At 57.6% G+C, this 53745-nt stretch carries 71 protein-coding genes and 1 pseudogene (1 of these 72 running past the window's edge); 29 read left to right on the top strand and 43 right to left on the bottom strand.

Translation table 11 applies throughout. From position 1 onward, the window contains the following. From GR212_RS16010 to GR212_RS15985, 6 genes are all read left to right on the top strand, one after another. Nucleotides 1-351, top strand: the 3' portion of a protein-coding gene (locus GR212_RS16010) for a 3-hydroxyacyl-ACP dehydratase FabZ family protein (protein ID WP_163987563.1). It extends 123 nt beyond the left edge of the window; 351 of the gene's 474 nt are visible here — the last part of the coding sequence; its start codon lies off the left edge, out of view; its stop codon occupies nucleotides 349-351. Nucleotides 352-394: 43 nt separating this feature from the next. Further along, on the top strand, nucleotides 395-1600 hold the full coding sequence (locus tag GR212_RS16005; protein ID WP_163987562.1) for a beta-ketoacyl-ACP synthase: 1206 nt from the start codon (nucleotides 395-397) through the stop codon (nucleotides 1598-1600). A 10-nt stretch (nucleotides 1601-1610) separates the two neighbouring features. Then, nucleotides 1611-2891: a beta-ketoacyl-ACP synthase gene (locus GR212_RS16000; protein WP_163987561.1), complete on the top strand. Its 1281-nt coding sequence runs from the start codon at nucleotides 1611-1613 to the stop codon at nucleotides 2889-2891. Nucleotides 2892-2943: 52 nt separating this feature from the next. After that, on the top strand, nucleotides 2944-3972 hold the full coding sequence (locus tag GR212_RS15995; RefSeq protein WP_163987560.1) for a zinc-binding dehydrogenase: 1029 nt from the start codon (nucleotides 2944-2946) through the stop codon (nucleotides 3970-3972). A gap of 5 nt (nucleotides 3973-3977) precedes the next feature. After that, nucleotides 3978-4910, top strand: coding sequence for a lipid A biosynthesis lauroyl acyltransferase (locus GR212_RS15990; protein ID WP_163987559.1), 933 nt, complete (start codon nucleotides 3978-3980; stop codon nucleotides 4908-4910). Nucleotides 4911-5181: 271 nt separating this feature from the next. Then, nucleotides 5182-5904 carry a PAS domain-containing protein gene (locus GR212_RS15985; RefSeq protein ID WP_163987751.1) on the top strand — a complete coding sequence of 241 codons (723 nt, stop codon included), beginning with the start codon at nucleotides 5182-5184 and terminating at the stop codon, nucleotides 5902-5904. A gap of 187 nt (nucleotides 5905-6091) precedes the next feature. On the opposite strand, the gene GR212_RS15980 is transcribed toward GR212_RS15985, so the two are convergent. Both GR212_RS15980 and znuA read right to left on the bottom strand, forming a co-directional pair. Further along, the gene (locus GR212_RS15980; protein ID WP_163987558.1) at nucleotides 6092-7297 is read right to left on the bottom strand and encodes a GTP-binding protein; all 1206 of its coding nucleotides are present in this window, start codon (nucleotides 7295-7297) and stop codon (nucleotides 6092-6094) included. A gap of 91 nt (nucleotides 7298-7388) precedes the next feature. Continuing rightward, entirely contained in the window at nucleotides 7389-8354 is a 966-nt protein-coding gene (znuA, locus tag GR212_RS15975; protein WP_163987557.1) for a zinc ABC transporter substrate-binding protein ZnuA, read from the bottom strand. 100 nt (nucleotides 8355-8454) lie between these two features. Here znuA and GR212_RS15970 point away from each other — a divergent pair, with 100 nt between their 5' ends. The 3 genes from GR212_RS15970 to GR212_RS15960 are packed head-to-tail and all read left to right on the top strand — an operon-like array spanning nucleotide 8455 to nucleotide 10557. Further along, complete coding sequence (locus GR212_RS15970; RefSeq protein ID WP_163987556.1) at nucleotides 8455-9342, top strand: ATP-binding cassette domain-containing protein; 888 nt, start codon at nucleotides 8455-8457, stop codon at nucleotides 9340-9342. Then, nucleotides 9335-10162 carry a zinc ABC transporter permease subunit ZnuB gene (gene znuB / locus GR212_RS15965; RefSeq protein WP_163987750.1) on the top strand — a complete coding sequence of 276 codons (828 nt, stop codon included), beginning with the start codon at nucleotides 9335-9337 and terminating at the stop codon, nucleotides 10160-10162. The genes GR212_RS15970 and znuB overlap by 8 nt, the downstream gene beginning before the upstream one ends. Further along, nucleotides 10159-10557, top strand: coding sequence for a Fur family transcriptional regulator (locus tag GR212_RS15960; RefSeq protein ID WP_075850764.1), 399 nt, complete (start codon nucleotides 10159-10161; stop codon nucleotides 10555-10557). Before znuB ends, GR212_RS15960 begins: the two co-directional genes overlap by 4 nt. Nucleotides 10558-10608: 51 nt before the next feature. Here the strand turns inward: GR212_RS15960 and GR212_RS15955 are convergent, their stop codons facing one another. From GR212_RS15955 to GR212_RS15805, 31 genes and pseudogenes are all read right to left on the bottom strand, one after another. Next, nucleotides 10609-11139 (bottom strand): gamma carbonic anhydrase family protein, encoded by a 531-nt coding sequence (locus tag GR212_RS15955; protein ID WP_163987555.1) that lies wholly within the window; start codon nucleotides 11137-11139, stop codon nucleotides 10609-10611. A gap of 16 nt (nucleotides 11140-11155) precedes the next feature. Further along, the gene (locus tag GR212_RS15950) at nucleotides 11156-11851 is read right to left on the bottom strand and encodes a fumarylacetoacetate hydrolase family protein (protein ID WP_163987554.1); all 696 of its coding nucleotides are present in this window, start codon (nucleotides 11849-11851) and stop codon (nucleotides 11156-11158) included. A 485-nt stretch (nucleotides 11852-12336) separates the two neighbouring features. After that, nucleotides 12337-12615: a pyocin activator PrtN family protein gene (locus tag GR212_RS15945; RefSeq protein ID WP_163987553.1), complete on the bottom strand. Its 279-nt coding sequence runs from the start codon at nucleotides 12613-12615 to the stop codon at nucleotides 12337-12339. Between the two features lie 60 nt (nucleotides 12616-12675). After that, nucleotides 12676-12876, bottom strand: a complete 201-nt coding sequence (locus tag GR212_RS15940; protein ID WP_163987552.1) for a hypothetical protein — start codon at nucleotides 12874-12876, stop codon at nucleotides 12676-12678. Then, complete coding sequence (locus tag GR212_RS15935; protein ID WP_163987551.1) at nucleotides 12873-13328, bottom strand: hypothetical protein; 456 nt, start codon at nucleotides 13326-13328, stop codon at nucleotides 12873-12875. The genes GR212_RS15940 and GR212_RS15935 overlap by 4 nt, the downstream gene beginning before the upstream one ends. Then, a pseudogene (locus tag GR212_RS37095) lies at nucleotides 13325-13516 on the bottom strand (hypothetical protein); the annotation flags it as partial. The gene GR212_RS15935 and the pseudogene GR212_RS37095, both read right to left, overlap by 4 nt. Before the next feature lie 335 nt (nucleotides 13517-13851). Continuing rightward, nucleotides 13852-14073, bottom strand: coding sequence for a hypothetical protein (locus tag GR212_RS15925; RefSeq protein ID WP_163987549.1), 222 nt, complete (start codon nucleotides 14071-14073; stop codon nucleotides 13852-13854). A 117-nt stretch (nucleotides 14074-14190) separates the two neighbouring features. After that, on the bottom strand, nucleotides 14191-14568 hold the full coding sequence (locus GR212_RS15920; protein ID WP_163987548.1) for a hypothetical protein: 378 nt from the start codon (nucleotides 14566-14568) through the stop codon (nucleotides 14191-14193). Then, complete coding sequence (locus GR212_RS15915) at nucleotides 14565-15728, bottom strand: hypothetical protein (protein ID WP_163987547.1); 1164 nt, start codon at nucleotides 15726-15728, stop codon at nucleotides 14565-14567. The genes GR212_RS15920 and GR212_RS15915 overlap by 4 nt, the downstream gene beginning before the upstream one ends. Next, nucleotides 15725-16165, bottom strand: coding sequence for a DUF968 domain-containing protein (locus GR212_RS15910; protein ID WP_163987546.1), 441 nt, complete (start codon nucleotides 16163-16165; stop codon nucleotides 15725-15727). Before GR212_RS15910 ends, GR212_RS15915 begins: the two co-directional genes overlap by 4 nt. Further along, a complete protein-coding gene (locus GR212_RS15905) occupies nucleotides 16162-16758 on the bottom strand; it encodes a J domain-containing protein (protein WP_163987545.1) in 597 nt (198 codons plus the stop codon). The genes GR212_RS15910 and GR212_RS15905 overlap by 4 nt, the downstream gene beginning before the upstream one ends. Then, complete coding sequence (locus GR212_RS15900) at nucleotides 16755-17603, bottom strand: DUF5131 family protein (protein ID WP_163987544.1); 849 nt, start codon at nucleotides 17601-17603, stop codon at nucleotides 16755-16757. The genes GR212_RS15905 and GR212_RS15900 overlap by 4 nt, the downstream gene beginning before the upstream one ends. 99 nt (nucleotides 17604-17702) lie before the next feature. After that, nucleotides 17703-17897, bottom strand: coding sequence for a hypothetical protein (locus GR212_RS15895; RefSeq protein ID WP_163987543.1), 195 nt, complete (start codon nucleotides 17895-17897; stop codon nucleotides 17703-17705). Between the two features lie 54 nt (nucleotides 17898-17951). Beyond that, entirely contained in the window at nucleotides 17952-18146 is a 195-nt protein-coding gene (locus tag GR212_RS15890) for a hypothetical protein (RefSeq protein ID WP_163987542.1), read from the bottom strand. 698 nt (nucleotides 18147-18844) lie between these two features. Continuing rightward, nucleotides 18845-19951 (bottom strand): ATP-dependent DNA helicase, encoded by a 1107-nt coding sequence (locus tag GR212_RS15885; RefSeq protein WP_163987541.1) that lies wholly within the window; start codon nucleotides 19949-19951, stop codon nucleotides 18845-18847. Then, nucleotides 19951-20292, bottom strand: a complete 342-nt coding sequence (locus tag GR212_RS15880) for a hypothetical protein (RefSeq protein ID WP_163987540.1) — start codon at nucleotides 20290-20292, stop codon at nucleotides 19951-19953. The genes GR212_RS15885 and GR212_RS15880 overlap by 1 nt, the downstream gene beginning before the upstream one ends. Next, nucleotides 20289-20960 (bottom strand): hypothetical protein, encoded by a 672-nt coding sequence (locus tag GR212_RS15875; RefSeq protein WP_163987539.1) that lies wholly within the window; start codon nucleotides 20958-20960, stop codon nucleotides 20289-20291. Before GR212_RS15875 ends, GR212_RS15880 begins: the two co-directional genes overlap by 4 nt. Next, the gene (locus tag GR212_RS15870; RefSeq protein WP_163987538.1) at nucleotides 20957-21349 is read right to left on the bottom strand and encodes a DUF4326 domain-containing protein; all 393 of its coding nucleotides are present in this window, start codon (nucleotides 21347-21349) and stop codon (nucleotides 20957-20959) included. Before GR212_RS15870 ends, GR212_RS15875 begins: the two co-directional genes overlap by 4 nt. Before the next feature lie 154 nt (nucleotides 21350-21503). After that, nucleotides 21504-21926, bottom strand: coding sequence for a hypothetical protein (locus tag GR212_RS15865; protein ID WP_163987537.1), 423 nt, complete (start codon nucleotides 21924-21926; stop codon nucleotides 21504-21506). Beyond that, nucleotides 21923-22525, bottom strand: a complete 603-nt coding sequence (locus GR212_RS15860) for a hypothetical protein (protein WP_163987536.1) — start codon at nucleotides 22523-22525, stop codon at nucleotides 21923-21925. Before GR212_RS15860 ends, GR212_RS15865 begins: the two co-directional genes overlap by 4 nt. Continuing rightward, nucleotides 22522-23109 (bottom strand): hypothetical protein, encoded by a 588-nt coding sequence (locus GR212_RS15855; RefSeq protein ID WP_163987535.1) that lies wholly within the window; start codon nucleotides 23107-23109, stop codon nucleotides 22522-22524. The genes GR212_RS15860 and GR212_RS15855 overlap by 4 nt, the downstream gene beginning before the upstream one ends. After that, nucleotides 23106-23747, bottom strand: coding sequence for a hypothetical protein (locus GR212_RS15850; RefSeq protein WP_163987534.1), 642 nt, complete (start codon nucleotides 23745-23747; stop codon nucleotides 23106-23108). Before GR212_RS15850 ends, GR212_RS15855 begins: the two co-directional genes overlap by 4 nt. Continuing rightward, entirely contained in the window at nucleotides 23737-24087 is a 351-nt protein-coding gene (locus tag GR212_RS15845; protein ID WP_163987533.1) for a DUF7352 domain-containing protein, read from the bottom strand. Before GR212_RS15845 ends, GR212_RS15850 begins: the two co-directional genes overlap by 11 nt. Before the next feature lie 12 nt (nucleotides 24088-24099). Continuing rightward, on the bottom strand, nucleotides 24100-25215 hold the full coding sequence (gene dnaN / locus GR212_RS15840; RefSeq protein ID WP_163987749.1) for a DNA polymerase III subunit beta: 1116 nt from the start codon (nucleotides 25213-25215) through the stop codon (nucleotides 24100-24102). Nucleotides 25216-25462: 247 nt separating this feature from the next. Next, nucleotides 25463-26410, bottom strand: coding sequence for a 3'-5' exonuclease (locus GR212_RS15835; protein ID WP_163987532.1), 948 nt, complete (start codon nucleotides 26408-26410; stop codon nucleotides 25463-25465). Nucleotides 26411-26421: 11 nt separating this feature from the next. Then, nucleotides 26422-27630: a hypothetical protein gene (locus tag GR212_RS15830; protein ID WP_163987531.1), complete on the bottom strand. Its 1209-nt coding sequence runs from the start codon at nucleotides 27628-27630 to the stop codon at nucleotides 26422-26424. 3 nt (nucleotides 27631-27633) lie between these two features. After that, entirely contained in the window at nucleotides 27634-28722 is a 1089-nt protein-coding gene (locus tag GR212_RS15825; RefSeq protein WP_163987530.1) for a PD-(D/E)XK nuclease-like domain-containing protein, read from the bottom strand. Continuing rightward, the gene (locus tag GR212_RS15820) at nucleotides 28719-30038 is read right to left on the bottom strand and encodes an AAA family ATPase (protein WP_163987529.1); all 1320 of its coding nucleotides are present in this window, start codon (nucleotides 30036-30038) and stop codon (nucleotides 28719-28721) included. Before GR212_RS15820 ends, GR212_RS15825 begins: the two co-directional genes overlap by 4 nt. Before the next feature lie 36 nt (nucleotides 30039-30074). Beyond that, complete coding sequence (locus tag GR212_RS15815; RefSeq protein WP_163987528.1) at nucleotides 30075-30320, bottom strand: hypothetical protein; 246 nt, start codon at nucleotides 30318-30320, stop codon at nucleotides 30075-30077. Next, entirely contained in the window at nucleotides 30310-30579 is a 270-nt protein-coding gene (locus GR212_RS15810; protein WP_163987527.1) for a hypothetical protein, read from the bottom strand. Before GR212_RS15810 ends, GR212_RS15815 begins: the two co-directional genes overlap by 11 nt. A 913-nt stretch (nucleotides 30580-31492) precedes the next feature. Next, complete coding sequence (locus GR212_RS15805) at nucleotides 31493-31960, bottom strand: helix-turn-helix domain-containing protein (protein WP_163987526.1); 468 nt, start codon at nucleotides 31958-31960, stop codon at nucleotides 31493-31495. Nucleotides 31961-32163: 203 nt separating this feature from the next. Here GR212_RS15805 and GR212_RS37720 point away from each other — a divergent pair, with 203 nt between their 5' ends. Next, the gene (locus GR212_RS37720; RefSeq protein ID WP_432444372.1) at nucleotides 32164-32379 is read left to right on the top strand and encodes a twin-arginine translocation signal domain-containing protein; all 216 of its coding nucleotides are present in this window, start codon (nucleotides 32164-32166) and stop codon (nucleotides 32377-32379) included. Here the strand turns inward: GR212_RS37720 and GR212_RS15795 are convergent. Next, nucleotides 32374-32748, bottom strand: coding sequence for a hypothetical protein (locus GR212_RS15795; protein WP_163987524.1), 375 nt, complete (start codon nucleotides 32746-32748; stop codon nucleotides 32374-32376). The genes GR212_RS37720 and GR212_RS15795 overlap by 6 nt on opposite strands. A 10-nt stretch (nucleotides 32749-32758) precedes the next feature. Then, complete coding sequence (locus tag GR212_RS37090; RefSeq protein WP_246725781.1) at nucleotides 32759-33121, bottom strand: hypothetical protein; 363 nt, start codon at nucleotides 33119-33121, stop codon at nucleotides 32759-32761. A 369-nt stretch (nucleotides 33122-33490) separates the two neighbouring features. Between GR212_RS37090 and GR212_RS15785 the strand changes: the two genes are divergently transcribed. The 19 genes from GR212_RS15785 to GR212_RS15695 all read left to right on the top strand — a co-directional run bounded on the left by GR212_RS15785 (nucleotide 33491) and on the right by GR212_RS15695 (nucleotide 48576). Then, on the top strand, nucleotides 33491-33673 hold the full coding sequence (locus GR212_RS15785; RefSeq protein WP_163987522.1) for a hypothetical protein: 183 nt from the start codon (nucleotides 33491-33493) through the stop codon (nucleotides 33671-33673). Nucleotides 33674-33747: 74 nt separating this feature from the next. Then, nucleotides 33748-34401, top strand: coding sequence for a helix-turn-helix domain-containing protein (locus GR212_RS15780; RefSeq protein WP_163987521.1), 654 nt, complete (start codon nucleotides 33748-33750; stop codon nucleotides 34399-34401). 17 nt (nucleotides 34402-34418) lie between these two features. Next, nucleotides 34419-35042: an MT-A70 family methyltransferase gene (locus GR212_RS15775; RefSeq protein WP_163987520.1), complete on the top strand. Its 624-nt coding sequence runs from the start codon at nucleotides 34419-34421 to the stop codon at nucleotides 35040-35042. A gap of 31 nt (nucleotides 35043-35073) precedes the next feature. Next, nucleotides 35074-35343 (top strand): HU family DNA-binding protein, encoded by a 270-nt coding sequence (locus tag GR212_RS15770; protein WP_163987519.1) that lies wholly within the window; start codon nucleotides 35074-35076, stop codon nucleotides 35341-35343. A gap of 4 nt (nucleotides 35344-35347) precedes the next feature. Then, nucleotides 35348-35938, top strand: coding sequence for a hypothetical protein (locus tag GR212_RS15765; protein ID WP_163987518.1), 591 nt, complete (start codon nucleotides 35348-35350; stop codon nucleotides 35936-35938). Nucleotides 35939-35953: 15 nt separating this feature from the next. Continuing rightward, complete coding sequence (locus tag GR212_RS15760; RefSeq protein ID WP_204326603.1) at nucleotides 35954-37024, top strand: Rha family transcriptional regulator; 1071 nt, start codon at nucleotides 35954-35956, stop codon at nucleotides 37022-37024. Then, entirely contained in the window at nucleotides 37021-37755 is a 735-nt protein-coding gene (locus GR212_RS15755; protein WP_163987517.1) for a hypothetical protein, read from the top strand. The genes GR212_RS15760 and GR212_RS15755 overlap by 4 nt, the downstream gene beginning before the upstream one ends. Before the next feature lie 8 nt (nucleotides 37756-37763). Then, nucleotides 37764-38333, top strand: a complete 570-nt coding sequence (locus GR212_RS15750; RefSeq protein WP_163987516.1) for a GcrA family cell cycle regulator — start codon at nucleotides 37764-37766, stop codon at nucleotides 38331-38333. A gap of 158 nt (nucleotides 38334-38491) precedes the next feature. After that, on the top strand, nucleotides 38492-38731 hold the full coding sequence (locus tag GR212_RS15745) for a hypothetical protein (protein ID WP_163987515.1): 240 nt from the start codon (nucleotides 38492-38494) through the stop codon (nucleotides 38729-38731). Continuing rightward, on the top strand, nucleotides 38728-41121 hold the full coding sequence (locus GR212_RS15740; RefSeq protein ID WP_163987514.1) for a DNA cytosine methyltransferase: 2394 nt from the start codon (nucleotides 38728-38730) through the stop codon (nucleotides 41119-41121). Before GR212_RS15745 ends, GR212_RS15740 begins: the two co-directional genes overlap by 4 nt. Next, on the top strand, nucleotides 41114-41473 hold the full coding sequence (locus tag GR212_RS15735) for a hypothetical protein (protein ID WP_163987513.1): 360 nt from the start codon (nucleotides 41114-41116) through the stop codon (nucleotides 41471-41473). Before GR212_RS15740 ends, GR212_RS15735 begins: the two co-directional genes overlap by 8 nt. Continuing rightward, the gene (locus GR212_RS15730) at nucleotides 41473-41688 is read left to right on the top strand and encodes a hypothetical protein (RefSeq protein WP_163987512.1); all 216 of its coding nucleotides are present in this window, start codon (nucleotides 41473-41475) and stop codon (nucleotides 41686-41688) included. Before GR212_RS15735 ends, GR212_RS15730 begins: the two co-directional genes overlap by 1 nt. Continuing rightward, the gene (locus tag GR212_RS15725) at nucleotides 41685-42170 is read left to right on the top strand and encodes a hypothetical protein (protein ID WP_163987511.1); all 486 of its coding nucleotides are present in this window, start codon (nucleotides 41685-41687) and stop codon (nucleotides 42168-42170) included. Before GR212_RS15730 ends, GR212_RS15725 begins: the two co-directional genes overlap by 4 nt. Continuing rightward, nucleotides 42167-42910, top strand: coding sequence for a DNA N-6-adenine-methyltransferase (locus GR212_RS15720; RefSeq protein WP_204326602.1), 744 nt, complete (start codon nucleotides 42167-42169; stop codon nucleotides 42908-42910). Before GR212_RS15725 ends, GR212_RS15720 begins: the two co-directional genes overlap by 4 nt. After that, entirely contained in the window at nucleotides 42907-44565 is a 1659-nt protein-coding gene (locus GR212_RS15715) for an SNF2-related protein (protein WP_163987510.1), read from the top strand. The genes GR212_RS15720 and GR212_RS15715 overlap by 4 nt, the downstream gene beginning before the upstream one ends. Continuing rightward, nucleotides 44562-45056 (top strand): dCTP deaminase, encoded by a 495-nt coding sequence (locus GR212_RS15710; protein WP_163987509.1) that lies wholly within the window; start codon nucleotides 44562-44564, stop codon nucleotides 45054-45056. Before GR212_RS15715 ends, GR212_RS15710 begins: the two co-directional genes overlap by 4 nt. 2 nt (nucleotides 45057-45058) lie before the next feature. Further along, nucleotides 45059-46210: a DUF7146 domain-containing protein gene (locus tag GR212_RS15705; protein WP_348643479.1), complete on the top strand. Its 1152-nt coding sequence runs from the start codon at nucleotides 45059-45061 to the stop codon at nucleotides 46208-46210. After that, complete coding sequence (locus GR212_RS15700; RefSeq protein ID WP_163987507.1) at nucleotides 46188-47585, top strand: DnaB-like helicase C-terminal domain-containing protein; 1398 nt, start codon at nucleotides 46188-46190, stop codon at nucleotides 47583-47585. The genes GR212_RS15705 and GR212_RS15700 overlap by 23 nt, the downstream gene beginning before the upstream one ends. A 1-nt stretch (nucleotide 47586) precedes the next feature. After that, a complete protein-coding gene (locus GR212_RS15695; protein WP_163987506.1) occupies nucleotides 47587-48576 on the top strand; it encodes a hypothetical protein in 990 nt (329 codons plus the stop codon). Between the two features lie 57 nt (nucleotides 48577-48633). Here the strand turns inward: GR212_RS15695 and GR212_RS15690 are convergent, their stop codons facing one another. The 8 genes from GR212_RS15690 to GR212_RS15655 form a co-directional block, all read right to left on the bottom strand. Continuing rightward, complete coding sequence (locus tag GR212_RS15690) at nucleotides 48634-50031, bottom strand: hypothetical protein (protein ID WP_163987505.1); 1398 nt, start codon at nucleotides 50029-50031, stop codon at nucleotides 48634-48636. 172 nt (nucleotides 50032-50203) lie between these two features. Continuing rightward, entirely contained in the window at nucleotides 50204-50734 is a 531-nt protein-coding gene (locus GR212_RS15685; RefSeq protein ID WP_163987504.1) for a hypothetical protein, read from the bottom strand. A gap of 41 nt (nucleotides 50735-50775) precedes the next feature. After that, nucleotides 50776-51195: a hypothetical protein gene (locus tag GR212_RS15680; RefSeq protein ID WP_163987503.1), complete on the bottom strand. Its 420-nt coding sequence runs from the start codon at nucleotides 51193-51195 to the stop codon at nucleotides 50776-50778. 35 nt (nucleotides 51196-51230) lie between these two features. Next, a complete protein-coding gene (locus tag GR212_RS15675) occupies nucleotides 51231-52010 on the bottom strand; it encodes an N-6 DNA methylase (protein WP_163987502.1) in 780 nt (259 codons plus the stop codon). An 85-nt stretch (nucleotides 52011-52095) separates the two neighbouring features. Then, complete coding sequence (locus tag GR212_RS15670) at nucleotides 52096-52452, bottom strand: hypothetical protein (protein WP_163987501.1); 357 nt, start codon at nucleotides 52450-52452, stop codon at nucleotides 52096-52098. After that, entirely contained in the window at nucleotides 52449-52700 is a 252-nt protein-coding gene (locus GR212_RS15665) for a hypothetical protein (RefSeq protein ID WP_163987500.1), read from the bottom strand. Before GR212_RS15665 ends, GR212_RS15670 begins: the two co-directional genes overlap by 4 nt. Then, a complete protein-coding gene (locus tag GR212_RS15660) occupies nucleotides 52700-53182 on the bottom strand; it encodes a hypothetical protein (RefSeq protein ID WP_163987499.1) in 483 nt (160 codons plus the stop codon). The genes GR212_RS15665 and GR212_RS15660 overlap by 1 nt, the downstream gene beginning before the upstream one ends. A gap of 153 nt (nucleotides 53183-53335) precedes the next feature. Then, entirely contained in the window at nucleotides 53336-53722 is a 387-nt protein-coding gene (locus GR212_RS15655) for a helix-turn-helix domain-containing protein (protein ID WP_163987498.1), read from the bottom strand. Nucleotides 53723-53745: the final 23 nt, after the last annotated feature.

Raw genomic sequence — 53745 nt, 5'->3', positions numbered from 1 at the left:
ATGCCGCTCGTTCCCGGTGTTCTTCTCATCGAAACGATGGCGCAAGCATCGGGCATGCTCGTCCTGGCTGCTACGAAATTCGCCTACATGCCGTTTCTGATGTCGGTCGACGGCGCCAAGATGCGGACCTTCGTCGAGCCGGAAGCGGAACTCGACATCGAGGCCGATCTTGAGCACGAGGGTTCGGGGTTTGCCGTGACCAAGGCACGCATCACCATAGCTGGAAAGAAGGTCTGCGATGCGCAGTTGAAGCTGCGCACCATGCCGTTTAATGAGGTGCCGCTCGGCGATATCGTGCGCAAGCGGGCAGGCGAGGTCGGGCTTCTCGACGCCATCGCCGCCAACGGTTGATGCCGCCGGCTTGTTCGGCGCCGCATTCGAAGAGGATTGATGAATGAGCAAGGCTCAGAATGATGTGGTGATCACGGGTATCGGCGTCGTTACTTGCCAGGGTGTCGGCAAGGATGCGCATCTGGCCCTGCTGACTGCGGACAAGGCGCCGCCGACCATCGTCGAAACCGAGAAATTCAAGCCCTATCCCGTACATCCGCTGCCTGACATCGACTGGTCGCAGCAGATTCCCAAGCGCGGCGATCAGCGGCAGATGGAAAACTGGCAGCGCATCGGCGTCTTCACCGCCGGCCTGGCGCTCGACGATGCCGGCTTCAAGGATGATCTGGATGCCTGCGGCACGATGGACATGATCGTCGCGGCCGGCGGCGGCGAGCGTGATACGAACGTCGATACGCTGATCGTCAACGAGGGCCTGAAGCGCAACGACCGCGAGCTGCTGCTAAACGAGAAGCTGACGACCGAATTGCGGCCGACCCTGTTCCTGGCCCAGCTTTCGAATCTGCTCGCGGGTAATATCTCGATCGTCCACAAGGTCACGGGCTCGTCGCGCACCTTCATGGGGGAGGAAGCCTCCGGCATTTCCGCCGTCGAGACCGCCTTCCATCGCATCAAGTCGGGCGAATCGAGCCATGCCCTGGTCGGCGGCGCGTTTTCGGCCGAGCGTCTGGACATGATCTTGCTGATCGAATCGATCAATGCACATGCGATCGGCGACTGGCATCCGGTCTGGTCGCGCAAGCCGGAAGACGGCGGCGGCATGATCATGGGCTCGCTGAGCGCCTTCCTGGTGCTTGAATCGCGCGCCCATGCCGAAGGCCGCGGCGCACATATCTATGCGACGCTCGATGCGGTCGAGGGCGATCGCGGCCGTCGCGACGACGGCAAGTTCGAGGCACGGCTGGAGCGCATGCTCGCACCTGCCAAGCAGGAAACAGGTGAGGCGACCGTCGTCTTTTCCGGTACGACCGCAATCCCGGATCTGGCGCAGCGCGAAAAGGCGGTGCTCGAAGCGCAGCTTCCGGGCTCGGCCATCCGCGCCTATTCCGGCGTTTCCGGCCATGGGCTCGAAAGCCAGTTTCCGCTCGGGCTCGCCTTTGCAGCGCTGGCCGTCGCGAACCGGGCCAAGGTGCCTCCCTTCGATGCCGCGCATGAAAAGCCGATGGCGACGGGCGCACGCAAGGCGGTGGTAACCACTGTCGGCCATGCGCGCGGCGAAGGCATCGCCGTACTTTCCGCTGAAGCGTGAGGAACAGGATATGACCGCTTACAAGGATCATCTCGGACGTCCGATCGTCGCCGTTACCGGCATGGGGATCATCACGTCGCTGGGGCAGGGGCTGCAGGACAACTGGAACGCGCTTTCGTCCGGCACCTCGGGTATCCATAACATCACCCGTTTCCCGACGGACGGGCTTTCGACGCGTATCGCCGGCACGGTGGATTTCATCGATATCCCGGCGCCGAACGCAGTCGAACGCTCCTATGCCTTCGCGCGGGAGACGACCATCGAGGCTTTGGCGCAGGCCGGCATCTCCGGCGATTTCGATGCGCCGCTTTTCCTGGCCGCACCGCCGATCGAGCCGGAATGGAGTGCCCGCTTCGCGCTTGCCGACCGTTCGCCGCCGGCGGATCATCAGGGCGACGCCTATGAGCGGTTCCTCGCGGCCATGCGCCAGCGTCCGGATCCCGCTTTTCATGAAGCTGCCCTCTTCGGCGCTATTTCCGAGCGTCTTGCCGACCGCTTCGGCACGCGCGGCCTGCCTGTGACGCTGTCGACTGCCTGTGCATCGGGCGTGACCGCGATCCAGCTCGGCATCGAGGCGATCCGCCAGGGACGCACGGCGCGGGCGCTGGTGGTTGCGACCGATGGTTCGCTGAGCGCCGAGGCGCTGATCCGCTTCTCGCTGCTGTCGGCCCTGTCGACCCAGAACGATCCGCCGACGAAGGCCTCCAAGCCGTTCAGCAAGGATCGTGACGGTTTCGTCATCGCCGAGGGAGCCGCGACGCTGGTGCTGGAATCACTGGAATCCGCGGTCGCCCGCGGCGCCAAGATCCTCGGCATCATGAAGGGTGCCGGCGACAAGGCCGATTCGTTCCACCGCACGCGCTCTTCGCCCGATGGCGGCCCGGCCATCGCGACGATCCGCGCGGCGCTTGCCGATGCCGGCATGGAGGAGAGCGATATCGGCTATATCAACGCTCACGGCACCTCGACGCCGGAGAACGACAAGATGGAATATGGCGCGATGTCAGCCGTCTTCGGCGAGCGGCTTCCCACCATCCCCGTTTCATCGAACAAGTCTATGATCGGCCATACGCTGACGGCGGCAGGTGCTGTCGAGGCGGTGTTCTCGCTGCAGACGATGCTGACCGGAACGCTGCCGCCGACCATCAACTACAACAATCCCGATCCGTCGATCATCCTCGACGTCGTGCCGAACATGAAGCGTGAAAAGCAGGTGAACGCCGTTCTTTCGAACTCCTTTGGGTTCGGCGGCCAGAACGCCAGCCTTGTCATGGCGCTTGAACCGGCTTAATCGGACTTTCGAAGAACAAATAATAATGCGCCGAGAGGCGAAGGACTTTGCCATGCGTGCTTTGCAACTGATCGACGACCGCAAACTTGAGATCACCGATCTGCCGGAGCCGGAAGCGCCGGGCGCAGGCGAGGTGACGCTGCGCGTCAAGGCCGTCGCCCTCAACCATATCGATGTCTGGGGCTGGCGTGGCATGGCTTTCGCCAAGCGCAAGATGCCGCTGGTCATCGGCGCGGAGGCCGCGGGCGTGGTCGAAGCGATCGGGCCGGGTGTCGCCAATGTATTGCCGGGCCAGCTGGTATCCATCTATGGCGCGCGCACCTGCGGCCTTTGCCGTCATTGTCGCGAGGGCCGAGACAATCTCTGTGAGAACGTCAGCGGCGTGCATGGCTTCCATCTCGACGGGTTTGCGCAGGAGAAGGTCAACCTTCCGGCGCGTCTGCTCGTTCCGGCCCCGCCCGGCGTCGATGCGATCGGCGCCGCATTGGCTCCCGTGACCTTCGGAACCGTCGAGCACATGCTGTTCGACAATGCCAAGCTGGAGCCGGGCGAGACGATTCTCGTTCATGCCGGCGGCTCGGGCATCGGCACGGCGGCCATCCAGCTTGCCAAGAAGATCGGCTGCACCGTCATCACCACGGTCGGCTCGGACGACAAGATCGAGAAGGCGAAGGCTCTTGGCGCCGATCACGTCATCAATTACCGCACCGACCGCTTCGAGGGCGTCGTGCGCAAGCTCACGAAGAAGAAGGGCGTCGACGTTGTTTTCGAACATGTCGGCAAGGATACCTGGGCCGGCTCGATGCTTTGCATGAAGCGCGGCGGCCGCCTCGTCACCTGCGGCTCGACCTCAGGCGTTTCCACCGAAATGAACCTGATGATGCTGTTCCAGCAGCAGCTGAAGCTGTTCGGCTCCTTCGGCTGCCGCATGGAGAACATGGCCAACGCCATGCAGAAGATGGCGCGCGGGCTGGTGCATCCGGTGATCGATACCGAAGTGAGCTTCGGCGATATCGACCGGGCGCTGGAGCGGATGGAATCGCGCCAGATCTTCGGCAAGATCATCCTGAAGATGGACTGAGCCGCGTGAAGCTGTTCATTACCCGGATCGTCCTTGCGCTCAGAAATTTCCGGCAGTGGCTGGTGGCGCAGGTCATATTCGGCTTCCTCAATTTCCTGAAGCTGTTTCCGGCCGATGGCGGAATCCGATTTGCCGACTGGCTGACCCGCAAGATCGGTCCGCGTATGCGGCGGCACCAGCTGATGCTGACCAATTTGCGCAATGCCTTTTCGGAGAAGAGCGAGGCGGAAATCGAGGAGATCGCGCTCGCAAGCTGGGGCAACATGGGGCGGCTGGCGGCGGAATACGTCTTTCTCGACCGGTTGTTCGATTTCGATCCGCATAGCGACAAGCCCGGTCGCGTCGAAGTTTCCGGCATTCCGATCTTTCTCGATCTTCGGGACAATCCGCGGCCGTTCATCGTTTTTACGGGCCATACCGGTAATTTCGAGCTGCTGCCCGTTGCGGGGGCTGCGTTTGGCCTGACGGTGACGGTGCTCTTCCGCCCGCCGAACAACCCCTATGTGGCCAAGAAGGTTTTCGACTTCCGCGCAAAGCGCATGGGCAATCTCGTGCCCTCGCACGCCGGGTCGTCTTTTGCCCTTGCCAGGGAGCTGGAAGCTGGTCGCGGTGTCGGCGTGCTGGTCGATCAGAAATTCCGCAAGGGCCTGAAGACCCTGTTTTTCGGGCGGGACGTAAAGACCAATCCGCTCCTGCCGAAGCTCGTGCGCCAGTTCAATTGCGAAGTCTATCCGGCCCGCTGCATTCGCCTGCCCGGCAACCGCTACAGGCTGGAAATCGAGCCAAAGCTGGAAATGCCGCGCAACGAAGCCGGCGGCCTCGATCTGGCTGCAACGGCGCAGATGCTGAACGACAAGGTCGAGAGCTGGGTGAGGGAGCATCCCGAACAATGGCTCTGGTATCACGATCGCTGGAATATCAAGAAGACCGTCTTCTAGGCTTTTGCGGCGAGGCGCGCGCCTCCAGGCCGTGTGTACCTTTCGATCCGGTCTTTATGCAGTCATTGCCTTCGGTAAGCTTTGCATTTCAGAAAGTTCTCGTTTCCCGAGAACTTCCGTTCATCCGGATTGAAAGTGCGGGTAAGTCATGATAATTCACAATGTAGAAAGTTTGGTGAGATTGCGGACACCAAACTGAATATCCTTGGGCATGGCAACGCCGGGAATCGAGGCCCTGCGTCCTGACGTGGTCAAGGACAGGAGGGCAATTTTGCTGGCACTCTTTCATGCCTTCTCCATGAAATGCAGTCAGATTCAGCGTGCGATAAAACTTGGCGACGACGAGCTTGTAGCGTCACTTGATCGCGAATTGGGGCCTCTTATTGCGGCTATCCTGGCATATAAGGCCACGAGTCTGCTTGAGATATACATGCAGCTCCAGTTCATGAACAACCTCATACGGGAAGAAGCAGACGATCGTTCGCGAGTCTTGCGCAATTCTGGATCGCTTTCGGTGCTGATCGACCGCTACTTCGGTGGAGCGAGCGAAGCGGCCGGCGAAGTTTTGAGGACGTTTTCGAGCGAGAAAGTCGATCGTGAGACGGTGTTCGGTTTGGAGGAGGGTGTCGTTCTGAACGACGCCATTCTGGATAATCTGCCGGATCGCGTGGCCGTGATTACGCGCGATTATCGTTATCTCTATAGCAACGCGGCCAATTCGGAATTTCTGAAATCGAAGCCGATGGAGCTTCTGGGGCGTCATATCTCGGAATTCGTGGGTTCCGAATCTTTCGAAGGCAGCGTGAAGGCAAAGCTGGATGCGTGCTTTGCCGGAGAAAAGGTGGAATGCCTTTATCCATCCTATCGTCAGGTTGAACCCGACAACGTATTTCACTGCTCCATGACGCCATTGCGCTCCAAGACGGAAGTGATCGGCGCGTTGCTGGTCATGCACGAGATCATCGCCGTCCCCGCGGGCATGTTGGTGGCCTGAACTCGCGCTCAGGCCCCGAACAACAGCTTTCCGATCGCATCGGGTATCAGGCGAGGATTTACCTCGTCTGATCCTTTGTTGTCCTGATTCTGTTCGGCGGCGTCGGATCGCGATGCGTCGTCCGCCCGTTCGTCGTCGCTGTCGCATTCGAAGCAATGACAACGGAATCTGATCACTTTCTGCTTCGTCATGCCGTCGGCCTGTTCCAGCTCGCAAAGGGATCCGGCAGGTCCCGCCAGCGTTCCGGCGTGAAACGATCCGTCTTGACCAGGCACGCGTCCAGCTCCTCCGTGATCCGAGCCTCGCTCATCGGATCGGCACCGATGAACACCAACTCCTGACGGCGGTCGCCCCAGACCGGGTCGAGATAGGGCGCCAGAGCTTGTTTGAAACCCGGATCGCGCGGCCATTGTTCCTGCGGCACCGCCGCCCACCAGAGGCCCATCTTGCTTGTCCGCACCAAAGCACCCGCCTGGCTCATTTCGCCGACATGATATGGTCGGGTCGCGAGCCAGAAGAACCCCTTGGCTCGGACGACGCCGGGCCATGAGCGGTTGAGAAAATCCTGGAATTTAAGGGGATCGAACGGTTTCTTCGCGCGATAGACGAAGGAGCGGATGCCATATTCCTCGGTTTCCGGAACATGATCCTTGAAGCCGTGCAACTCCTTGTACCAAAGCGGATGGGTCTCGGCGCGATCGATGTCGAATCGGCCGGTGCCGAGAACCTCACCCGGTTCCACCGCAGCGAAATCGGCTTCTATCAGTCGGGCATCCGGATTGAGGCCGACAATGATCTTGCGCGCGGCGTCACGTTGCCCGGGCGTTGCCGAACCGACCTTGTTGAGAATGACGACATCGGCGAATTCGATCTGCTCGACCAGCAGGTCGACGATCGTCCTGTTGTCGCCGTCGCCGGCGGTTTCGCCGCGATCGGCAAGGAAATCCGTCGAGCCATAATCGGCCAGAAGGTTGGCCGCATCGACGACGGTCACCATGGTATCGAGGCTTGCGACATCGGAAAGGCTGCTGCCGTCCTCATCGCGGAATTCGAATGTGGTTGCGACGGGCAGGGGCTCGGCGATGCCGGTGGATTCGATCAGCAGATAATCGAACCGGCCCTGCTCGGCGAGCTGGCGGACCTCTTTCAGCAAGTCGTCGCGCAACGTGCAACAGATGCAGCCGTTTGTCATCTCGACGAGCTGTTCCTCCGTTCGGGAGAGATTGGCGCCGCCGTCGCGTACCAGCGCGGCGTCGATGTTCACCTCGCTCATGTCGTTGACGATCACCGCAACGCGCAAACCCTGGCGATTGTTGAGGATATGGTTGAGCAGAGTCGTCTTGCCGGCACCGAGAAAGCCGGAGAGGACGGTAACCGGGAGCTTCTTGTTCATGGCAACCTCATTGTAATGTAATATCATTACATTTGCTGTGGTGAAAAAAGCGAGCAATGGGCTCGCTTCGTTCGGAGATATCAAGCCTGTCTTAGGAGAGGCAGGCTTTCAGGGAATTGGCGATGCCGCGCATCAGGTTGAAATAGAGATCCGGTCCCTGCGGCAGGGTTGCCGCTTCGGGATCGAGCACGCCTGACTTTGCGGACGTGCCTTCCAGCACCACGTTGACCAGCTTCGGTTCGAATTGCGGCTCGGCGAAGACGCAGGTGGCGCCGAGATCGGCGACCTTGCTGTGAATCTCCGCCACGCGCTGCGCGCCGGGAATGCTCTCCGGGCTGACGGTGATGGAGCCGGAGACGCGCACGCCGTAGCGGTGCTCGAAATACTGATAGGCATCGTGGAAGACGATGAAAGGCTTATCCTTCACCGGGGCGAGCGTCGAAGCGATTTCGGTATCGAGCGCGTCGAGCTTGTCGTTCAGCGTCTTCTGGTTCGTTTCATAGGTCAAGGCGTTGGCGGGATCCGCCGCAACCAGGGACGTGGTGATTTCGGCGACCATGGCTTTGGCATTGTGGGGATCGAGCCAGAGGTGAGTGTCGAACTCGCCGTGGTCATGATCGTGGCCGTCGGCGTGTTCTTCGCCGGCTTCGTGCTCGTCGCCGTCGTCATGCGGTTCGAAGGCGCCGCCTTCCCTGAATTTGAGTTTGGCAATGCCGGGCGCATCATCGAGTTCGACGATGGTCGCGTTGGAGCCGAGCGAGGAGAGAGGCTTCTGCAGGAAGGCCTCCATGTCCGGGCCGACCCAGAAAACCACCTGCGCCTGCTGCAGGCTGCGGGCATTCGAGGGCTTGAACGCATAGGTGTGCGGCGATGCCGCGCCGTCGACGATCAGATCCGGCGTGCCGACCCCTTGCATGACCGCGGCGACCAGCGAATGGATCGGCTTGATGGAGACGACGACGCGCGGGGCATCGGCGGCAGTTGCGGTCGTGCTGATCAGCAGGCCCGAAAAGAGAAGGGAGGCGGCGACAGGAAGGAAGCTTTTTGCTGCGTACATGCGATAAATGCCCTTGAATGGGTCTGTTATGTTATTACATCAATTGCGTTATGCTATAACGTGTGCGATAGCATGGCGCAATAGTGCAATTGGAAATTTCATGCTTCCCTCCATCGACAGCAAGAGCCGGCCTCTCGTGTCGCTCCATGACGTCGGCGTCCGTCGCGGCGGTCGCTGGCTGGTGCGCGGCGTCGATTTTTCCGTGAGCCGAGGCGAGATCGTTACCCTGATCGGCCCGAACGGTTCCGGCAAGTCCACCAGCGCGAAGGCGGCTATCGGCGTGCTGAAGCCGGACGAGGGGCGCGTCGATCGCGTTGCCGGCCTGAAGGTCGGATATGTGCCGCAGAAGCTTGCCGTCGATTGGACCCTGCCGCTCAGCGTGCAGCGATTGATGACCCTCACCGGGCCTTTGCCGGAGCGTGAGTTGATTGCCGCGCTGGAAGCCGTCGGCATCGCCCATCTCGCCAAGGCCGAGGTGCAGCATCTTTCCGGCGGCGAATTCCAGCGAGCGTTGCTTGCGCGCGCCATTGCCCGCAAGCCCGACCTGCTGGTGCTCGACGAACCGGTGCAAGGCGTGGATTTCAACGGCGAGATCGCTCTTTACGACCTCATCAAGTCGATCCGCAATTCCGAGGGTTGCGGCATCCTGTTGATTTCGCACGATCTGCATGTCGTCATGGCGGCGACGGATACCGTGGTTTGCCTCAACGGCCACGTCTGCTGCCGCGGCACGCCGCAAGCCGTCAGCCAGAGCCCCGAATATGTCCGGCTGTTCGGCACGCGTGCGGCGCAGTCGCTGGCGATCTACAGCCATCACCACGATCATACGCATCTGCCCGACGGGCGCGTGCAGCATAGCGACGGCTCGATCACCGACCATTGCCATGCCGACGATGGCCATCACCATCATGAGCATGACGACCATCACCACGATCATGATGGCCATCATCACGGCCACGACCATGCCCAGGGTGAGCGCCATGTTTGACGATTTCTTCCTGCGCGCCATTCTTGCCGGTGTCGGACTGGCGCTGACGACCGGGCCGCTCGGTTGCTTCATCATCTGGCGGCGCATGGCCTATTTCGGCGATACGATCTCGCATTCGGCGCTGCTCGGCGTGGCTCTGTCGCTGCTTTTCCAGCTCAACCTCACGCTTTCCGTCTTCGCGGTCGCCGCGCTCGTGTCGATCCTGCTCCTGTTCCTGCAGCGGCGGCAGGCGCTGTCGGCGGACGCGCTGCTCGGCATCCTTTCGCACGCGACGCTCGCGATCGGTCTTGTCATCGTCGCTTTCATGAGCTGGGTGCGGATCGACCTTATCGCCTTCCTGTTCGGCGACATCCTGGCCGTCAGCCCGTCCGATATCGCGGTGATCTGGGGCGGCGGCATTTTCGTGCTGGCGGGAATTGCCTGGCTCTGGCGGCCGCTGCTGGCCTCGACGGTCAATCCCGAGCTTGCGGAGGCCGAGGGATTGCGGCCGGAGCGCGCAAGGCTGCTGTTCATGCTGCTGATGGCCGTGGTGATTGCGATCGCCATGAAGATCGTCGGCATCCTCCTTATTACCGCGCTTCTCATCATTCCGGCCGCTACGGCACGCCGCTTTGCCGCGACGCCGGAGACTATGGCGATTTTCGCCTCGCTGCTCGGCGCCATCGCCGTTGTCGGCGGGCTTTTCGGATCGCTGCGCTATGATACGCCGTCCGGGCCTTCCATCGTCGTCGCGGCGCTCGTTCTGTTTATCATCAGTCTGCTGCCCCTCGTTCGCAGGAGCGGCACGCCAGCGGCGCAACAGAGAGGACAGTCATCATGACCACTCCGATGCTCACCAAGAACCAGTCCCTCGTTTTCGACGTCCTGACCAAGGCGGAAGCGCCGCTCAGCGCCTACACCATTCTCGACAAGCTGCGCGATCAGGGTTTTCGCGCGCCACTGCAGGTCTATCGCGCACTCGACAAGCTTCTGGAATACGGCGTGGTGCACCGGCTCGAGAGCATCAACTCCTTCGTGGCCTGCGCGCATCCGCATGAGGATTGCCATAGCCATGGTCTCGTCGCTTTCGCCATATGCGAAAGCTGCGGACAGGTGATCGAGTTTCACGACCACGAGGTGGACCATCGGCTGATGGATTGGCTGAAATCGCAGAAGTTCAAGGCGGAGAAGTCGACCATCGAAATTCGCGGACATTGTGCCAATTGCGCGGCATAAGTTCGCGGCGAATATCTTTCGCCAGGTTCGTCAACTGTTTATCGACGTATGCTAATCTAATCTCTTAAGATCGCGCGCGAAGCGCTGCCAGTTGGCGACATAGTGGCGGGCCGAACGGCGCAGGCCCTCGATCGCGGCTTCGTCCAGCGTGCGGATCGCCTTTGCCGGTGCGCCGACGATCAGCGAACCATCCGGAAATTCCTTGCCTTCGGTCACCAGCGCATTGGCGCCGACGAGGCAGTTGTTGCCGATCTTCGCGCCGTTCAGAATGGTGGCGCCCATGCCGATCAGCGAGTTGTTGCCGATGGTGCAGCCATGAATGATGGCGTGATGCCCGATGGTGCAGCCTTCGCCGATCGTGACGGGGAAGGCGGGATCGGTATGTACCATCGTTCCTTCCTGGATATTCGTCGCCTTGCCGATGGCGATCAGCTCGTTGTCGCCACGCAGCACCGAGCCGAACCAGATGCCGACATCCTCGCCGATTTCAACCTTGCCGATCACGCTTGCGTCCGGCGCGATCCAGTATCGGTCCGGACCGGGCGTTTTTGGCGTCAGGCCGGCAAGGGCGTAAAGCGGCATGGTCGATCCTCCTCGATCAGACGACGTTCAGTACCAGGGTCGCGACGCCATCGACGGCGCAGCTGATGCGGTCGCCGCGCGTAACGGGACCGACGCCGGCGGGCGTGCCGGTCATGATGATGTCGCCCGGTGCGAGCGTGAAGAGCTTGGAGAGTTCGGCGATGATTTCCGGCACCTTCCAGATCATCTGCGAGAGATCGCCTCTTTGCGCCGCTTCGCCATTGCGCATCAGCCAGATACCGCCCTTGTCGGGGTGGCCTGCCTGGGTCGCCGGCACCAGCGCGGAAACCGGGGCGGAATGATCGAAAGCCTTGCCGATTTCCCAGGGGCGGCCAAGTTTCTTGGCTTCGCCCTGCAGGTCGCGGCGGGTGAAATCGATGCCGACGCCGTAGCCGTAGACGCAATCCAGCGCCTGCTCCACCGGTATGTTCACGCCGCCGCTGCGCAGCGCCACCACGAGCTCCACTTCATGATGCACGTCCGAGGACAACGACGGGTAGGGGAAATCGCTCGCGACAAGCAGATTATCCGGATTCTTCTGGAAGAAGAATGGCGGCTCGCGGCTGGGGTCATGCCCCATCTCGATGGCATGGTCGGCATAGTTGCGGCCGACGCAGTAGACGCGGCGCACCGGGAAAAGCTCGGTTTCACCCTCGATCGGCAGAAGAACCGGGGCGGGTGCTGGAATGACTGTGGTGAGCGGGGCGTTCATATAGGTTTTCGAAACTTTCATCTTTTTCGGACGGGCGCATCGCCCTCCGACTCCATTCGGGAAACTAGCATCATTGTTGCTGCCGCGAAAACTGGCCTTTTTGAGGGATTTGGTGTAGAGCGCGGATCAGAAAGGTTTCCCATGTATAGTGACGTGCTGAAAAATGGCCGCAAGATCTTTGCGGTAGCCCCGATGATCGACTGCATCGTTTAGAAGAAAAAGCCCAGTAAAATCAAGGTTGAATGCAGTCTCCACGTCGGTCTGTAGCACTTGCGTAGCATCGACCGCGGCTTGCATAGTTTCTCAATCTTACCCGACTAGCTTTCACAAAATGGGCATTGTCGTCAAGCAGCTGTCCGCAATGACACCGTGGTTAAAGTGCCCCGAGATTTCCGTTCAAACCGACAAGAAAAAGCCGGCGCAGGCCATGTGACCACGCCGGCTTGTGAGGGTAAGCAGTTAGCGACACAGCCGCGGCAAAGCGGCTATCTGTGAAGCTGTCGGAACTCCTTGAGGGCGGCTTCGCGACGGCGGTCGATGTACTCCGCGAGATCATGGAGGTAGACGCCCTTGTGAGATTTTTGCGATGACTCCACACGGATGACTGGAATCTCGATTTCGCCGGCGGACGCCTTGCGAACGAACTTGTCCGGAGTGAGATGGCTGAAGTAGTCGCGGCAGACGTCCTCCACCGGTATCACGGCCTGGCCCCCGTACTGGGCGAAAAGCAGAAACTGGGTCGACAGGGTCGTCGGTGTGCTCATCAAATCTTCCTTGATTGTTTTAGGGCGCAGCGGACGCGGCCGGCGCCGGCTCGAGCCGATTTATGAAGTGGGGGCAGTGTCGGCGATTTTGAGGCGGCGGATCAGGTCTTCAGCTGCGACCTGGCTTGCGACTTTCGCGATAGGCCGTTTGATGATCTCGTAGACCGTCCACATGCCATGATCGTTAGAGAAGAGATGGGTTTCATAGCTCTTCTCCTTTTCGTTCAACATTCGCGTGTTTTGGCGTGGCGTCTCGGTCATTTTGCCTCCGGCACGGCGGTAGGCTGCGTTGAAATGGGTGCGAGATCGACACACCGCTCTCCTAGCCTAGACAGAAGGGCGCGGGCTTCATCTACCGCAGGACGCATGATTTTCTTGCGCCATCCTCTCCAGTCATTGTGAGCGTGTGGATAATCCAGGTTGCTGACAACCGGCTCGCGCTCGACGGCGGTAACGATGTTGCCTAGCACCTTCCTCACCTCTTCCATCACCTCTGCATGGCGCTGGCGTTCTGAGGAATGGTCAATCACAAATCGCATTGCTTCTCCTGCCGTCTTGGCCTCAAGTTGGCGAAGAGCCTCATCGCCATATGTGGCAAAGTCTGCAGATCGACGCAATTCGTCGCCTGTGAGAATGCCGGTCGCGTGCCAGCCCAATATTTCCGCACAACGCTTTGTGAGGGAATTAAATTCGGAGCTTGATGTCTCGCTCATGCCTTATGCCTCCCTTCGCGGGAGTGGATGGCCTCAAGTGCGGTCTCCGGATAGATCTGCACCGATCCCGGCTCTCGCTCGCTTTCGACGCAATAGCCGACCGGCGTCAGTTCCGTGCTATAGAATCCGACAATTCGCCCCTGCCAGGATGAGCCCTTCGTTTTTCGCACCCGATCGCCGATGGCAAAGGCTCGCCCATCTCCGCCGTTTCCGGCTTCTATAGGGGCGTGGAGAGGGATTCTCGGAAGGTCATCCTCAGGCAGGCGAAATTCGTAATCGAGAGGACCGCCCGGAACGAAGCCAATAATGCGGCCATCACGTTGAACGCCGAAGCCTACCGGCTCCCTCGCGCAGACTACCCCGCCTATAGAGGAGAGATAGGCGGAGATCGCGGCTTCAGCGATCTGGCGGCATTCGCAGGTCGGATCGTCCTTCAAGCCCCCGGTGCGATGGCAGCAGGTACCGCCGATGTAACCGGTGATTTCGTGTGCGGCGGCAGTCAGAGCCTTATCGTGCGGGGTGGTCATAGCGCTCTCCCGAAGATCCATGTTCCTATGTTGTGGATGCCGATCAGCCAAGGAAAAACGGCTATTGAGAAGTAGCCGCAGAGAATGAGGCATCCGACGACGAACGGTGGAATATCTTCTTTCAAACGCCCGAGCATGCCGATCTGGTCACGACGGCGCTTCTCTTTGGCCTCATGTTCGGGCCACAACCCCAAAGGATCGAAAGGGTCAAACAGCATCAGACCACTCCACGTAAAAGCCGAGCATCGGCACAGGGAATACGTACAGGCGTCGCTTCGTCCGGTCGTAGAACGCGCCGATCCATAGATCGTACCAAGCGAAAATCGGTCGAATAGTCATCCTCTGCTCTCCTCTTGCTGGGAGAGGGCGGAAAGCGCTGCAATAATCAGCGCAATGGCGGGTGTAGCGCCGGTTGCGTCTGCGCCGGTCCAAGCGCCAAATCGCGCCCATGGTTTTGTGCTGGGCGTCTGATTCCATCCGATCATAACTTGAGCGCCAGCGAGGAGCCGTTCCGCCAATTTTGCGGCTGCATCAAGCGATCCCGTAAAGGCCGGTATCCCTTTGTCGAACTTGCTTCCGACCATGAATGGTGGCCAATCGCTTGATCGCATCCATTTCTCTGGAATGTCGAAAGCTTCAGCTATTCGCCAATCAAGTTCTCGGCTCGCCCCGTCGGCGCTTTCCAATTTGGCGATAAGGTCTTGAATGCTCATCCCCGCTCTCCCTTCGCTACATGCTGGAGGGCGGAACGGGCATTTCGCCGTGCATTGTCGAGATCAAGGAGAGCGTCGGCTTGTCCGCCATCGATCATTGCCGTGTAGATTTCGTGGGTTCTCGTCGTGGCAAGTTGCTCGTAGCAATTCTCCATTCGCTTCAAGGCTTCGCTGAGAATGCCGTTCTCCTCCCTCAGCGCGGCGATATCGGCTCGGTTCTGATCCATCCACAATTCGAATGCGACCTGATCAAGCTCTTGGTATTCGGGGAGGCCGATAAGGTCGGAGATACGGTCGACCAACGCCAATCGGTCATCGCGTTCTTTGATGATGTTTTCAGCTTCCATCAACCGCTCTTGCAGATTGGCGATATCGGAGGCGGGGGTGGGGGAGGAAGCGCGAGCAGCCTGAATTTCGGCATCCGTCTCCGGGCAATGCGACCAGTCGCTCGCGATCGACGAAAGTTTCTCGACGGCGCTCCCGATTACTTCGAGAGCGGCACTGAACTCCTGCTGGTATCGTTCGTCATCCCATTCGTAGGAGCCGCGCGATGAGCAGAGCCAAGACCGGCGTGCAATTTCGTCTTTGATGATATTGACCTGATCGCACACGGTAGAGCGGTCGCGTTCATTGGCCCATCTTGCGGATCGAAGCTGCTCTTGCAGTTCCTTGATTTCCTCCATCCCTCCTACCGGAGAGGAGAGAGCGGAGCGAATACGAGTTTCGTAATCAGCTTGGGCGGCGGCTTTGGCGAGTTCAGCCGATGGAAAAGGTTCCCGTCGTATCGGTTCGCCTTTCGCCATGGTCACCAACGCGCAATATCCTGGGCGTCTTTCGAGATAATACGTAACAGAGACCTCAACAGAAGCCATGTCGTCATCTCGGTTCCACTCCAGCGCCTTCACTGCCAGAGGCAGCGGCGCGGGTGCGGCGAAAAGCTGCGCACCTTCAGGAGGTACGCGTCCAAACCAGATGGGACGAAGCCCCAATCCATCACCGCTATCGTGCATTTGAGCAACGGGCTTGCCCGGCGGGAGCGCAAGGGCAGAGCTCAAATCGTCCCTAGCGGCCTGATATTCCGCCTCGGTACCATGGTCACAAGTTCGGTAGCTGTTGGCGCGCACGGCCGCTTCGAACCGCTGGATTTTATCGTTGGTCATGGATTTCCTTTCCAATCAGCCGGCGCCGCCATTCGCGCTTTCCTCAGACCTTGTTGGATCCGCTCGCTGCAGAGCAAAACGGCCTCGTCGTGGTCGTAGTCGGAGAAGATTCCCCAAAGGGTATTGGCCAACTGGTGGGGATCTATGCCCTTGGAGAGCCAGTAGTCTCGCTCTGAGCCGAGCTTACAGCTGTGCTGCAGATCGTGTTCTTCCGGACAAAGGGGTAGGGCGAAGCGGTCGGGCGCCTTGGTGCCTTTGCCTCTACCGTAGTGGCCGAACCAATCACTCGCGAACGAGACATGCGCTGCCTGGACGCCGTAGCGGCCGGTTACAACGCACGGCAGTTCGTGGATGAACTCGAGGTAGTCACCGCGCTTCGCCGGCCGGCGCTGAGGCCGCGGGGGGCTCTTGGGAAAAGCGATCCGGTGCGCGCTCATTGACGACCTCGACGAATTTCCTCAAGCCCTTCATCTCGGGCTCGGGTGAGTTCCTCGAAGGCTTCCTTCGAGCCGCCGGCCTGGTCCGGATGCGTGTATTTGGACTTCGCCCGGTAGCGATCCTTCAGGTAGGTTTCACTGATCGGCTCCGTCGGACCGAATCCGAACACTTCGCGCCAAGAGCGTTTGGCGACGGTCTCTGGTGAGGGAAGTGCCGTAAAGCCCGCGAAGGTTGCGCGCACAAGTGCAAGCGTGCCGTGCCGCAGTTCCACGCGCCTTGCCTCCAATATATGGTGGATCGCCTGCAGGTTGGCCTCGACCTTAGAGTAGCGGTCGACCGGTATACAGACAGACAGGCTATCCCAGACGAACCAAACCGCGACGCCGGGATCAGATGGCTTGTCTACCCCGAGCGTATAGTTGCTCGAGATCACCACGTTCTGGAGGGGCTTGCCGCTGTCGGAAGCGAAAAGGCGCAGACTTTCCTTGACGTTCTTGGTCGCGCCGGCGAGCGATGTTCGAAACTGGCCGTTTTCCCGCGGCTTCTGATAGCGCGGAATATGGTCTGGCCATTGGAGCGGGTAGGGAATCATAGTGCAGGAACCTCCGGAAATGCGTCGTGGATAACGCCGTCGATCGTTCGGCCGGAATGCTTCCTGCCAACCCGGCGCACGGTGGCGCCATCGTCAAAGGTGAAGTGTTTGCCGGAACCGGAGATCTCCGAAACTGAGACCCACTCGCCATTCTGCTTATGATGGTAGACGGCGCCGCGGCGGGCGGCCTGATCTCGTAGACTGCGGATCCATGCAGGATGGGTTGGCCGCGCCTTTTGGCTACCCTGGTCGGTCTCGCCGCCGGTGATCACCCAATCGGGCATAACGCCGTGCGGGACGATGATATCGCCAAGAAGTGGTTCGAAGGATCCGAATGTGAATAGGGGATGCAGTTCGATCTTGGCGACTTGGAGCGCTAGCAGGTTTTTGTCGGCGCGCGGCTGATCTTCGCAGGTTGTGCCGAGAGCAGCGTTCTTGGGCAGTCCACCGGCCGAGTCGGAGAGCTTGACGATCAACTGCGGGCGTTTTGTCAGCAGCAGCCAGACAAGGTTGGGCGTCGACCGGATCAGATCGAACAGATCCCGACGCCAATCGGCTGGGATTTCATTGTCGAACACATCGGCCAAGCTCGAGCAGAATACAAATGGACGCTTACCGCCTATTGCCGCCTGCCTGTTCCAGGCCAGTGGCTTGCGCCAGTTGCTGGCGCTTGTCCGGCTGCGAGTGCCGGCGCCGGCGCCCGGGCCGCCCCATTGGACGCGCCCCATGCGGGTTTCCATGAGGTGAGCGGCATAGCAATGGTCGCACGCCGGAGAAACCCGCGTACAGCCGATCCATGGGTTAAAGGTCATGTCTGCCCAAGAGATGAGAGTTTCTTCAGCCATCGACATGCACTCCTATGCCTTGGGCTTCTGCCGCGGTGGCGATGCCGCGCTCTGAACGCTCGGAATGAAACGAATTCGGGATATCAAGCATGCAGCAACTCAGTTCATAGCCAGCTTGTTCATTGAGCTAGCGATGAAGATTGCCTTCTCTTCGCTATCGCATTCGCAGAGAACCAGATCTGGACTATTTCCGCTCTCGACGAACTGCTTCTCCGTGAGGCTTTCCTCCACAACAATGAAGGTTTCGTCGCCCTCGCAGTTGCCGCATTGGCATTCAATTTCAAGGGTGATCACCTTGTATCTCGTTCTCATCATCCGACCCCCGCTGCGGCTTCGATCGCCGCGTTCTTACATTTCTTCCAGGCGTTGTGGTGCCGGCGCCAAATCACGGCCGCCGAATTTCGAGCGTTTCCCTTCGGCATCTTCCAGAATTCGGCGTACTCTGGCTTCTTCCGAAGAATCAACCTCACTCGCTTCTTGACTGTCCGCCATTCGGCTTTGATGTGCCGTGGAACAAGCGGCCAGTGTTTCCCGCATATCCATTCCTGGAAGCTTCCATCATTCTTGACGGTGCGACGGCAAAATGGAACGCAACACCCGATCCGGTCAGCCACAGTTCTTCGCTCTCGGAAGCCTATATTTCTCGAAGTCATTGCGCCGGATTTTCACCGAATGTCCCGAAGCATAACGTGCGAATATAAAGTCCGGATCGATGTGAGTTATGACGGCAGGATGCCATATATATCCGTCATGCGTTGCCATTCGAACTTCAAGGTCATTACCCTTTTCCAGGTTGCGAAGCTGAAGCTTCATTCAACATCCTCGTCGTTTGGGAATCCGCTCTGACGCCATCATTTTCAGGTACCGCTTCGTCAGCGCTGCTCGCGTTCCAGAGACAATCAATCGGACACCGATTGCCTTCACATCGGCGTAGAGCCAATGGGATTGATTTGGGGGAGGCCACGCCGACATCAACGAGGATCGCTCCCAATTTTGAACTTCCGTTCCGTTCCAGTTGCCGTTCTGAACTTCAAACGACCATGCTTTTGCCCGGTATCGAACGTGCCCGGTCAACGTTTCATTGTTCCCTTCGCGATCATGAATCTCGCGATGGAAATCAGTGATCCGCCAAGGCCATTCTCGGCCCGTCTCATGGCAACATATATCTTCCAGAATCCCGGCGGCGAAATCGTCCCCGTATCGCTCGCAAAACTCCAGAAACTCCTCACAGTGACGATCGCTCAAGCAACGATTGTCAGCCGTTCGGCCGCCCTTGTGATGCCAGTGTAAAGATGGCGCCCGCGCTCTGGGAACGCCGTGCTTTCATCGAAGAGGCACACGTTGTTCCATTGGCTGCCCTGGCTCTTGTGGACCGTTAGGGCATACCCGAAGTCGAACTGCTGTGTTCCGCGGAGCTCCTTCCAGGAAACTTCGTTGCCCTTGCCAACGAAAAGCTCTTGGCGGCATCGAACCTTGCGCGGCTCCGTGCCCTCGAAATCCAAAGACTTCACGATCATACTCACGCAATGATCATTGACGGCGCCGCGTCGACGGTTCTTCAGCTCGAGCACCTCCCAAAGGCCACCGTTGAGAATGCCGAGTGCGTGTTCGTTCTTTAGCGCGACAAGGCGGTCGCCTACTTCCGGCATGGGGGACGTGCGGCCGGCGAGCTGGCGAAGTCGTTCATTGTAGCGATGGCGGGTCTTGTTGACGCCTACGAGGACCTGGTCGGCTCCGGTGACGAGCGATGCGTCAATCTCCTTGGGTGAGATGATCCGCACCGCGCCGTAGTCGCCTCGTTCAAGACGACGACCCTCGCGAACATCGGTCGCGATCCGGACGATCGGGTTGTCGGCCGCTTGGCGATGGATCTCCTCGAGCATGACGTCGGGTTCATGATCAGTGAAATAGCCTCCGCCGTTCACTGGCGGCAGCTGGCCAGGATCTCCCAGTACCAGGATTGGTATCCCGTACGCCTGAAGGTCGCGGCCGAGCTCCTCGTAGACCATGGAGCACTCATCGATGATGATGAGTTTGATCTTCTCCATTTCGAAGCGTGGCCGGCGAGTGTATTTGGTGATGCCGGTCTCTTCGTCCTGCTCGAATTTGTAGATCAGGCTATGGATCGTGGTTGCGCCTGCGCAACCGTTCTTCCGCATCACCATCGCTGCTTTGCCGGTGAACGCAGCGTATTGGACCGAACCTTTGACTGTTTCGGCGAAATGGCGGGCAAGAGTCGTCTTACCTGTGCCGGCGTAGCCGAATACACGGAATACCGGCTTCCCGCCGTCCCGGAACCATGCTGCGACCTGGTCGATCGCTCTGGATTGTTGAGGTGAGAACTGCATCAGTGATCCTTTTTCCCACCGGGGAACAGCACCAATTTTCCTCGCGGTGCTGGCGGCGTCGGTTTGTACAGCAGCGGCGGTAGCGGTCCGCCAAACTTCCAAGCATCGATTTGCGCTTTGGTGCGGCGGCATGCCTGCGACGCGTGATAGCGGTAGACATTGCCGACTTCCTCAAAAGCCCGCCTTCCGTCGCCGCGAACGTACAAGTTCCAGTAGGCGTTTTTGCAAGCCCCAGCTTTGATGGGGTGGCCGTTCTCGTCGGTGAGTTGAGTTTGGCCCTCGACGGTTCCGACCCATTGCCAACGAAAACGGGTTATCAGCGACTTGATGATCTCAATCATGCCGCATTCACCTCCGGAAAAAAGCCCCGGCGAGCCAGGTCGAAATACATTTCCTTGAGCAGTAGAATGTCTTGCAGACTGTCACGGTGTTCGTTCGGCTGCCGGCCCAGGATTCCTTCAACGGCCTCGCCAAACCGCGGCCAGCGGTACTCTGTGGCGTCGGACACCTCGCTCTCTAGCTTGCAGATCTGCTGAGCGTACGGCTTCTGCAGATCGATAAACGTTGTCATCGGCCGGGTAAGCCAAAGGCGGTCGAAGGCGCTCGACGGCTTGCTGAGGGATACCGCGAAGCGAGCGAACAGGCTGGCAACAACCATCTTGTCCATGTCACCATAAGTGACGACTTTCATTTCGGACTCGAACGGCCCAACCTTCAACATATCAGAGAGTATCCCAAGTGCGCGGGACTCCGGAATTCCGACGCGACCACACAGTTTGTGATCGATGCCGTGCTTCTCGAGCGCTCCTCCCTTCACCATCCGGCCGTCAGGCTTGATGAACGCGGCGAAGTGGTTGATGACCTGGCCGCCGCCATTGCATTGCATCGCGGCGATATAGGGCGCCCACGGCTGCTGATTGCTGTCGATTGACTCGTTACGGAGATAGAGCCCGCTGGTCTGCAGATCCAGGAAGAGAATGTTCGGAATTGCTATTGGTGCTGCCGTCACTGCTTCACCTCCTCACAGGAAGGGTTGGCAAGCTTCAGCAGAACGTCTGCGTGGCAGGCTTCGGTCGCGCTGCACCAGCAGGCAAGGTTCCTGCCGGCGAGCTTTGCCTGCACATGGCGATGGATCGCCTGATCTCCAGCGAGCACGGCGGCGAAGCGACGGACCGCAGCTTCGTTGTCGGGCGCCACATAGTCTGGAAAGCCCAGTGGCCACCAGCCCCAGCGCTTCGCCTGCTTCTTGTCCACCGGGCCACCGACTACGAAAGGGTTTCCCCATTCGGACGGGCGAGCCACGTTAACGGCGGCGAGCCCATTCGTCGCCCGCGCCAGCGCCTGAAGGTCAAAGCCGGCAAGCCGGGAAAGCCGCAAACGGACAGGAGCGGGGGTCATGGCCGACCACCAAACGCTTGTTGAAAGCCGACAATGATCCGAGCGGCGGTCGCGCCAATAGCCTCGGGATGGAAGACGAGCGCGTAGACGAAGCATCCCATCAAAAAGATGATGCAGATCTGCACGAGGAAAATGAGGATGAACGGTATTCTGATCATGCGGCCTCCAGTTTCTTGCGCCAGTCAAAGAAGCCGAGCGCGCCTTTGACGGCGATGAAATCAACGGGTTTGGCATTCGCGATAACCAAGCCGTAGACGCCGACGAAGTAGTCGTCGTCGTGAAACGTCACGATGTCGACGATCTCACCAGTGCCGACTATGCCGCCGGTTTGATATCTCGCTGGTACCGGAAACACTTGCCGCTCATTCGTGACGGGGTGATATCCGCGTGCCAACGAGATTGCACAGCTCTCTTCAACCTGCATGCCGCAATGGATTGCGAACTCGCCTCGGAATTTGAGACCGGGGTTCCACGGCTTCCAGTCGCGGTTCTCGATAGGTTTGTAACCTTCAACAATGAGCCACGCCCAAGGTTGACGAATGGAAAGTGCCAATTTCGGAAGGTGAGGGTAGATCAAGCCGGCACCTCGTCCTTCTTGACGGCGTGCGCGTACATCCCGTCCTCGACCCGCGCGAGGCCTTCAACCCGCAGCGGGAAGTCGCCGCCAGTTAACTTTTTGGTGGAAACCCACGCCTTACCGGGACGCAGCGCTACGTATGGCTGGCGCCATGTTGAGCCAGCATTGACGTTGTCTGCTTCGAAGATCTGGCTGCGGCCTGGGGTCAGCCACGGACCAATCCTGCTGCCACGAGTTTCAATGAGGTGCTTCGGGCCCGTCATTCGGGCCGTGGTGCTGCACATTGAGCCGGCGCACTCGAAGCCGTCGTGCTCAATCAGCGTCCATTCTTCGGTGACCACTCGGAGAACCAAAGCAAATACGCGATGGTGCTCGATCACACCTTCCGCATTGCGCCCATATATAGGGCAAAGGATCATAACCTCGATCGGAACGTCGACGGCCGGCTGTGGCTTCTCCTTTTCAAAGAAGCACATCTGGCGACCGATGAACGCGATAACGTTCCCGGGCCTTTTCTTCGAGGCGACCGGTGTGACGATCAGTGGCTCGTAGGCCGGCATGGGCAACGGCGCCGGGCGCTTAAAGTGTCCCTCGGTCATGCTCTGGAATCCTCTACTGCAGCGAGGTACTGCCTCAGACGTGACTGTAAGGCGTCCTCGGAAAAGCGGTCGTAGAGACCGTCGATCGACGGGGGCGACTTAGTGTGCATAAAAGTCCGCGTTGGTACATCCGCAGGTACCTTGTCCGCCCACTGGTCGAGAACGATGATTGTCTGGTCAGCGTGGACACGGATAGTGTGGAGTTGATCGGTATTCATGCGATAAGACTCTCCTCGACGGAGAACGAAGCCTTGCTCTTCCAGGAGGTGCGTTTCTCGCTTCCACTCAAAGCCGTTGCCGCCAAGTAGAGGCGTTCGCCATTCGAACTCCTCATAGAGATCGCCGGCCGGGTCTTCGGAATAGTAAGAATTCGAAATGGCGCCGGCGATCACCGTGGTCGCAAAGTCGTAACGATGATCATGGGGGTTTACGATCTCGGGCAACTTCGAGATGTCGCCGTTGAAAAAATAGACCTTGCGTGTCCACGCTGGCGAGCGGAACAGACAAAGGTAGTCGAACCCTTTGACATGAAAGTTCTGGTATGAGTTTTCTCGCATGATTTCGATGGGATCGTGCTCAATCATAAGGCGCCTCCGATCGGATGGTTGCGTCCCTCCGACCGCTCGACATAGTCCGCGGGCAGGGAGAGAGCATGGTTGATGGAATTTCCGACCAGATTGTATTTGTGGCGGGACACAGACACCTTGACGAAGGTGCGCATGCCAGGCTGCTTCACATTGGCGACGCGGTGGATTACCCCTTGGTCCAGCAAGAGAAGGTGCTTGTCTGGATAAATGCGATGATGGTCGACGTCGGGCTCCGCCGCCGCTTCCATCTCAGCTAATGACGCATGATGATCTTGCGTGAAACCGATCCGTTCATCTGGTTCCCAGAAAAGCGTCCCATTGCAGTCTGACCAGATGAAGTTCAGGTCGTCGGTCATGAAGCCGTCGGAATGCCAGCCAGGCCGGTTGCCGGGGTTGTCTGCCGTGACATAGAGGGTCTTGGCGGTCAGGTAGATGTAACTGTCATTCCAGCGAGGCTGCTGGATGGTCTGATATACCTTCGAGAGGAAGGGCGCGAACTGGCGTAGGTTCTCGGGCAGGGATACAGGAAAACAACCCGGCAGCTTTACTGGGCAGTACAGCCAGAACATCATCTCGGGGAAGGAAAGGTCCAGCAGCCCAAGATCCAGCGGGGCAACGCCGTATCTATTCTCCATGGGTGACCTCCTCGAAAATGTAGAGGTCGAGGTCCATCTGGACGAAAATCGTGCAGAGGCCGATGTACCGAAGCTGCAGGTGGTCAGGGATTTTGCCGCCGCACTTGAACGACCAGAACCGGCGTTCCTCGTCGGGCACATCGGTTCTGACGACGGCCCAGAGCCAGAACAGGCCATGGATCGACGCGACCCGGATGACCTCGGCGCCCTTCGGCAGTTTGAGGGTGAACTGTTCCTTGACCGGCATCTGGTACTTGAAGATGGTCCGTCCGGTGACATCGGACATCTTCTTGCCGCGGAGGGCTTCGTCCCACTGGTCCGCCTGAATCGCGGAATTCACGATCTTCTCCATTTAGACCCTCATCGGCATGAGGACGTAAAGGACATCGGGGCCGTCTTCGTCCTGAATGAGGGTCGGGCTGCCGGGATCCGACAGGCTGATGCGCGCCCGTTTGGATTGAATATTGACGAGGATATCGTTGACGTACTTCGCATTGAAGCCGATCTCGATGCTCGGCTGATCCGTCGGGAAATCGATTTCGACGTCATCGTCGGCGCTGCCGGAATCTGGGTTGTTGACCTCCAGGTGCAGGTTGTTTTCATCAAAGGTCATCTTGACCGCCCGGCCGCGTTCGCTGGAGATCGTTGACACGCGGTCGGTCGCCGCCCTGATCTTGTCCGAGTCAGCAATGGCGATCAGGTTGTTCTTGGTCGGTATGACACGGGTGTAGTCAGGGAATGTGCCATCAATGAGCTTCGACAGCAGCACGACGTCCCCGCTCTGGAGCCGGATCTTGTTTTCTGAAACGTCGATCGAAGCAACGCCGGCGTCGAGCAGCTTTTCGAAAGCTCCCACCGTCTTCCTTGGAATGATAATGCCAGGCATTCCCGAGGCACCCGACGGCGCGGCGATCTGTGCTCGAGCAAGACGATGGCCGTCGGTCGCAACCGCGCGAAGGACATCTCGGCCCATGTCCTCAACCGTGTGCATGAAGATGCCGTTCAGATAATAGCGGGTCTCCTCGGTCGAGATCGCAAACTGTGTCCTGGAGATCAGCATCTTCAGATCGGCGGCCGCGATCTGGAAGGAATGCGTGAACTTGCCGGCACTCATATCCGGGAAGTCGGAGGTGGGTAGGCATTGCAGTTTGAATTTTGAGCGGCCGGCGCCCACCGAGAGCGTCGACTTGTCCGAGCTCAGTTCGAAGGAAACAACATCGCTCGACATCTTACGGACGATATCGCTCAGCAGTTGCGCCGGCGCCGTGATCTCGCCGCCTACAGCAACTTCGGCCGGGACGGTGAGGCTCACCTCTATATCGAGGTTGGTCGCGCGCATCGAAAGGCTGCTTCCGTTTGCGCTCAACGCAACGTTGGCGAGAATTGGGATCGTGTTCCGCTTCTCAACAACACCGGTTGCGTGGGAGATCGCCTTGGAGATGACCGACTTTTCGATAGTGAATTTCATTTGAAGGTCATCTCCTGGAGCTTTTTGATCTGCTGGTTGAGTGAGGCAATCTTCTTCGTGCGCATTTCTTCTGCGCGAGCGATCGCAGCTTCTCTGGTGCGATGCCATTGGTTGCGGTGGAAGTAGGAAGACGCCCCTTTGGCGTCCCGCACCATATCGGCACTGACATTGAAACAGTCTTCGACTTCAATGGCGGCAATGCCATCAGAGAGAGCGTACTTGGTGATGTATGCAGTGAACGTTGACCTCAAAGCGGTAGCTCCAGCGTACTGCCGGGTTGTCCCGGCCGCGGATGCTCTCGCTGGTCTGAACGGCTGGCTTCGAAGTCTCTAGCCGGCTTTCCTTCTTGGTGGACACCGAACCCAGCTGTCTCCGACATGCCATTTGCTCGATACTGGCGATTCAGCTCGGCGAGTTCGCTCTCCTCGCGCTGATCCATCTCGCGCTTCTCGAGGTGATACCGGGCGGTGAACATTGTGTTCCAGTCAAAGTCTTTGCCGGTGATCCATCTCAGAAAACCACTATCAACCTCTTCCCACGGCGTTCCTCTTCCGCCGTTTCTCCATTGGCCTATCTTGCAGCGCGCAAGAAGAGCTGGCTTATTGGTCAGTTCGATCAGTCGTTCGACTGAATTCCCCGCGTTTAATGCTTCTCGAAGGGTGAAGGCGGTTATGTACGAATCCGGGAGCGCACGATGGATCGGGTGGGCACGATCACGAAGGAGACCCTCGGGGCGGAGATAGTACCTGAGCGCGTTGTTCGAATGAGAAGGCGCGTCAGGCCACAGGTGAAGGGCGACTTGGTATGTATCGATCCATGGGAGTTCTCCCGCCGCCGAGCCGATAAGAGGCTTTTCGCATTCGATATTGTGTGCGGCGAGAGCCACGATTCTTTTCATGGGGCTTGCGGCGAAGGTGACATACGGCGCAACCTCTGCCCATGACGGGGAGTTACTCACATCCTCGTCGATGATATTGTGGATCGCAGCCGTCTCCGGCGGAATTGATGCGTACGGCTTCACAAATGTTCGTAACTGATCGGTTGGAAATTCTCCAACCAGCCAGCCAAATGGACTTCCGAGCATATCGTGCTGCTCGGTCAACACATCGGTATGTCCATACTCGACAATGCCAGGCTCACCCTCAATCGGGGCCGGACCGGTTTCGAGGTCGATTACTCTGATGATCGATTTCATAGTTTTCCCCTTCAGAGCCCGTTGAATGAGCCGTCGATGATCTTCGAGACTTCTTGTTTCAGCGCATCCGCGGTGATCTCGCCGTTCATCCGCTTCAAATGCGCCGCGATGATCGCCTTCGAGAGAGCGACGTCCGCTCGGTGGGATGGTTTGCCGTTGGCCCAGAACTGATCGCTCGCCGAAGACAGCTTTTGCATGTCAGCATCGCGACCGTTGCCCGTTCCACCGAAGCGCAGGAGCGCCATCGAGAACTCGGTGAAGGTGCCGGCGGAAGCGCGGGGCGACGCACCTCCGCCGGCTGCATCGTCGCCACCATTGGAGGAGGGGTGTGACGACGAATTGCTTGCGCTCCGGCTGCTGTTCGGATCAGAGGCAGTAGACCCAGACTTGGCGGAGGTCTCGGACCGACTAACCGATTTTGCGGATGCGGGCTGGGTGCCGCCTTTCTGATCGACGATCTCGCCGGTCTGGCGGTCGAAGCGTTCCATCGCAACGGCGCCGGCGTCTTCGAGTAAAGGATTGGATGGGGTAATGTCGCGAGCCCGATTGGACCGCGAAGTCGATTCCACGTCGTCAAACTCGTCCGGCGAATAGACACCCAGCATCAAACCCGGAGCCCATTGCCGGCACCATTCACGCGAGCCGCGCTCACGGAACATCTTGTCTTCGTCGAGCCTCCAGTTGTCGTTAACTCCGCCGCCTTTCGACTTGGAGTGCCACTTCTCCAACGTACCGACCGTAATTCGATTCCCAGGCAACTCGCATAGGTCTTCGATCTCAGCCTTAGAGAGAGGTACGCCGTCCGAGGAAACGAACGGTTTGTCGGAAACGAACACAGTTCGCTGCATGTTGCCTGCGTCGCCGAAGAACGCGTAGTGAAGATCGAATCCGAGCTTCTTCTTGATCACGGCACGGATCAGTTTCCCTTCGTAGCAGATCTTGCCATAGACAAAGGCGGTCGCCTGAGCGACGGCGAACGGATCCATCCCCCAATGGCTCGATTGGTTACAGATCATGAAACAGTTGCCGCGTGTCTCCTCGAACCTTTCAGTCGGGTCGCCGGCCTTACTCTTCAGGTGATCCGGAATGGTTGTTGCTCGCGCCATAATGTCGGCAACACGCATCACCTGCTCGAAACGCTCGGTGTCGAAGACTGTGGCAGGAAGGAACGTATCATCGTCATTGCCGACGGCTGCATAGCCAGCGATCTCGTTGGTCATGAATTATCGTCCGAAATATGAGGGAAGGTCTGTGTCATCGGCCGTCATAGCCGGCCGCATCGGGGGCCATTCCTGGTCATCGCCATATGCATCGCGAAGCTGAATGTACGAATCTATGGCGGCTTCAACCTGCTCAGCGGCGCGGGCCTTGGCGAACTTGGCGACCCAGTCGATCACCAGCGGCTGCGGAGCTCCGGTGCTTTTGACCATGATCCAGATCCACTTGGGCTCATCGCGAGCGAAGCACTCGGCTAGGAAGCCACCGTATGGTTCGTCACCAAACACCAAGCCTTGTTGGTGGAGTTCCTTGGCATACTTCCAAGCGCGCAAATAATCGGCTGACTGGATGTCGTAACGCATGTTGTTGATGGCCTTCAGCGCCGAGCCGTTTGGCCCGTCGATTGGTCCGGGCGTGCGAGGAGCGAAGCTTTTGACGTCAACGATCGCATGCCGGAGCAGCCGGTCGAAGCGAGCTTTTAGGCGAACGCCGCGATCCACATAGAAAACCGAAACTTCGGGTGCGCCGGCGATAAAGGTTCCATCCTCCATTACGGCGGACAGAAGCGGGTCACGCTGGACCCATCGGGCTGCAACGTCGACCTGCGCCCATCGCTTGGGCTTCAAGGCGGTTTTGCCCTCGTTCTCCTTTTCCCATCGTGCCTTCAGCACATCCAGGATGTCGAGATCTGGGTCGACATCAAGCGCTGCCTTGATCAAATCATCCTTGCGCTTTCCGGAAATACCTCTTTGCCCGTGCTGGTCCAACCACTGTTTCAAATCGTCGGTGGTGACGAGCGCGTTCGGATGTTTGGACTTGTCGAACTCGGTGCAGAAGCGGCTAAGAAAAGCTTCACGTCCTTCGAGCATGCGGGCGTGAAGGGCGCTGCCGAAGACGAGAGCATCCGTGTCCTTGTCTTCGCCATAGAGGCGATCGAACTGGAACTCGAAGATATCGACCGCCATTGTCTTGATCGACGTGGAACCAAACGACGTGTCTGCGTGGTACTGGTCTTCCGGCAGGTTCAAATAGATGCCCGGCTCGAACTCGTAAACTCCGGCTTCATTCGCTTCGAAGGCGAGGGTGTCGCTCACTCTGCGGCCTCCAGGATACCATTGTTCTTGATATTGCCGTTTTCGATGACGACGGCGGTCGGTCGCTCGGAGTCGACGGTTTCGATGAAGATCTGGAGACCGTTTTCGTCGGCAAATTGCTCGAGAAGAGCCCAAGACTTTTTGTCCAGAAGGCTGCCATCCTTGATCAGGGCGACCTTCAGTTTCGGGCTCATCGCTGTGGCAATCGCGACTGACACGCGGATCTTCTCCGCCTGCGACGCTTGGGAAAGTGGTTGGCCGTTGAAAAGAATGATGTCGTCGCCGAACGAAAGGCCGTCGACCGGAAGGTTTGCCTTTTTTACCGCCTCGAGTTTGCGGGCATCGCTTTCCTCTACTTCCTTGGTGAGGGTTGCCGCCTGCTCCTCTAGGGCGTTCACTCTGGAAATCAGTGCATCCAGTTGCTTCTTCTGGCGGACATTCGAGTTGATCGCGTCCGCGGATGCAATTCTCTCGCGCACGGCGCCTGGGTCTTTAGGCTCGGGCAACGGCCCAGCATCCTCGAGACGCTTGCGGTTACTAGCCGCCATCTCGCGCTTCAAAATCGCCTGATCCTCGGCTTCTTGCGCCTGGCGGCGTAGGGTTGCCGCCTGCTCGTCCAACTGCGCCGCTTCGATGACGAAGCGATCAGCTTCATCCGAGACTCGTTGACGGTTTGCAGCACGCTGTTGGATGTCGGCGTTAAACTCGCCGACTTCCTGCAGCTCTGCGGTGAGTGCAGATATATCGATCTCGGCTTCCGGAGTTGCCGCAGGAACCGATATTCCAGCGACTTGCGACTTCAGGTCCCGCACCTGGCGATTGACGTCGGTCCGCTTCTCATATGCGGTTTTCCGGTTCTCGGCCTCCTTGTCGAAATCGAAATCCTTCACGAAGGTCTTCAGGATCTCGACTTGTTGCGCGTCATCGGCGCGGGTGAAGGCAAGAGGGTCGAAGGTAAATGCAGAAAGCCAGCTCTTCAGAAGAGTTTCCGGCTTCTGAGCGCGCATTCCGTCGGCGGTCTCAACCGTGACGGAGTCCCCGACTTCGCCGTTTTCTTTTCGCCAAAACCGGCGGACGACACGCACGGTGGAAGCGCCAACACCATCGAGATGGATCTCGATAAACGCTTCCTCTGCGCCATCACGAATGGGTTTCCAGACGATTTCCTTCTTGCCGCCCATTGTGGCGATCGCGTTCAACGTGCTGGATTTACCCATACCGTTGGCGCCAGTGATCTCGTTCACGCCATTCTTGGGGTCGAACTCGACGTTCTCGACCTTCATGTAGTTGTTAACTTTTAGGTAGGAGATGGGCATCTCGGTTCCGTCGGTTTGAGGGCACTGGCCGGTGGCCTAATGGTTGTCGGTTGCGGCGGCGCTCTCCAACGGCTGGATAATGGCGTCGGGGAGCGCGCTGCGGACGAGGTCGGCGATGCGGCTCTGCGTGTCATCGTCCGCTTGGAGAAATTCCACATGCGGGTTTTGCCTGAACCGGATCCGACGCTCTGACTGGCCGCGTTCGGGAAAAACGTCGATGGGATCCACGAACATCAGGGCCGAGATCACGTTCCGGATCGATCGGGCAAAATCATCCGGCATGAGGCGATCCATCCTCAGAGAGTTTTCTCATCCGGTGCGCCAAGCCCCGGAAATAGTCTACTCGCCGGCGATGTTGTTCGACTTCACGCTCGAGCTGCTGCCTTGCTGCTCGGGCCTTCCAGTCGGCATCGCGCTTTCTGTTGCGGTTTGCCTCGTTGAGCTTCTGGTTGATTGCGCTCTCATGGAATTTCGCAATCGATGCCATCTGATGCCACGAGCTTCCTTGCGCGAAAGCCTCGTCGATAGAGATCGCGTTCATGGCAATAAGCCATCCTTCTAATTTTGAATGGGGTAGGGCCTAATTGTCGGCAGCGGCCCCGGAGCCGTTCATGTGAGTTCTGCCCTGGATCGTGCGATCCGCGCGCGCCGCGCTGCCTGCTTACTGAAGACACACCTCCTCAGGCCTCCTGGAAGTCCAGGTTCATCCAAAAGGATCGGCGGGGTGGCCACCGGCTCGAAAGACATTTCCCATTGGAATATTCCTGGGAATGTTTGTCCAATAGGTACAGTATATATTCGTGTAAGAATGTCTTGTCAACATGCTTATAAGAATTTTTCCGTTTGACGAAATTTTCGGACGCTGTATGTTCCACATCGTCAACGGCTTGAACGAGCTGCTGACAAAAAATAACCCCGGCGGCGTTGGAAGCGCCCCGGGGTCGGACTGGAATGAATGCTTTGCGGCTGATCCAGTAAGAGAATACATATCAATGTTCTCTTTTTGTTTCAACCCAAATTATCGTTCCGAACTCCATGGGAAATCTCGACCGAGAGGTGAGATCCCGCAGCCTCGGCGCGTCCGAGCTACTGTCGGGTGTTGGGGGCCACGATGTTCGGCCCATGGAGTTGCGCTAGGACACGGGTGGTTCAGGTGCCTCTGCCGTTTATCAGAGGAAAGGGACGAGCGTAGCGCAATGGGGATCCGAAACCCTGCTCGTGAGATCAGCCTTCCAGGGGCTAAAGAAACGGATCATGAACCGGGCTGGTAAGTGCCGTCATATGGCATGCCGGGGATGCACGGACACCTCAGAATACTCAGTCGAGTGCTGAAACGTGCAGTTCCTATCGGTCGGTCTCTTCCGGCCTATAGGGATTGTTCTGCCCGTATTCCTAGAAGCCTAGTCGTTGCTGTAATAGCCAACCACTTCTTTCTATTGAGAAAATAGATCCTGTTAGTGACTCTGTGCCCGCGAGAGAAATTCGATGGCTTGTTCAGGCGTCGGGGGGCGACTGTCGTTGGTTGAGCCAAATTTATAGAGCTCAATGATCGCTTTTGCTTTGTGTTGGGGTGACACTCTCGATGACAGCTCGAGCTTGGCGGCGCTCTCTTCGATCGAAACCACGACGCGAAAGAGCAGGTCGAAATCAAAACTGTGTTTCGGTCCGCATAGCAATTCGGTGGGGGTGCAGCCGTATACTTCGGAAGCACGCTCAAGCAGACGTTGCGTGTAGGGAGATTTCGCGTTTTCTATCTGAGACAGAAGCGGCCTCGAAACATTTAATTCGACTGCCGCCTTCTCCTGGGAGATTCCGCGCAACCTACGCCATTCCCGCAAATAGGTCTTTTGCAACTGATGCTTGGGTTTTGCGATTGGTGCCACTTTTTTCTCCATTGCAACCATTAGAGAGACATAGGGCATGCAAGTTCAAGGAAAAGTTTTATTGACACTCGCTTGTGTAAAATGACATTAACATACTGTTAGTTTTTTAGTGCATGTGGCTGTAGGGCGCAGCCGCCGGGTGTGTGGAAATCGTATGAGTGGCAGGAATAAATACCTACAATCTTCAGATCTCCCTTGCCAATGTTCACGTTTTGATCCAATTTTGGGGTAAGGAGAAAGCGATGGAGACTCGAAGGCAATTACTGAAAACGGCAACAATTTTCGCTGCCGCGGCGGCGACGTCACTACCTGGCGTAGCTATCGCCGCGGAGCAGGTTGAGGACTGTGAGCGAGATGCCCACAAACTCTGCGACTCTCTCTCGAGAAAATATGGGGGCACCTGGCAATTCCAGCTGACCGCTGGGCAAGACGTCATGCTGCTATGCAAAATCTTATGAAACGGTGGCTTTCTGGCGCTCGTGCACAATGACGAAGGCTTCCACTGTCTGGGTAACCTGCCGCTTTTGCTCGTCGTCCATACCCTCCATTAAGGTTATGACGCGCTGGATATAGGGATCGCTGTCTTTTGTCGTTAAATGGACCGCCGGTGTCTTGCCGGTGACCTGCTCATAGAGAGCGTAGATCTTCACAGCATACTTCGCGTCGGGCGTCTGGGGCCTGATATTCTTCGTGCCGAGCCATTTGCTTATGTAAGGCTGAGGCACGCCCATATCGTTTGCCATTCGCACGCGTGCCTTTCCAATGCCGTCGGCCTGGTAAGTCGCCTCGATCTCTCGCAATAGGTCCAGCAGAATCGTCTTTTCCATGGCTGAGACCTTAACATTCCCGCGCGCATAAAACAAATTCGTACAAGAATGTTGACATTAGATGCTTGTAAGAATATATGTGGTCTACATGAACGTCTTCAGACACATCAGAACCAATATTTTCGGCCTTCGGCAGGGGGAATTCGCTGATGCGGTCGGGATTACGCAGGGTGCCGTTAGCCGGCTCGAGAGCGGAGATCCGAACCCAAGCTACAATACCCTCATATCGATCCGAAAGGCTGCTGCCAGCCGCGGTGTCGCATGGGACGATTCCTACTTCTTCGACCAGTCTGGCGAGGATGTTTCGTTGGAAAGGAAAGACAGCTCGGCGTGAGCCGACTTGATTGGGGCTTGGGTGGATATTTTCAGTCATTCAAGTCTCCTTTCCGTTTGTTGTTCGAAGTAATAGCGGAAAGGAGATGACAGATGGGTCAAAGTGTTTGCCGAATTCGTCAAGACGTCTCTTCTCCTGAAGGGGCCTATGAGCGGGCATATAGGCTTTGCCATGAGGCCGTGAGAATGGAGAAGGTGTCGACCGTTTATATCGGGCCAGCCCTGGATTCACTTACAAAGAAAGGCGACTTCGGTTCATGGCTACATAAGCTGTTCCACCGAAAGAGAGTGACGATACACCTTCACTACTACGAGCGCCTGGTCTGGATCGTGGAAGAGTTAGCGGCCGCCAACCGCCGAAAGATTGACCATATCGACAACCTGCTCAGGATCGCGAAGGGGAGTCATCATGAAACTGATGAAGGCGATACTGGCTCTGGTGGTGACCTCAAGGGATCTGCGCAGAAAAATGCAAGAGGCAACGCGGCTCGGGCTTGATCTCAAGGAGATCGCCACCGTTGGTTTTCCCAAGATCGTTGTCGCGACGGCCTTTTGTATCACACTCGGCGTCACCGTGGGCTTAATTCGATAGGGCACTTCGCTATCTGTCATGGCGGAGCGCGCCGGCGAAGAGGCCGGCAAGACATCCAAAAATAGATGGCTTGAATGGACACCAACTATGAGACTTGGCCGAAAGATCGCTTGATCGCGAAGATTTATGATCTCGAGGCGATGGTGGAGTCCCTGAAGGTCTTCAATACCGACAATATGGTTCTGTCGATCAAGGAAAAATTCAAACTAACCTTGACCGAAGCCCGATTTCTCACGGCGCTCGGCGATGGCAGACCGCATTCGAAGCGAGCGTTGTTCGAATATGTCTATCATGATCAGTTCGACGATGCTCCTGAAATGAAAATCATCGACGTCTTTATATGCAAGCTGCGGAAGAAGATCTTCCCATTCGGTTTGAAGATCGAGACGATCCATAGCTCTGGATATAAGCTTCACGATCGAGAGCTCCTTGCACAGGTAATGAATGGCGAAGTCGCCCAGGCGATAACCGAGGAGTATTCCTCCGATCGTCGTCGGAATGGTGAAAATGAAAGGGCCATTTTGAGCGTTCTGATAGCCGAAATGGATTCGTCAGGGCGCACAAAGTTGCCGGCCCGGGTGATCGCAAGAAAATCCGGCTTAACCGTCCCGCTGTTGCCCATAATGGTGAGGCTGGCGAACAAAGGCAAAATTCAAATCAAAAGTCAGCCAACCAGGAACAACAAACTGGCGCCGTGGGTTGTCCAAGTACGGGCGAGGGCGCTTTGACCTGGCCATTTGGAGACATGCAACCATTCTCTTATGACGTGCTCATCGTTGATTGGCCCTGGGATTTCAAGCTCTATTCCGAGAATGGGGAGAAGAAGTCCGCTCGAGCACAATACGACACGATGACGCTTCAGGAGATCATCGATTTTGCGGTGATCAGTCATCTAGCGCGGCCGGATAGCCTTTGGCTGATATGGACTTGCGAATGGATGAGGCCGGGTGACCAGCAGCGGATTTTGAACGCACATGGCCTTAGTTACAAGTCGGCGCTCGTCTGGCTTAAGACGACGAAGAACGGGAAGCGGCGGCTCGGAACCGGATACAGGGTTCGCAGCATGCATGAACGCCTCATCCTTGCGACGACCGGCAATCCAAAGCACCGGGCATTCAAGTCTGTGTTCGACGGACTTGCCAGGCAGCACAGCAGGAAGCCTGAGGAATTCTACGACATCGTACTCAAAGCGACACCGGGAATGACTCGAGCTGATTTGTTTTCGCGCCAATCGCGTCCAGGGTTCACGAACTGGGGACGCGAAAGGACTTTATTCGACGCCGACGCAACGGTGTCGGTGAGGCGGGAGAAGCCCGCTTCTGAGGATCGGCCACTTCAACCCATGCCGCTCTTCGAACCAGCCGCTTGATGCGGCATAGCAAAAGGAAGTTCAGGTGAGCGTGAGCAAATCTGATATCGTCGACCAAGTCTCGAAAGGCACCGGCGTCGCGAAGTCCACCGTTTCCAATATCATCAACCAGGCGTTTGATCAGGTTTCATCTGCTCTGGCGAGCGGCACCGATGTCAAGATCCATGGCTTCGGTCAGTTCACTGTCCGCGACACGAAGGAGCGACAAGCCCGCAATCCGCGAAACGGTGAGACGGTGATCGTTCCGGCTGGCCGCAAGATCAGCTTCAAACCGTCGCTCGAACTAAAGAAGGCGGTCTGACACGATGGCGCGAGGTAGGAAACCAAACCTGAAAGTTGTCGGTGGGCCGAGTGAGGCGGGCAAGGGGCACAATTCGGAGCTCACCGACGAGCAACAGCTCCGGCTCCTCCGTGGTCACGTCGACAAGATCACCTCTCTGAAGGCTAAGGTAGCGTCCGCAACTGCAGAGCTTCGCAACGCCTACAAGACGGCCAAATCCGACGGCGTGCCGAAGGAAGACATCGATTTCGCCATCGCGCTCGAAAAGGACGATGACGACAAGATGATCCAGCGCCGCCGGCGCGAGACAGAGCTTGCTCGGCTTCTCAATCATCCGATCGGGACGCAGTTCGAGATGTTCGACTCGGATCCGCGGCCACTTGCTGAGCGATCGTTCGAAGACGGCAAGCAGGCGGGGCTTAAAGGTAAGGATTGCGCTCCGGACAACGCGATGGGCGATGAGGCGCGCAACAAGTGGATCGAAGGCTGGCATGCCGGCCAGGCGATTCTTGCTCAGAAGTTCGCGAAGGGGCCGGCTACGCCGGAAGTCCTGCGGGATTCCGAAAAAGTCGATGCGAAGAAGGTCGACGATTTCGACGAGGTTGCGAGCAAGTAACAGGAGGCACCGGGGATGAGCCAGAATAAGTTGGCGAAGCTCCGGAATACCGATGTCTTCAAGGCGCTTATGCGCGTCCTGGAAGAATATCGGATTCCGAAGGAGGACGTTGATGTCCTTGATAAGAGGCCGCACCCGATACTCACGGTCCGATATTGCGGCCAGGAACGGGAAATGTCGATCCCGTGCACGCCAAAGACTAGAGGCAAAGCTCCAGTTGCTTACTCGGCTCAACTCCGGCGCACGCTGAAGGAAATGCAGATGGCGGCGCTCGGCGCAGGCACTAAGCACGAAACAATCGCACAAAAGGTTTCCGACGTGCAGGAACAGCCCAACCTCCCTCTATTTCAGTCTACGCCGCTGGCAGCCGATACGCTCCTGATGTCGAGCCGCGAGATAGCTGAATTGCTTGATGTGCGGCACGACAGCGTAAAGCGAACCATGGAGCGCTTGGCGCAGAAGCAATTGGTGAGGTTTACACCGTTGGTGGAAACCTCTCACTCCGGCGCCGGCGCCCGATCTGTTGAGGTTTATCGTGTCGACGAGCGCGACAGCTATGTAGTTGTTGCTCAGCTTTCCCCCGAGTTCACGGCCCGTCTCGTGGATTTTTGGCAAAGCCACAAAAGCCAGCAGATAGTCAAGGTGCCAACCACAGCGGAAGCGTTCGCCCATGCATTCCAGATGATTGCCAATGCGGAGCGGACGCAGCTTGAGCAGGCTCGAGCACTCCAACGTCTTGAAGAGAAAGTCGATCGCGTCGAGCTCGCCCAATCTGTACTGCGCGCCCGGCCAGGCAATGCCGAGGCGATCTCTCACATCCGCATCCGAATTGGTATCCAACATGGTCTCTCGGTCAACGTGATCGACGAAGTGATGCGGCAATCGCCGTATGCTCCGAAGCCCGCCGGAATGGTGCGAAATGACCATGTCGACGCTGATGGATCTCTCTACGCCGTCTACTGGCAGAAAGACGTCACGGCAACCTTCAACCGATTTGTGAAGGAATGTGTTTCTGTCACCGCCTTCATGTTCACTCACCCTTTTATTGAAGGTCGCTTCCGGATGACCGGGAAGGGCTCCGAATGACAGGCGTTTATATCGGACTTGATGTTGCGACGACCACCGGAGCCACGGCCTTTGTGAATGGCAAATACATAGCGTCCACCTTCACAGCTTCGGCGCCTTACAAGCAGAAGACAAAAAAAGAGCGCGTTGAGGAAGCACTGGGACTGAAGGTGTCATCTTTGGACGCCGTTCTCACCGGCGCTATCCTCGACGATTTTGAGCGTCGCCTTACGATCTACTTCGTTGATGTGACAGAGCTCTATGGTCCCATCCTTGCTGTAGGAATTGAAAAGCCACTGGTTCCGAACCACGAGCGCAAGAAGACTGTCATCGATACCCAGACAGAGTGGGCCGGGAAAGCAATTCGCCGCGAGACAGTCGCCGGAACCAATGAAGCGACAATCCATAGGGCGAATGCCCTAGCGGCAACGGCCGCCAAGGTCTGTGCTCGATTCAACATTGAATGCGAATACATCGACCAAACGACCTGGAGGAAAGACTTCCTTGGAAATGGCAGACCGGGAGATAGTGCGACCTGTAAGAAGCTGGCGATGAAGATGTGCAAGTCGCTTGGGATCGAAGTCCCGAATGCCGACGGTGCGGAGAGTGTCGGCGTTTGCCGCTCGCTGGTGCTGAAGAAGAACCCGTATGGCGGCCGCGCGAATGATCTCTTCAGCCCTAAGAAGCCGATGCCAAAGACGCCGGCCCAAGAAGATGCATTGGCGCGAGCCGAAGCTCTGTTCAAGAAGTGAGTTTGTGAATGCGCCTTCGTTGGCAAGCAATGAATAGTGACGAGAAATGCAAGGTCCTGGCGAGCATGACATCGGCCGGCTTGAGCGCCGCTCAGATCGCGGATCAAATTGACGGCGCGACGAGAAATGCCATCATAGGCTTCTGCCATCGCAAAAAGATTCATCTCAATGGCAGCAAGCCGAGGGGCAATCACTCGCCAGCAAAGAAGCCAAATGTGGTGCCGATCTCGAGAGCACCGCGACAGCCGAGAAAGGCGCGAAAGCCTAAGGAGATCGACACGACGGCGGATGTCGTCGTGCTCAATGATCGGCGCCGGAAGAGCCGAGGTCCAATGAGTATCCTTGATCTGGGACAGAATAACTGTCGTGCTCCCCTGCTCGACGGATACCGCGGACTGAAGCCGGAAGAGATGATGTTTTGCGGAGAGGCGACTGCGCCGGAAAGCTCGTGGTGCCCCAACTGCCAAAAGAAACTGACGACAACCAGAACGATGAATCGAAAGGTCGTCGACGATCAAGGTGACCCCCTTAAGCCGAAGGAAAGGAAACGGAGGCCGTTTCATCGTTGGCAGCACTAGAGGAGTTCCCGGTCGGAAGCGTCCTCGAATTTGTCAGAACGATCGTCGACCGCTGTTGGGACAGAAGAGGCGGCCTCTATCGCGAGGTTTCGATCATCTTATGCGTCGAGGAGGCCCGCCTCCTTTGGGCGGCCTCGAAATGGATGGAAGTCCTGCAGTTGGCCGAAGTGAAAAGCAAAGGGAGCTTCGATTTTACGCTCGCGGAGCTCCAATGGATGATCACCGAGAAGGTGAATGAAATGAAGGTCCAGGGCGGATGCGATCTGATCCTTGGCCTCACTCAATGTGAGATGAAGATGATGATGGATATCGAAACGCACCTCGATCGCTACGTCTCCAGAGCGAATACGCCAGCTGCAAAGAAATGGCCAAACTCTAAGAAGGGTAAAAAGAATTGAACGACGTCCCACTCTTGAATGAAGTGGTGTTTACCCACTTCCATCTGTTCTGTGGTCTCGGAGCCGCGGCGAAGGGATTCAACAAGGGAACGGCCCGAGTTGGAAACTTCCGCGCGAAGTTCAGATGCGTTGGCGGTGTCGACAATGATCCGGCTGCGGTCCGGGATTTCGGTCGGCTTGCAAAGGTGCCCGGTACCTTGCTGGATATGTTCGACCGCGAGCAGTACCGTGCATTTCATGGCCGGGATCCTGATGCTGGTTGGCGTGAAGCGACGCCCGACGATATAAGACGCGCTGCCGGCGGCGAGTTTCCGGACGTCGTGTTTCTGAGTGCCCCGTGCAAGGGTTTTTCAGGCTTGCTTCCTGAGTCATCAAGCAAGACAGCCAAGTACCAAGCACTCAACCGTTTGACGCTACGGGGCGTCTGGCTGATGCTTGAAGCGTTCAAGGATGATCTGCCAAAACTGATCATTTTCGAGAATGTGCCTCGCATCATGAAGCGAGGACGCGGATTGCTCGACCAGATCGTCGCCCTCTTGCGGGCCTATGGCTATGCCGTAGCCGAGACCACCCACGACTGCGGGGAGATCGGAGGTCTGGGGCAGAGTCGCAAGCGCTTCCTCCTGGTGGCTCGTCATGAGGCCAAGGTGCCGCCCTTTCTGTACCAACCGGAGAAAAAACGGTTGAGGGGCGTGGGCGAGATCCTTGAAAGACTTCCGCTACCCGGAGACGCCCGAGGTGGACCCTTGCATCGAATCCCGGCGCTCCAATGGAAGACGTGGGTCCGCCTAGCTTTCGTGGAGGCCGGATCCGATTGGCGGTCGCTTAACAAGTTGGAAGTTGAGCAAGGCGTACTTCGTGATTTCGGCATTTTGCCGGTGGCGAACTGGCATGACGACATTCTTGGCGTGCTGCCCTGGAACGAAACGTCTAGGACTGTGACAGGCAATGCCAGCGCGACAACTGGCCGGTTTTCGGTCGCCGATCCTCGTTCGTTCTCGAGCCTCGAAGGATCTGGATTCCTGGGAGTGAGGGAGTGGTCGGAACCGTCTGGGACCGTTACCGCCAATGGCAGACCGGGATCCGGCAACTTCAGCGTCGCGGATCCTCGTCCGCCCGAGGGAAGTCTCGAGTACCACCAATATGGCGTTCGTCGATGGGGTGAGCCCAGCGGATCAATCATAAACGTCAAGGCGCCGGGCCAGGGCACATTTTCGGTCGCCGATCCTCGGTTGGAAGAAAAGCCGCGGTTCACCAATGTCTTCCGGATCGTATCCTGGTGCGAGGAATCCCCGGCAATAGCCGTGCCCGGCGGTCCGGCTGGTGGGTTGGCGGTTTCGGATCCGCGTCCGGCACCTCGAGACGACTACAAGCAAACGAAATATCGAGTGACTTCTTACGAGGAAGCCGCAGGTACTGTGATCTCTGCCTCAACTACGGGCAATGGCGCATTCGCAGTGGCGGATCCGAACGTCGACTGGGGGCCGGAGACCCATCCAGGCAAGTTGAAGGTTAAGAATTGGGACGAGAATGCAGACGCTGTCACTGGCGCGCGCTTTGGTTCCGGTGCTGGCGCGGTGGCCGATCCGCGGCCAGGATATGGAGAGGGAGCTCACCAGAATATTCTAGCGGTTACCGATTGGGACGATAGGGCCAAAACCGTGACCGGCGCGCGCCATGTTGCTAGAGGTGCCCTCAGCGTGGCCGATCCACGACCGCCGCATGCGCTTCAGGGCGGTGTCCACGGAGTCCACGGTTGGGACGATAGCTCCGGTACCGTGCGGGGAGAGTCACTGCCATCAAACGGCGCCTTCGCCGTAGCCGATCCTCGACCCGTTGGGTTGAATGAAAACCGTGACCACTACAAGTCGGGCGGTCACTACGGAGTGACTCCGTGGGCCGAACACTCCGGCGCCGTTCCCGCCTTCGGCAAATACGATCGCGGTCCGTGGTCTGTTGCGGATCCGCGAGGCGGCGAAGGTGGAAGCTCTGATCGACTCCCGGAAGCTAGCGACCGGTTGATAGCGGTAATTAGAGCGTTGGACGGCACCTGGCACCGGCCCTTCACGACGCTCGAGCTCGCTGCTCTTCAATCGTTGTTCGACCCGGACGAAGAGTTCCAGCCGATCCCGGATGACAAGGCCGATTACATTCGTAGATGGGAACTGTCGCGCTTCCAACTGGACGGGCAATCCGATTCTGCATGGCGCGAAAGAATAGGGAATGCGGTTCCACCGGATGCAGCCGCAGCAATCGCCGGTGTGATGGGCACAACATTGCTGCTGGCGATGACAGGCCAGACCTTCATGCTTAGTAGCCAACCCATTTGGGTGCGGCCGGTCGCGTTGGCGTTGTCGATCGATCAGCGGGGGAATGTCCCCGTTGAGTGATATCTTGGCAAAGAAGATCGTGCTCCTTCTCGTTGGACAGCGCCTGCCGGTGACAGACGAGAAGGGCCGGCTTCAGCCGGCGATCGCCGAAGCTCTGAAAGCCGCCGACGTATCGTTCAAGCGTGAGCATCGCTTGGACGCCCATAGCATCATCGACTTTCTGATCGATGGTGTCGGCATCGAGGTGAAGGTGAAGGGTTCTAAGCTCAATATCTTTCGCCAGGTCGAACGCTACGCTGGGTTCGACGAAATCAACACCCTCATCCTCGTCACCAACGTCCCAATGGGAATGCCGCCGCTCGTGAACGGCAAGCCCGTCTATATCGTGAATCTCGCAAAGGCATGGTTGTAATGAAAATCTGGTTCTGCTGGGAGAAATCATCAACAGGCCGCTGGTCGCCGGTCTGCTACCACGGCGATCAGCCGGTCAACGAAAAGGTCTCCGATGGAGACCGCCCAATGCGTTCGCCGCTGTACGAGGTCTCGACCGAATGCCTCGACGTAGATGGCAATCCTCAATTTGGGAAACTCGCTTTGCTGTTTCCCGCACCTGGGGAGGCCGAATGAGTTATCGGTCTGATCGTCAAATTGTACAGGAGCTGCTCCCGGTCCGCCTGTTTGCGGTGGTCATTGCAGAAGGCATTGACAAGCCTGATAGCCAGGATGCACGGACGCTCATACTGTGGCTGCGTCAAGCCCAAGACGAAATCCTGAATGGGCTCGACCCCAGAAAAGCCGCGGCCATTCTCAGGCGCGTTCTGCGCGCTGTCGATATGGCAAAGAAGCCGTTTGTGGAGGCAAACGCCGCAGTGGCGAAGTTCGGCCTTTGCGTCTTCTACCTCCTCGACTGCCTCCGCCAAAACGGCGCCTTCGGGCTCGTTGACGAGAGCGCCCTGGATAATGTGGTCTCGGCTGTGCTGGCACCGGACGGGACCGTCACAGACTACGCCAATATCCCGAAGGTTGATGCGTCCGCACAGAAACAAGCGCGCAAGATGCTCGAGGCCTTCCAAGCTGAGGGCTACTTCCGAGGGGTTTCCTGGGAATGACAGTCAACCTTTTTGCAGGGATGGGCAGCCATCAAAGCGCCCGGTCGAAATCAGATATCTGGTTGACGCCGCCGGCAATCATCGAAGCCGTCGGCGGACCGACATCCTTCGATCTTGATCCATGCAGCCTTTTGAATCGACCGTGGCCGACGGCCAAGGAACATTACACTCCGGAGGATAACGGTCTGTTTTTGCCGTGGTTCGGTCGTGTCTGGTTAAATCCACCGTATAGCAATCCGCTGGTAGCCAATTTCATGGCTCGCATGGCCGAACACGATCATGGAATCGCGCTTGTCTTCGCGCGGACGGAAACGGAGGTCTTCCACCGGTTCGTCTGGAGCGCCGCATCGGGAATTCTGTTCATTCGCGGAAGATTGAACTTCCATCACATCGACGGCCGCCCGGCGCGGAAAGACGGCGGAGCCCCGTCTGTCTTGATCTCTTACGGAAGCCAAGACCGAGACATGTTGTCTGTGGCGCCGATCGAGGGAACTTTCGTCGCGTTGCGCTTTCAAAAATTCTTGCTGGTCTCGGCGCTGAGTCCCACCTGGGCCGCCGCGCTCGATGAGTTTTTCGACGGCCAAGAAGGACCAATCCATCTTCAGGACTTGTATCGAGCCTTCATCGATCATCCGAAAACGAAACACAACGCTCATTGGCGCGACAAGCTACGACAGATGCTTCAACGGGGACGCTTTGAACGGGTAGCTAAGGGACTCTGGCAACGGAGGCGTTCGTGAACGCAGCGGAAGCACCGTACGGGCGATTGCAACTCGACGGCGACCGCTGGGTTTTGAGCGATGTGCCGCCGCACGTCGCAATCCGTCTCAAGAATATGTTCCAGCGGATTTCGAAGACGCAGACCAAGATGTTCACGCTCCCGGCATCGAATGAGATGTCGGCAGATCTCGCTTGGTTCATGGAGCGGTATCCGTTCGAGATGAGCGCGTCCGACGCAAGATTCCTGAAGAGGCGGGTGAGGAGCTTCAATGACGATCGGGCATCAACGGAGGCGATTTTGCTTCCCGGTTGGCAGGCTCCCCCCATCCGTGGCTTCCGGCCCGGTCGCGGGCTGCGTTTTCACCAGGCGCAAGCATTCGAACTCGTAAAGCGCCGTGGGAGCCTGCTTCTCGGGGATGACGTTGGGTTTGGCAAAACCTGGGTAGCAATGGCGCGCGCGATGGAGCGCCGTCCCGCCGCTGTCGTCGTCCAATCGCACCTAGCCACGCAATGGGTGAACAAGTTCATAGTGCCAAATACGGAGCTGACTGCGCACATCATCGACGGAACGCAGCCCTACAGCTTGCCGGCCGCGGATACCTACATTTTCCGCTACTCGAACATCCACGGCTGGACCGATGTAGCCGCAACCGGATACTTCAAGCTCGTTGCATACGACGAAATCCAGGATCTGCGGACCGGCGACACCAGTGAAAAGGGACGTGCGGCTCGAGTGTTCTCAGAGAATGCCGAGGAACGGCTCGGTCTCTCCGCGACGCCGGTGTTCAACTACGGCTCCGAAATCTGGAGCATCATGTCTTATATCGACGCGGACCTTCTGGGGCCGTGGGAGGAATTCATTCGCGAATGGTGTCATATGGGCGCCGGCGGCAAATGGATGGTCACCGATCCAGACGCGTTAGGCTCATACCTGCGTGAAGCTGGTGCATTTCTGCGGCGCGTGCGCGATGGAAGGCCGATCAACCGCATCGTGGTCGACGTGGCATACGATCACGGCGAGGCGGCAAAGACCGAGGATCTCGCTCGCCAGCTTGCAATGAAAGTCGTTGAGGGAAGTTTTGGAGAAAGCGGCCAGGCGGCGCGTGAGCTTGACGCGCTCGCCAGACGAGTCACGGGCATGGCAAAGGCCAAAGGAGTCGCCGCCTATGCCAAAATCCTGCTGTCCTCAGGCATCCCCATCATCCTCGCCGGGTGGCATCGCGACGTATACCAAATCTGGCTTGATGAGCTCAAGGAATTCAAACCGCTCATGTATACTGGGTCCGAGACCGGTCGCCAGAAGGATAAAGCGGTTGCAGCCTACCTTCGAAGGGAAAGCGACTGTTTCATAATCTCGCTGCGGTCCGGGGCCGGCCTAGACGGTCTCCAGGAACGCTGCGCAACCGTGATAGTCGGTGAGCTCGACTGGTCGCCCCAGATCTATGAGCAACTGTTTGGCCGCGTCGATCGCGAGGGCCAGAAGCAAACCGAGATTACGGCAATCTTCTGCACATGCGACTTCGGGTCGGATCCGACGATTATGTCAGTCAATGCGGTCAAGCGTGATCAGGCGCGCGGCATTACCGATCCTGGAGTTGGGATCATCCCGGTTCATACAGACGTCTCGCACATCAAACTGCTCGCCCAAGAGTATCTCGAAAGGAGCAATGCATGATCCTACCAGCCCAAGCTATCCGCGCAATCACTCCTCCGATAGTGCGTCCTTTCCGGGAACGCGGCCTCGCCGGCGGCATGTCCTTCGGCTTGTCGGTCGCGGGATACGACGTACGGATAGCGGAAGACATCATCCTCGCGCCGGGGGAGTTCAAATTAGCCTCGACGCTAGAGCGGTTCGAAATGCCTCTGGATGTATTGGGACAGGTCGCTGACAAGTCGACGTGGGCTCGTCGAGGTCTTGCCGTCCAGAACACGATCATTGAACCGGGTTGGCGCGGATTCTTGACCTTAGAGCTTACCAACCACCAGGTTCGCCGCTGGCGGCATATCCTCCACCCTCGGCCTGACGGAACGCTCGTTATCGAGCGCGGCATGCCGATCGCACAGATCATCTTCATGAGACTGGAGGCGCCGGCGGAGCGGGGATACTCCGGAAAGTATCAGAACCAGGAACCCGGCCCGCAGGCCGCTCGGGACGAGGGTGTTTGAGCGTGGCTTTCCGCGACGACAGCGCCGAACTCGCTCGGCGGCTGGAAGACGACATGGAGGCGGTGCTGAATGAATATTGGCCCGGCTGGGTGAAGACGCGCGTCAAATCGCAGGACGTGGCGTTGCTCACTCCACGGATCAAAATCGATCCGAAGTCTGGAAAGAAGTCCAAGCGACCGACGTCTAGCTTCACCCTGAACCTCTCCGGCGAACGCCGCGGGCAATGGTACCGCTTTTCGCAGGGATTGGGCGGAGGAATGCTGGGTCTGCTCTACTACGGCGAATTTGGCAATGTTCCGAACAGCAAGACCGACTGGGCCGAAGCATACAAACTCGCCCGAAAATTCCTGGGCATCACTCGGGAACATGAAAAGAGCATTGAAGATCAGGATGCCCGTGCCGCGCGGCGCGCAAAAGAGAAACGGGACCGTGACGAGCGAGAACGGCGAGATGCCGAGGAGAGAGCTGCGAAGGATGCGGCCCGCACTTACACCGCGCAAGAGGTGTTCGGACAGTCGCAGGATCTCCACGGCAGCCAAGGTGAGGCATACCTTGTGGGGCGTGGCATCCCACCCGTCGAAACCTGGCCTTGGAACTGTTCATCGACCATCCGGTTTCACCCATCGCTTCGCTATGAGCTCGATCCAGAAGTCGGACGGTTGCCGGCGATCGTTGCTGCGGTGCTCGATCCATTTGGCAGCTTGATTGCCGTTTGGCAGATCTTTCTCGACCCTCTTAAGCCGATCAAAGCCAATGTCATCAACCCCAAGGTTGGGCGAGGGCCGGCGGGCGGCGGTGCTGTTCGCATTGGGGGTGATGCCGAGCGTGTTGGCGGTTGCGAAGGTCTCGAAACGGGACTTGGCCTCTGGGCACTAGAGGGCTTCAGGATGCCCGTTTGGTCGATGCTCTCAACCTCGGGAATGATGGCATTTGAAGCGCCGATCTTCCTCAAGCGGCTATCGATCTACCATGACGGTGACAAGGGCGTCATTCAGAACGGCAGGATTTTGAAACCGCCGGGGACGAACGCCGCGGACGTTCTCGCCGAACATATGGCGGCCGTCGGCGTCGGCACGAACCGGAATGAAATGCCAATCCTTGGCGACGGATTGGATTTGCTGCAGACGAGGAATGAACTTGAACGAAAGAAGTAGATCAAGAGACCGGAGCCAGCCGGCACAGCTGTCGAATCCTGAAGCCGAAAAGATCGTGCTCGGCCGCATTCTGCAGAACGAGGTCACCTTTTGGCAGATCAATGGCACCTTACAGGGATTTCATTTCTCGGTCGAAATCTACCGAGACGTGTTCACCGCATACCATCTCCTGACGATGGAGGGGAAAAAGCCCACACTATCGCTCCTGCAAAGCCGCGTCGGGCCCGAGTACGGGGACGGGTCGTCTACCATGACGCTGATGACCGCTTTGATCCGGAATACCGCAGAAATCGACGACATCAGCGACGAAGTGACCAAGATTATCGAGATGTGGCAGCGTCGGCGGACGATAGAGATCTGCGACCAATTCATAAAGGAGGCCAAGGGCGCGCAGACCGATACGGGATATATGCTCGCCGACCTCGAGAATTGCGTGAAAGACATCTCGGTGAACAGCCAGGCCGAACCCGTGAAGACCATGAAAGCCGCGGTGGCGAAAGCTATGGCGGGATCCAAGAGGACAAGGGATACTGGAGTTTCACCCGGTTTCGATACGGGCATTGCCTCGCTTGATGAGATCTTGGGCAGGATGTTTCCTTCCGATCTCGGGGTTATTGGCGCGGCGCCGGGTGGCGGAAAGTCATTGCTTGGCCTGCAAATCCTCGATCGGGTTCAGGAGCAGCATGGGCACGCCTGCTTTTTCTCATTGGAGATGAGGGATGAGGATCTCGCCCGCCGAGCCCTCGCTGGGAAGTCGTCCGTTTCGGCATCCGAGATCGAAGAAGGAAATTATGACGCCTTTCAATACGACGAACTCCGCAGCGCCCAAGAAATGCTGGATCGCTCCAGGGTGCTACTTGATGACCGGCCGGGACTGCGTATCGACCAAATCCGCGAACGTTGCCTCGTCCTCAAGCGCACCCACGATCTGAAGGCGATCGTCGTGGATCATATCAGGCTGGTTCAGGTCATGGGCCGAAACCTCAACCGCTTCGACAAGGCAGAGATCGTCACCGGCACGCTAAAGACGCTGGCGAAGGAACTTAATCTACTCGTGATAGCTCTTTCACAGATAACGAGATCTTCGCAAAGACGGGATGATCCGCGACCGCGATTAAGCGATTTTGACGGCGGATCCAGCGTCGAGCAGGACGCGGATTGGGCGATCGGGCTATTCCGACGTGAGGACTGGCTCCTGTCTCAAAAGCCCTACGATATGGGCACGCCGGAGGGCAGCAAGTGGGCAGAGGACATGGGCCGATGCAAGGGAAAGATAGAGGTATTGAACCTCAAGCGGCGACGCGGAACCCCGAAGCTGTCCTGCGAACTGACGTTCGACGGGCGAGCCAGTCTCTTGCGTGAAGTGGAGCGCTGACATGGATACCGGTAAACTGACCCCCCTTGAGTTCTGCATCATCGTGACCTGGATGCATGGCTGGACCATCAGGAAGATTCATCTCAGTCTCGCCAAGCGGCATGGCAAGACAGAACATGCGGTACGGGGGATCATCAATAAGCTGCCTCAACGTCGCCAGTCGGTGACGCGGGTGGAGCGTCAGACCCTTCTGGATGGTTTGAAAGCGGCTCGCATCGATGACGGAATGCTGCCGGCGGACTATTTCATTGCCAAGCCATTGGCCTCGGATCAGCAGAAAAAGGCCGTAATTCCGACCGAGCGAAAAGCAAAGGCACAGCCGATTGAAGCGCCGGCGCCCGATCCGAAAACCAGAGCCGGCCGGAGGGAAATCAAGAGAAGGAGGGAGGAGGCGGAACGAAAGGAGCGCGACGCGCAAGAGGAGCGCGCGCGACGAGAGGCTGGACATGCTCCACGCGGCGTTGATCTAGCCCCTCTCGAATATCTCTATAACGAGAAAATGCTGTCCGATCCAAAGGAGAGAAAAGAAGGCGAGGTAGCGGTACGGACGAACAATGCCATGCGCCGTTACGAGTCCGGCGTTCGACTTCGATCGATGATGGAGTCCATTTACGGCTCAGGGGTGAAATCGCCTGACTATGAAAGCGCCGGTGGGGGCGGCGGTGCGGGCGTCGTAATCCACGCGGTCGTCGCCGAAAATATTAAGAATGTCGCGGCAATACGTTCGATGGTGGCGGCGAAGTTATTCGTCCAGCTCGAGCAGATGCTTATGTATGGCATGTTCGTCTGGCAAATCCCTGGTGCCGACGATCCGACAGCGGTAATGGCAGATATCCGATGTGCGCTTGACAAGGTGTCGCAATTTCTCGGGATGATGCCGGCAGAGCGTCAAGCTCATGATATTCCAAAACGCGCGGAAGCCAAGGCAGTTAGAGCGTCTGCTTTATCAGCGAGAGAGGCGATAGCCACTGCCCAGCGAGAGGTTAAATGAAATGGCCTGTTCAATGGTCGAGGTGTCTACGATTTTCGGCAGGATGGTGTCCGAGCATTAGGCCTCGTCCTTGGACGCTTTTTTTGTGGCTTTTGGTGGGAATTCAATGACTGTTCCCGAAGGCGAGATCGTTACATTCGGCGCAAGCCCCATTAGGCTACCAAGTGCTGCCAGAGATGTGACTTCGCCGTCGTTGGAGGTCGATGGCTGAAAAAGGCCCCGAACCGCGCCTTCCACCCACTTATCTGGGAGTGCTGCCCCCTCCTTTGTGGTCATTTCCATCGCCGTTTCTATTACCCAGCTGGCGCGATTTATATCCATGCCATAGCGCTGCAGTTCACGATGAGATCGGACCTCTTCATCGTAGGACTTTCGCAACGTGCTAATCAGGTAGATAATAAAGCCTATCGTTACGGCAGATAACAATGCAGCTCGAAGCGCGAGGAGCCAAAGCAGATACGGTCCGCCTGTTTTCAATGACGACGCGGAGGCGGAGCTTTGAGACTCAGCAAGGTTTGATCCCGATAATTGGGGTGACAGTGATGGCGAAATACCCATCCCGCCGGTAACGTTCAACGCACCCGCTGTCCCAGACTTGAGCTGAGCGTCGTTTAGTTGGGCTTCGAGAATAGCGTCTTTATTGTTTTCGGCAATGAATGACTCGAAGCTTTGATAGGCGAATATGGCCGATAACACCGCTGCTGCGAGCGAAAACAACAGCACAAGCTGGAATTTGATTGACGACCCTACCGGGACCTGGGGGCTCTTAAGAAATTCCTGTACTTGCTGGCTGATGTCATCGCGCAATTTTCTGCGGGCCCTCATATGGTCCGAGAAATCAAACTCTTTAAGCTTTTCTTCCAAAGCCTCGCGTTCGACGGCAATTCTTGCCAAACTCGCCTGTTCGTTCTCCTTTTGGTTGCGCTCGACCTCCCGCCTCTCCAGTTCGAATTGTTCTTTGCGTTGTACGTCCTGCTGTTCATAGGTTTTGCGCAGTTCGAGGGCGTCGAACATCAGTTTTTCGTGCATACTTGCGACGGTGGCCATTTCCTTTTCAAGGAGCCCACTTACCGACATCTCATTGTTGATCGGAACATTGAGCGATGGCATCCTGATTTTCTCACGAATAACGGCCTCTAGGTCGACCAATTCGGCGCCGGTTGGTGCCGGGTTATTTCGAGGAGTTATAGTGATAAGGTCGAAGTATACAGAATTTGGCTGGCCGTAATCTCGCTGAAAAGCGATGTTAAACATTTTATCTTTAACTTGAATATTAGCATTTGTGAGCAAGTACGTCGGTGCAGATTTATCCTTTAATACAGATAAATTGCTTCCAAACTGAATCTCTGCGCTTTGAAAGCTCTTGCTTATTACGCCGAATCTGGCCTCTATTGCCTCTATTGTTTCGATAATTGTTTTGTCGGACAATTTACCTACTTGGAAGGTTATTGGCATTGCAGTGTCCTATCGACGTAGTCGCTTTCTTGATCATGATTTTTTATTCGAAGATGAACAAGTTGCAACAGCAATGTTGCAATTCGCATTTTTGATGCATCGAGTAACGCGTCTGCGAAGGGGGCTCTATTCTTTCTTGGATCACTCTAGCCAGAAGACTTGGATCTATCGCTCAGCGCTTCTCGGAGTAATGTGAGGTGACGCTGTCAGTGACGCGCTCGGCTATGTCGATGTTCTGCGAGGCCGCTTTGAATAGCTCGAGCAAAACCCGTACCGGATGGGGCGCGCGCTCCTCCTGTCCTTTATCGTTGACACCATTCATCCACTCCGTCAGCCGCCGTTCGCTGGTGCCGTAGAGATATGCCAGCATAGTCCAAGTGATGCCGGCCTCATTGACGAGGACCTTGAGCTCCGTAGGCGTGAGCTTTTGGTAGCGCTCTGTCTTTCCAGATCGGTTGACCGTGCGGAGCCGTGGGGTGTTGAGGATATCGAAGAGGCGAAGCGACGCAGCTGCTATCGCCGCGTCTTCGGTCGGAAAAAAGCGCACCCGATTTGTCTCCGGGTCTCGCACATACCCGGGTGCCAGCCCTGGAGCGCGATAGAGGCCAAGAAAGCCTTCCCCGTTCGCATTCGGAATTGCTTCGGCGCCATAGATGATATCGAGCTCACGGCCTGATTTAGATGTTTTGGAATTCTGGTTCACGTAAGCTCCCTTTGTGCCACCATTGGCGATACTATTTTATCTCAGACGGATGATGGCTTGTAAACGGATCCTTGTTTCGCGCTGTCGATCGCCTGTCGAAGATCGTCCTGGTAAACAGCACGGGCTTCACCGACGAAGGCCTCATTGTGGCCAATCGCGACGATCGCAGCTTTCAGAGCCTTTGCATCGTCGCGCGTGAATTCTGACTTCGCCATCGGTTTGACGACGAGGTTGAGCCATTCTTGTTTGATCTCGTTGAGTGTGAGGCTCCGCTCTTCGATATAGCGTTGGCTGGCAAAGTCTCGGAAATCCTCCAGTTTGCGCCTGAGGTACAGTTCATGCGCTGCGATGGCGTACGGAGCGATCGCGCCGGCGCGGTGATGATGGAGCGCGACTTGGTGTACCAATCGACGATAGCGCACGTCGGCGAGCCACCGCCGGATTGAGGCAAAAACCTTCATCTGAAATCTCCTGTTGTTTGAACGGCGGACGCTTGTCAAAGCCCGAAATCAAAGAGCGGCAGACCAATCTTTGCTGGTGGCTCTGCCTCGATATCAGGCGTTTCGAGAGGAGGGGCGTCCACGACCGTCGGCGCCTTCAATTGTGCCGACCGCAATTTGCGTGACCAGCCCCCCATGATGTGGGCCGGCGTGTACCAATCTTCGCTGAACGTCATCCGCAACGTGTCGCCAACAATCACATGGGCCGGGATGTGCATCAGGGAGAATTGCACATACGACATGTGGACCGCGCGGGGATCGACATCGACCGCGACGACATGAAGGTGCTGCTGGTAATTTACGCCAGCATCCATCAGCGCTTCTGCCAACGCTATGACGGTGGCGCCGGCGCCGACCGCCGGTTCGTGTGCGGTGAGGAAACCGCGCTCTTTTATGATCGCTTCAGGTTCCTTTCCGGAGACCTGCAGTTGGGCCATAAGCCTGCATAGTTCGTACGGTGTGAAGAACTGGCCACGCGCCTTGTTATGGAGCTCGAGTGCGTGGAATGTCGAGCCGAGAATATCCTGAGGAGCGGTCTCCAATGCCATGACGACTTCGCCCAAGATTTGAGGGAAGACTTCGAGTTCGTGGCGTTCATAGCGCTTGACGATATCCATATATCGTTGCTCGCGCTTTTCGCGGGTATTCAAATCAATGGCATTGGAAAGCGAAATCGCTGCGCATTCGCACCAATCAGAGAAGACACCATAGAGGTCGTGGCGATATCGCAGGGACTCAAAAAGCTTGATGATACTTTGCAAGTGCGGATTGCTCATCCGCCCACAACCATGCATGAGGGGTGGTGCATTCTTCAGTCTCCATGCGTGCCACAATTGGCGATGTGAGCGCAGCTGCCGATGTTCAGTCGGCGGTCTGCTTTTCAAGAGCTTCGAAGTAGACTTGGGTACCAAGCTCGGGTTTGTATCTCAGCGCCGAATAGGCGAAATCCTGAGCATGGGCATTCTTGCAGAAGAACTTGTCCACATAGCTTTCTCGATCCCAGAGGCCGACTTCAGCAACATAGCGACCGAGTTCGTCGTGCCGATATTTGATCGACACGATTTTCTCGTTGAACAATTTCTGGGCTTCTTCGCGCGATGCTGGACGGTCGGACCGGCGGCCTCCAGGCGTCCTGCTGTGATACGAGTTGAATGAGACGCTGACGACCTTCTTCTTCAGTGCCTTTCCGCAATATCGGCAGAGGGGTGGCTTGGTCATCTCCGACCCCTCGCGTTCATCATTTCCCGGGTTTCGAACATGGGATGACCGGCATTTGGGAAGTCGCGCTCCCAATGCAGGCGGCCGACGGCGTCATAGATCTGGTCGCGGCAGTCGTCGCAATACCAGGCATAGGAGCCGTGATTATACCAGCGCGCCGGCGCGCATTGGCAGAGCGTACGGTTGCAACTGCCACCTTCCTTACCCTTGTCTGGCCTGTCGGGGCCGTCGTAGTCGCCATGGGCCATCAGATCGCACCTCCAATAGCGGTGGCAGGGAGGCGGTGACGCTCGAACGTCTCACGGATCCGCTGGGCGACCATATCGAATGCGGCCTCGTACCAGCTCTGCCAGCTTTCATCCTCCTTCGGTTCCATGTCGCGGAAGGTGTTGATGTCGCCAATTACGTCTTTCAACAGATCCGAAGCAAATGCCTCGACATCGCCGGCGGGGCGCTCCGAGAAGCCGGCGAGGTCCATTTCTGTGAACCAGACGTCGCCCTCGTTCAGGTCGTCCAACGCGAGCCCGGCCTCGTCAGCGCGCGCTTGGCGGGCCTCCAGGCACTTCGCTTGCCAATCGGCCGGCGATGCGTCTTGTAGAAGATCAACTTCGTCTCGGAGCATGTTAACGAGCCTGGCAGCTTCCACGTCCATTGATGCGATCGTGGCGTGGCTCGATTTTGTATGGCCGGGTACGTGAAACGACTCGGCTTCGAGCAGATAGATTTTCATGGGCGATCTCCCAAATGAGCACGATTGCTCTGATGGTTCATGTGGACTTAATTCCTATCGGTTTGTTGGAGGCGCGATGCTCGCGATGAGCGTTACTGACTCGAGCGGGCGCTGGTAGCTGGCCGCAAAAAAGCGGCCAGCATATCGTGACGATCATGCGGCGGCTTCGGTCACCGTGTCGTGGGAGGCTGCGACGACGCGCACGACATTCATGACCGACTGCCTCGACGTTTTGTTTTTGATCTTGTCGAAGACCTCGGCGATGCGGAGTGCGTCGCGCGACAGCCGGGGAGCAATTGGGCTGGCGTTCTCGACATTGGCGCCGGCGAACAGATCATTGATATCGACCCGGAGCGCGCCGGCGATCAAGACCAGACGGCTGGCGCTGATGCGATTGGTACCCTTCTCGTATTTCTGAACTTGCTGGAACGTGACGCCGAGCTGTTCAGCAAGCTTTTCCTGACTGAGACCCATTGCGACACGAATCCTACGAACGTTCGCGCCAACGGTGACATCAACGGGATGAGCGGAATTCTTCATGCTTGTTTCCTTGCTTTGCTGGT

The organism is Martinezella lusitana (genome assembly GCF_010668395.1).
Classification (GTDB): Bacteria; Pseudomonadota; Alphaproteobacteria; order Rhizobiales; family Rhizobiaceae; genus Rhizobium; species Rhizobium lusitanum_A.
This window is presented reverse-complemented; position numbering and strand designations above follow the sequence as displayed.

Excerpts from the sequence above, each read along its gene's own strand:
- GR212_RS16005 (WP_163987562.1), top strand. The coding sequence starts at position 395 with ATGAGCAAGGCTCAGAATGATGTGGTGATCACGGGTATCGGCGTCGTT.
- GR212_RS16000 (WP_163987561.1), top strand. The coding sequence starts at position 1,611 with ATGACCGCTTACAAGGATCATCTCGGACGTCCGATCGTCGCCGTTACC.
- GR212_RS15995 (WP_163987560.1), top strand. The coding sequence starts at position 2,944 with ATGCGTGCTTTGCAACTGATCGACGACCGCAAACTTGAGATCACCGAT.
- GR212_RS15980 (WP_163987558.1), bottom strand. The coding sequence starts at position 7,297 with ATGAACAAGAAGCTCCCGGTTACCGTCCTCTCCGGCTTTCTCGGTGCC.
- znuA (WP_163987557.1), bottom strand. The coding sequence starts at position 8,354 with ATGTACGCAGCAAAAAGCTTCCTTCCTGTCGCCGCCTCCCTTCTCTTT.
- GR212_RS15970 (WP_163987556.1), top strand. The coding sequence starts at position 8,455 with ATGCTTCCCTCCATCGACAGCAAGAGCCGGCCTCTCGTGTCGCTCCAT.
- znuB (WP_163987750.1), top strand. The coding sequence starts at position 9,335 with ATGTTTGACGATTTCTTCCTGCGCGCCATTCTTGCCGGTGTCGGACTG.
- GR212_RS15960 (WP_075850764.1), top strand. The coding sequence starts at position 10,159 with ATGACCACTCCGATGCTCACCAAGAACCAGTCCCTCGTTTTCGACGTC.
- GR212_RS15955 (WP_163987555.1), bottom strand. The coding sequence starts at position 11,139 with ATGCCGCTTTACGCCCTTGCCGGCCTGACGCCAAAAACGCCCGGTCCG.
- GR212_RS15950 (WP_163987554.1), bottom strand. The coding sequence starts at position 11,851 with ATGAACGCCCCGCTCACCACAGTCATTCCAGCACCCGCCCCGGTTCTT.
- GR212_RS15945 (WP_163987553.1), bottom strand. The coding sequence starts at position 12,615 with ATGAGCACACCGACGACCCTGTCGACCCAGTTTCTGCTTTTCGCCCAG.
- GR212_RS15940 (WP_163987552.1), bottom strand. The coding sequence starts at position 12,876 with ATGACCGAGACGCCACGCCAAAACACGCGAATGTTGAACGAAAAGGAG.
- GR212_RS15935 (WP_163987551.1), bottom strand. The coding sequence starts at position 13,328 with ATGAGCGAGACATCAAGCTCCGAATTTAATTCCCTCACAAAGCGTTGT.
- GR212_RS15925 (WP_163987549.1), bottom strand. The coding sequence starts at position 14,073 with ATGCTGTTTGACCCTTTCGATCCTTTGGGGTTGTGGCCCGAACATGAG.
- GR212_RS15920 (WP_163987548.1), bottom strand. The coding sequence starts at position 14,568 with ATGAGCATTCAAGACCTTATCGCCAAATTGGAAAGCGCCGACGGGGCG.
- GR212_RS15915 (WP_163987547.1), bottom strand. The coding sequence starts at position 15,728 with ATGACCAACGATAAAATCCAGCGGTTCGAAGCGGCCGTGCGCGCCAAC.
- GR212_RS15910 (WP_163987546.1), bottom strand. The coding sequence starts at position 16,165 with ATGAGCGCGCACCGGATCGCTTTTCCCAAGAGCCCCCCGCGGCCTCAG.
- GR212_RS15905 (WP_163987545.1), bottom strand. The coding sequence starts at position 16,758 with ATGATTCCCTACCCGCTCCAATGGCCAGACCATATTCCGCGCTATCAG.
- GR212_RS15900 (WP_163987544.1), bottom strand. The coding sequence starts at position 17,603 with ATGGCTGAAGAAACTCTCATCTCTTGGGCAGACATGACCTTTAACCCA.
- GR212_RS15890 (WP_163987542.1), bottom strand. The coding sequence starts at position 18,146 with ATGGATATGCGGGAAACACTGGCCGCTTGTTCCACGGCACATCAAAGC.
- GR212_RS15885 (WP_163987541.1), bottom strand. The coding sequence starts at position 19,951 with ATGCAGTTCTCACCTCAACAATCCAGAGCGATCGACCAGGTCGCAGCA.
- GR212_RS15880 (WP_163987540.1), bottom strand. The coding sequence starts at position 20,292 with ATGATTGAGATCATCAAGTCGCTGATAACCCGTTTTCGTTGGCAATGG.
- GR212_RS15870 (WP_163987538.1), bottom strand. The coding sequence starts at position 21,349 with ATGACCCCCGCTCCTGTCCGTTTGCGGCTTTCCCGGCTTGCCGGCTTT.
- GR212_RS15860 (WP_163987536.1), bottom strand. The coding sequence starts at position 22,525 with ATGACCGAGGGACACTTTAAGCGCCCGGCGCCGTTGCCCATGCCGGCC.
- GR212_RS15855 (WP_163987535.1), bottom strand. The coding sequence starts at position 23,109 with ATGATTGAGCACGATCCCATCGAAATCATGCGAGAAAACTCATACCAG.
- GR212_RS15850 (WP_163987534.1), bottom strand. The coding sequence starts at position 23,747 with ATGGAGAATAGATACGGCGTTGCCCCGCTGGATCTTGGGCTGCTGGAC.
- dnaN (WP_163987749.1), bottom strand. The coding sequence starts at position 25,215 with ATGAAATTCACTATCGAAAAGTCGGTCATCTCCAAGGCGATCTCCCAC.
- GR212_RS15835 (WP_163987532.1), bottom strand. The coding sequence starts at position 26,410 with ATGAAATCGATCATCAGAGTAATCGACCTCGAAACCGGTCCGGCCCCG.
- GR212_RS15830 (WP_163987531.1), bottom strand. The coding sequence starts at position 27,630 with ATGACCAACGAGATCGCTGGCTATGCAGCCGTCGGCAATGACGATGAT.
- GR212_RS15820 (WP_163987529.1), bottom strand. The coding sequence starts at position 30,038 with ATGCCCATCTCCTACCTAAAAGTTAACAACTACATGAAGGTCGAGAAC.
- GR212_RS15815 (WP_163987528.1), bottom strand. The coding sequence starts at position 30,320 with ATGCCGGATGATTTTGCCCGATCGATCCGGAACGTGATCTCGGCCCTG.
- GR212_RS15810 (WP_163987527.1), bottom strand. The coding sequence starts at position 30,579 with ATGAACGCGATCTCTATCGACGAGGCTTTCGCGCAAGGAAGCTCGTGG.
- GR212_RS15805 (WP_163987526.1), bottom strand. The coding sequence starts at position 31,960 with ATGCCCTATGTCTCTCTAATGGTTGCAATGGAGAAAAAAGTGGCACCA.
- GR212_RS37720 (WP_432444372.1), top strand. The coding sequence starts at position 32,164 with ATGGAGACTCGAAGGCAATTACTGAAAACGGCAACAATTTTCGCTGCC.
- GR212_RS15795 (WP_163987524.1), bottom strand. The coding sequence starts at position 32,748 with ATGGAAAAGACGATTCTGCTGGACCTATTGCGAGAGATCGAGGCGACT.
- GR212_RS37090 (WP_246725781.1), bottom strand. The coding sequence starts at position 33,121 with ATGACTGAAAATATCCACCCAAGCCCCAATCAAGTCGGCTCACGCCGA.
- GR212_RS15785 (WP_163987522.1), top strand. The coding sequence starts at position 33,491 with ATGAAACTGATGAAGGCGATACTGGCTCTGGTGGTGACCTCAAGGGAT.
- GR212_RS15780 (WP_163987521.1), top strand. The coding sequence starts at position 33,748 with ATGGACACCAACTATGAGACTTGGCCGAAAGATCGCTTGATCGCGAAG.
- GR212_RS15775 (WP_163987520.1), top strand. The coding sequence starts at position 34,419 with ATGCAACCATTCTCTTATGACGTGCTCATCGTTGATTGGCCCTGGGAT.
- GR212_RS15765 (WP_163987518.1), top strand. The coding sequence starts at position 35,348 with ATGGCGCGAGGTAGGAAACCAAACCTGAAAGTTGTCGGTGGGCCGAGT.
- GR212_RS15760 (WP_204326603.1), top strand. The coding sequence starts at position 35,954 with ATGAGCCAGAATAAGTTGGCGAAGCTCCGGAATACCGATGTCTTCAAG.
- GR212_RS15755 (WP_163987517.1), top strand. The coding sequence starts at position 37,021 with ATGACAGGCGTTTATATCGGACTTGATGTTGCGACGACCACCGGAGCC.
- GR212_RS15750 (WP_163987516.1), top strand. The coding sequence starts at position 37,764 with ATGCGCCTTCGTTGGCAAGCAATGAATAGTGACGAGAAATGCAAGGTC.
- GR212_RS15730 (WP_163987512.1), top strand. The coding sequence starts at position 41,473 with ATGAAAATCTGGTTCTGCTGGGAGAAATCATCAACAGGCCGCTGGTCG.
- GR212_RS15725 (WP_163987511.1), top strand. The coding sequence starts at position 41,685 with ATGAGTTATCGGTCTGATCGTCAAATTGTACAGGAGCTGCTCCCGGTC.
- GR212_RS15720 (WP_204326602.1), top strand. The coding sequence starts at position 42,167 with ATGACAGTCAACCTTTTTGCAGGGATGGGCAGCCATCAAAGCGCCCGG.
- GR212_RS15710 (WP_163987509.1), top strand. The coding sequence starts at position 44,562 with ATGATCCTACCAGCCCAAGCTATCCGCGCAATCACTCCTCCGATAGTG.
- GR212_RS15700 (WP_163987507.1), top strand. The coding sequence starts at position 46,188 with ATGAACTTGAACGAAAGAAGTAGATCAAGAGACCGGAGCCAGCCGGCA.
- GR212_RS15695 (WP_163987506.1), top strand. The coding sequence starts at position 47,587 with ATGGATACCGGTAAACTGACCCCCCTTGAGTTCTGCATCATCGTGACC.
- GR212_RS15690 (WP_163987505.1), bottom strand. The coding sequence starts at position 50,031 with ATGCCAATAACCTTCCAAGTAGGTAAATTGTCCGACAAAACAATTATC.
- GR212_RS15680 (WP_163987503.1), bottom strand. The coding sequence starts at position 51,195 with ATGAAGGTTTTTGCCTCAATCCGGCGGTGGCTCGCCGACGTGCGCTAT.
- GR212_RS15675 (WP_163987502.1), bottom strand. The coding sequence starts at position 52,010 with ATGAGCAATCCGCACTTGCAAAGTATCATCAAGCTTTTTGAGTCCCTG.
- GR212_RS15670 (WP_163987501.1), bottom strand. The coding sequence starts at position 52,452 with ATGACCAAGCCACCCCTCTGCCGATATTGCGGAAAGGCACTGAAGAAG.
- GR212_RS15665 (WP_163987500.1), bottom strand. The coding sequence starts at position 52,700 with ATGGCCCATGGCGACTACGACGGCCCCGACAGGCCAGACAAGGGTAAG.
- GR212_RS15660 (WP_163987499.1), bottom strand. The coding sequence starts at position 53,182 with ATGAAAATCTATCTGCTCGAAGCCGAGTCGTTTCACGTACCCGGCCAT.
- GR212_RS15655 (WP_163987498.1), bottom strand. The coding sequence starts at position 53,722 with ATGAAGAATTCCGCTCATCCCGTTGATGTCACCGTTGGCGCGAACGTT.